Source organism: Pseudomonas sp. LAMO17WK12:I1 (assembly GCF_900177315.1).
GTDB classification, from domain to species: domain Bacteria; phylum Pseudomonadota; class Gammaproteobacteria; order Pseudomonadales; family Pseudomonadaceae; genus Aquipseudomonas; species Aquipseudomonas marginalis.
Genome location: NZ_FWZV01000014.1, coordinates 1 through 55,377, shown reverse-complemented (window position 1 = coordinate 55,377; position 55,377 = coordinate 1). Strand labels below are relative to the sequence as shown.

The following is a 55,377-nucleotide window of genomic DNA, read 5'->3' as shown; positions in this document are numbered from 1 at the left end:
AAGCTGGCCGAACGCGGGCGCATCATGCAACTGCGCCAGCAATTGACCGAACTGATGAAGATCCTGCAATCCTGGGCACAGGCCCAAGCCCCGCTGGATCACTTGCCCCAACTGCCGGCCTTCCCCTGGCTGCTGCGCTTTTACCAATGCGACCGGCATGGCACCCAGTTGACCCCCAACTTCGAATGGCGCCAGGACGCCTGGCAGGCCGACAGCCGTTACCTGGGCCACAACTGGTCATGGCGCCCGTACTTCTATCACCTGCTGGCCGAAGGTTGGGAAGAGCGTCGCCTGACGCTGTCCTCGACCTACCGCGACGCCACCACCAACCAGTACTGCCTCACCGCCGGACAATTCTTCGATAACGGTCAGCGCTTGCTGTTAATCGATATCGACGCGGCCGGCCTGTAGATTTTCGCTTGCCCCGCCAAGGCGGAACCGGGAAGCTGGGCGGGTCATTCACCGTACGGAGAGTACCCGCCTTGGATTGGCCCACCCTGCTTACCCGCGAACGCCTTGGAAAACCCCTGCACAGCCCGGAAGAACTCGGCCGCAGCCCGTTTCACAAAGACCATGACCGCATTATCTTCTCCGGCGCGTTTCGCCGCCTGGGCCGCAAGACCCAAGTGCACCCGGTGTCCAGCAACGACCATATCCATACACGCCTGACCCACTCCCTGGAAGTCAGTTGCGTAGGCCGCTCCCTCGGCATGCGCGTGGGCGAAACCCTGCGCAGCGCCCTGCCCGACTGGTGCGACCCGAGCGACCTGGGCATGGTGGTGCAATCGGCCTGCCTGGCCCATGACATCGGCAACCCGCCGTTCGGGCATTCCGGCGAAGACGCCATCCGCCACTGGTTCCAGCAGGCAGCGGGGCGCGGCTGGCTGGACGACATGAGCAGCGCCGAGCGCAATGACTTCCTCAACTTCGAAGGCAATGCCCAAGGCTTCCGGGTACTGACCCAACTGGAATACCACCAGTTCGACGGCGGCACGCGCCTGACCTACGCGACCTTGGGCACGTACCTCAAGTACCCCTGGACCGCCCGCCACGCCGACTCCCTGGGTTACAAGAAACACAAGTTCGGCTGCTACCAGAGCGAACTGCCGATCCTCGAACAGATCGCCGGCAAGCTCGGCCTGCCGCAACTCGAGGAACAACGCTGGGCTCGCCATCCACTGGTCTATCTGATGGAGGCGGCAGACGACATCTGCTACGCCTTGATCGACCTGGAGGACGGCCTGGAAATGGACCTGCTGGAGTACACCGAAGTCGAGTCACTGCTGCTCGACCTGGTGGGCGACGACCTGCCGCAGACCTACCGGCAACTGGGCGCCCAGGACTCGCGCCGACGCAAGCTGGCGATCCTGCGCGGCAAGGCCATCGAGCACTTGACCAACGCCGCGGCGCGCGCCTTCGTCGAACAACAGGAGGCCTTGCTTGCCGGCACCCTGCCCGGCGACCTGGTGGAGCACATGCACGGCCCCGCCAAACGCTGCGTGCTGGATGCCAAGGACATGGCGCGCAAGAAAATCTTCCAGGACAAGCGCAAGACCCTCCACGAGATCGGCGCCTACACCACCCTGGAAATCCTGTTGAACGCCTTCTGCGGCGCGGCCCTGGAGCAGCACGGCGGACGCACGCCGTCGTTCAAGAACCGGCGCATTCTCGACCTGCTGGGCAACAACGCGCCGGACCCTGCGTGGCCGCTGCACAGGTCGTTCCTGCGCATGATCGACTTCATCGCCGGCATGACCGACAGCTATGCCACCGAGATGGCACGGGAGATGACCGGGCGCTCCAGCCCTCAATAACCTGGCTGATCACGCCGCCTGTTCACTGAACAGAATCTGCCTACGATGGGAACAGAGCGGCCTGATCGAATTCGCACAAGCGCCCGAAGAATAATCGCGCACGCTCCGGGCAGGTCTGGCGAACAGTTCCTACGTGCCCCCTATCGACGCTTGACTCACCGTGTGCCTTCTATGCCCCACTACCCCTTTCGGATCCTGTTGGTGGAGGACCATCCCTTTCAGCTCCTCGCCACCCAATGCCTGCTGAGAAGCTTCGGCTTCGAGCACCTGGCCCCGGCCGAAAACGCAGAGCAGGCGATCCGTTTGATGACCCAGGCCGAGGCGCCCTTCGACATCATCCTCTGTGACCAGTGCCTGCCCGACCTGCCCGGGCTTGAATTGATTGAAATCGCCAGTCGCCAATGCTTTATCAAGGCCGCCATCCTGCTCAGCGGACTTCCCGAGGCAGAACTTTCAGCGTTGCAAACCCAAGCCCTCAAACGTGGCCTGCCCTTGCTCGGCTACTTGCCAAAGCCGTTGAATAAAGATGAGCTTGAACATTTGACCCATACATTACTCACGTTATAAATGTAGGACTTTAAACAGATCGACCGGTCGGAAAAATCGCGCATAACCACCGTAAAGTCCTTGCCATGTTCCTTCGGCCCATGCCCCTGCGGAACCTTGGCCTCTTGCGTTACAGCTCCTTAGAGACAGGTAGGCTTTTACCTTTTTTAATGTAGGAACTTTCCTGTTTTATACCTGCCACCCCCCAAGTTCATGCTTACCCATCGGCTTCTGAGCTAATGTGCCCGCTTTATTTGTACTTGCATGGAATATGATCATGAATACAGTTTTTATTATTGACGACCATCCGGTGATAAGACTTGCCATACGAATGTTGTTGGAACATGAAGAAAACTTCAAAGTAGTCGGCGAAACGGATAACGGATGCGACGCCATACAAATGGTCCGCGAATGCATGCCGGACCTGATCATCCTCGACATCAGCATTCCAAAACTCGACGGACTGGAAGTGCTTTGCCGATTCAACGCCATGAACGCGTCGATGAAAACCCTGGTGCTGACGGCTCAATCCCCCACCCTGTTTGCCACGCGTTGCATGCGTTCGGGAGCCGATGGCTACGTGTGCAAGGAAGGTGACCTGAGCGAACTGATGAGCGCCATCCGCGCTGTACTGTCCGGTTATAACTACTTCCCCAGCCAAGCCTTGAACCCCAACGATGAGGCCTGCAAGGAACTTGAACTGTTCAAGGCGGTTAACGACCGGGAGTTGATGGTACTGCAACTTTTTGCACAAGGCCGCACCAACAAGGAAATAGCCAAAGGTATGTTCCTGAGCAATAAAACAGTAAGTACTTATAAAAAGAGACTGATGCAGAAACTTCAAGCCAAGTCCTTGGTAGAACTTATCGAGATGGCAAAACGGAACGCGCTAGTGTGAGAAACCGGATGCCCAGGCGTATAAAGGACTATTTGATTATATTGAGTGCCGGTTTGTGCTTCAGCACCGCCGTGCCTGCCACCCCTCCAGCAAGCCCGGAGCATTTCAACCTTTTGAGTCGTGCGAGCTCCGTGCAGCTGGAACCCTACCTGAACAAGGCCCAGCGCCAATGGCTCCAGAACAAACGCGAACTGGTACTGGGCGCGGCGTTTCCTGACTACCCGCCTTTTGACCTCACCTCCAGCGGGCGTGACTATGAGGGACTCACCGCCGACTACGCCGGCTTGCTGGCAATGGCGCTGGACGTACCGGTAAAAGTGTTGCGCTACCCCTCCCGAGAGGCCGCCATTCATGCCCTCGAAGCGGGTGAAATCGATTTACTGGGTTCCTCCAACAGCTTTGAAGCGGCAAATCCCAACCTGACCCTGTCGGAGCCGTACGCCGTGGACCGGCCAGTGCTGGTGACCCGCGAAGGCGAAACCCGCAGCCTGGCTGATGGGCTGGCCGGCATGCGCCTGGCACTGGTCTATCACTATCTGCCACTGCACGAAGTGGAAAGGCTCTACCCCAAGGCAATCATCCGTGCCTATCCTTCTTATCAAAACGCCTTGAATGCAGTGGCCTTCGACCAGGCAGACGTCTTTCTCGGCGATACCATTTCCACCCACTACATGATCAACAAGGGTTACCTGAAAAACATTCGCATGGCGAACTTCGGCAAACATGAAGCCTATGGATTCAGCTTTGCCATGCCCCAGGAACAGCAGACGCTGTTGAGCATCGTCGACGCCGTCCTGAGGGCCGTGCCCGCTGCCGAACGGGAAACCATTGCCAAACGCTGGAGTGCTGGCAGCGACATCCTCCTGACCGACCAAAAGCTGCAACTGACCCTTCGCGAAGAACGTTGGCTGAGGGAAAACCCGGTCGTCAAAGTGATCGTGAACCCTACCTTTGCGCCGCTGACCTTCTTCGACGCCGATGGCAATTTTCGCGGCATTACCGCCGACCTGCTGGAACTGATTCGCCTGCGCACCGGGCTGCGCTTCGAGATCCAGCGCGGGCGTGATGTGAACACCATGATCGAGCATGTAGAGAGCGGCAAAGCGGACATCGTCGGCGCAATCATCCCCAGCGTCGAGCGAGAAGCCCAACTGAACTTCAGTCGTCCCTACCTGGAAAACTCCTACGTGATGCTGACACGCAAGGACGGCCAGGCCCCCACAGGCCTTGAGGAAATGGAGGGCAAGCGCCTGGCGATCACGCAGGGCAGTCCGCTGAAAAAATTCCTGCGTGAGCACTTCCCAAAGATTCAGCTGGTAGATACCGGCGACACGTTCAAGTCAGCCGAACTGCTGGTACAAGGCCATGTAGAGGGCGCGGTGAATACCCTGGTGGTCGCCAATTACTTCCTGTCCTCGCAGATACTCCAGGACAAGATCCAAATCAGCTTCAGCATCGGCACGATACCGGCCACCTTCGGGCTGGCGACGTCCCGCAGCGCCACCGAGCTCAGCTCGATTCTCGACAAGGCGTTGCTCAGCATCGCCCCGGACGAACTCGGCGTGATCAACAGTCGTTGGCGCGGTTATACCGCGGCCTCGGACAGTTACTGGCGCGACTATCACCAACTGATTGCGCGCATCGTCATCGGGACCGGCCTGCTGCTGCTGATTTCCCTGAGCTGGAACGCGTACATGCGCCGCCAGATCAAGCACCGGAAAATGGCCGAGCGCGCCCTCAATGATCAGTTCGAGTTCATGCGCGCCCTGGTCAATGAAACCCCGCACCCGATCTACGTACGTGACAACAAGGGCCTGCTGCAGACCTGCAACGACAGTTACCTGCAGGCGTTCGACGTCAAGCGCGAGGACGTGATAGGTAAAAGCGCGGTCCAGATCAGCACAGCCCTTGCAGTCGAGGCGGCGCAATACCATGCCGACTATCAGCGCGTGGTGGCCGAGGGCAACCCGCTGATCCTGGACCGCACCCTGCATATTCGTGGAAAAAAACTGACGATCTACCACTGGATCCTGCCGTACCGCGACTCCGTCGGTGAAGTCCAGGGCATCATCGGTGGCTGGATCGATATCAGTGAACGACGCCAGTTGTTCGACGAACTCCGCACCGCCAAGGAGCGAGCCGACGAAGCCAATCGGGCCAAGAGCACGTTCCTCGCCACCATGAGCCACGAAATCCGCACGCCGATGAACGCGGTGATCGGCATGCTCGAGCTGACCCTCAAGCGGGCGGACCAGGGCCACCTCGACCGCCCGGCCATCGAAGTCGCCTACAACTCGGCCAAGGATCTGCTGGAGCTTATTGGCGACATCCTGGACATCGCGCGGATTGAATCCGGGCGCCTCAGCCTGGCACCGGAACGCGTCAACCTGAGGGAGGTGATCGAGTCGGTGGTGCGTGTCTTCGACGGCCTGGCACGCCAGAAGACCCTTAGCCTGTTGCTGGAGTTCACGCCTGATCTGGAGCACACCGAAGTGCTGATCGACCCGCTGCGCTTCAAGCAGGTGCTGTCCAACCTGATCAGCAACGCCATCAAGTTCACCGAACGTGGCCAGGTAAAGATCAAGGTGGAAGTATCGGCCACCGAACTGCCGCAGCAGGTCGAGATGAAACTGGTGGTGGAGGACACCGGCATCGGTATCAGCCGGGACGACCAGATGCGCCTGTTCGAACCCTTTGCCCAGGCGGACAACTCAGGACAGCTGGCCAGGAGCGGTGCGGGCCTCGGGCTGGTGATCTGTCGCAGCCTGTGCGCGATGATGGGCGGGCAACTGAGCCTGAGCAGCGTGCCCATGGTGGGCACCCAGGTGCATGTGAGCCTGAAGATGAATCGCCTGCAGGCGCTGCAGGTGGCCGAAGAACTCAAGCCCGCCGAGACCTCGAACGTGCCGGTGCTCAATGTGCTGGTGGTGGACGATCATCCGGCGAATCGCCTGTTGATGTGCCAGCAGCTCGGCTACCTGGGCCATCAGTACACCGCCGCCCAGAACGGCGCCTCCGGCTTCCAGGCCTGGCGCCAGGAGCACTTTGACCTGGTGATCGCCGATTGCAACATGCCGATCATGAATGGCTACGAACTGAGTCGTTCGATCCGCGAATACGAGGAGCGCGAACAACTGACGCCTTGCGTGGTACTGGGTTTTACCGCCAATGCCCAGCCCGAAGAGAAACAACGCTGTGCGCAGGCGGGCATGAATGACTGCCTGTTCAAACCCATCAACCTTACGGCGCTGGAGCTGCAACTGGCGAAGATCAGTCCTCAACCCAGCGGCATGACCCTGGACATCGGCAACTTCGAGGCCCTTACCGGTGGCGATCCACACATGAGCCGCCTGTTGCTGGAGGAGTTGCTGAGCAGCAGTCGCCAGGATCGCCAGGAGTTGGTTGCACTGATCGCTGCGCAGGCCTTGCCCGAAGAGATCATCGAACAGGCTCACAAGATCAAGGGGGCCGCGCGCATCGTCCAAGCCTCTGCGCTGGCCTCGCAATGCGAAGCCGTCGAACAGGCCTGTGCCCGGGGCGATGATCGGCCCCTGATCGAAGCGGGTGTGAAATCCCTGGAGAAGCTGATGCTGGAGTTGGAGAGGATGCTGCAAGTGCGGCTTGACGAACTGGATGGCCGATAAGGGGCGGGGCTGCGCCCCCTATTTCGATCAGCAGTCGGTCAAACGCAGGAAAATCGCCGCCAGCTGTTCGATACCGGCCTGATCCTGGGGGGTAAAGCGGGCCAACGACGGGCTATCGAGGTCAAGGACACCAATCAATGCGCCGTCCTTGACCAGTGGCACCACCAGTTCGCTGTTGGACGCGCTGTCACAGGCGATATGCCCGGGGAACGCGTGCACATCGTCTACGCGCTGGGTTTGCCGCGAGGCCGCGGCCGCGCCGCACACCCCACGGCCGAACGGAATACGCACACAGGCGACCTGCCCCTGGAACGGGCCAAGCACCAGCTCTTCATTGCGGTTGAGGTAAAAGCCCGCCCAGTTCAGGTCATCCAGCTGGCTGAACAGGAAAGCCGAAAACTGGGCGCTGTTGGCGATGAAATCACGCTCATCGGCCAGCAGCGACTCCAGCTGGGCACTCAGCAGGGCATAGCCACCGAGGCCGGCGCCGGCTTGTTGTAAATCGATCATGGTTGACGCTCCAGCAATTTAAGACCCACCCAGTAACGGGCGAATTGATACGCGCAACGACCGTTGCGGTTGCCGCGCCCGGTGGCCCAGCGCACGGCAAGAATGTCGAGGTCCTCATCGCGCTGCCACTGCAAACCCGCCTTGTTCGCCAGCTCACCGATCCAGTGCTCGACCACGTCCAGGAAATGTTCCTGGGTGAACGGGTAGAACGACAGCCACAAGCCAAAGCGGTCGGACAAGGCAATCTTGTCTTCCACCGCCTCGCTTGGGTGCAACTCACCGTCCACGCGCTTCCAGTTATCGTTGTCGCTCTGGTTTTCCGGCACCAGGTGGCGGCGGTTGGACGTGGCATACAGCAGCACGTTTTCAGGGGCCTGTTCCAGGGAGCCATCCAGCACGCTCTTGAGTACCCGATAGTCGCCTTCGCCGGCTTCGAACGACAAGTCGTCGCAGAACAGGATGAAACGTTGCGGCAACTTGAGCAATTGTTCAACCACCCGCGGCAGGTCGGCCAAGTGGTCACGCTCGATTTCGATCAGGCGCAGACCGGCCTTGGCGTGTTGAGCGAGCAAAGCGCGCACCATGGACGATTTACCGGTGCCCCGCGAACCCCACAGCAACGCATGGTTGGCAGGCAGGCCATCCAGGAACTGCTGGGTGTTGCGCGCCAGGGTTTCACGTTGCTTGTCCACGCCGATCAGGTCGGACAAGCGCATGTCCAGGCTCACGTCCAGCGGCAACAGGAAGCCACTGCGGCCCTCGCGCTGCCAACGGGCGGCCAGGCACTGGTTCCAGTCGATGGTTTGGCGCGGCGCGGGCAACAAGGGTTCCAGGCGGGCGAGCACGGCATCGGCTCGCTCCAGAAAGGCACTCAATCGAGAATCCACGATTATTCCTCTGGCAAGTTCTTGCAAAAGATGGCGTATTGGCAACCCTGCGACAGACCGCTTGGGGCTGCGTAAAAACGATTCATGCCGGGCAGGCCTGGGCGTGTGGATGTTCAGCTATGCTTGCCGGGCGAAGGGAAACGTGAAGTGGTTCAACACTCAATGGATATCAAGTTCGCCCACCGCTTGTCTTATAAACAAGCCAGATTGACGGTGCTGGTCGGTTTCGTCTTGGGAACCTTGCTCAGCCTGATCCAAATCGGCATTGATTATGCCAGCGAAGACGCATCCATCAACCGCGAAATACGTTCGCTGATCGAAATCAGCCATAACCCCGCGTCACGTATCGCCTACAACATCGATGCCGAACTGGCCCAGGAACTGACCCTGGGCCTGCTGCACTCCCCCGCCATCATTCGCGCGCAGTTGATCGACAACAATGGCGTGGTGCTGGCCGATGTCGACCGGCCACGCAAGGAAAGCACCTACCGCCCTATCAGTGACTTCATGTTTGGCGCCAACCGCCAGTTCGAAGATCAACTGTTCCTGAGCCACATGCCCAACGAGTCACTTGGCGTACTGCGCCTGGACGTCGACACCTACGCTTTTGGCAGCCGGTTCCTGCGCCGCGCCGAGATCACCCTGCTCAACGGGTTCGCACGCAGCCTGTTGCTGACCGGGATTCTGCTGGGCCTGTTCTACGTCATGCTGACCCAACCGCTGGTGCGCATTATTCGTGAGCTGAGCACCCGCAAGCAGGCACGCCTGGACTGCCCGCCGGGGCATGAGCACGATGAAATCGGGGTGCTGGTGGACGTCGCCAACCAGCAATTCGAAAACATGGAAACCGAAATCCAGCAGCGCCGCCACGCCGAGGATCGGCTGACCGAATACCTGGGGCAACTGGAACATATCGTGTCCGCGCGCACCCTTGAACTCAAGGCCAGCAACCAGCGGCTGACCCAGTCCAACGATGAGCTGGAAGCCGCCAAGATGCATGCATTGGGCATGGCCCAGGCCCGGGCGGCCTTCCTGGCGAACATGAGCCACGAAATCCGCACCCCGCTCAACGGCCTGCTGGGCATGATCGCACTGTCGCTGGACAGCCCGTTGAACGCCGAACAACGCCAGCAACTGTCTATCGCCCATGACTCCGGCAAAGTGCTGGTGGAACTGCTCAACGATATTCTCGACCTGTCCAAGTTCGACGCCGGCCAGTTGGAGCTGGAGCGCATCCCCTTCGACCTCGGCGCGCTGGTGGAAGACACCGCCAACCTGTTATCGCAGAACGCCGCACCGAGCGTGGAGCTGAGCTGCCTGATCGACCCGCAGTTCCCGGCCCAGGTGCTCGGTGACCCGACCCGTGTGCGGCAGATTGTCAGCAACTTGCTCTCCAACGCCTTGAAGTTCACCCGCTTTGGTCGGGTTGATGTGCGCCTGCGTACCCACGACGGCGGCGTACGCATTGAAGTCTGCGATACCGGCATCGGCATTGCGCAGGAGGCCCAAGTGAAAATCTTCCAACCGTTCACCCAGGCCGGCGCCGGCATCACTCGCCAGTATGGCGGGACGGGCCTGGGCCTGGCACTGACGCACAACCTGTGCGAAGCGATGAAGGGGCGCTTGAGTATCAGCTCGGAAGTGGGCTTTGGCAGCCAGTTCTGCGCAGACCTGCCACTGCCGGCCCATTTGCCCGCGGTGCAGCCAGCGCCTCTCAAAGGCGAGGTCATCGCCATCACCGACGCCGGCAGCGGCCTGACAGAGTTGCTCACGGCCCTGCTGCCCTGCTGGGGACTGTCCCTGCGTTGTTTCACCATGGATGACGATTTGAGCGGGCAAACCCCCGACCTGCTGATTACCGACTGCCCGGAATGCCTGTTCCGCATACGGCCGGGCATCACCGCGCCCATCCTGCTGGTGACCGCCTATGGCAACTTCATGCCCAGCGAAGAAGTGGCGGCACTGGCGCCGTTGCACCAACAGGCACGCCCCTTGAGCCGCAACGCGCTGTACCAGATCCTGCAACGCAACTTGCGCACCGACGCGCACCTGGTGCTTGACCCCGTCCAACTGGATGCCGCACCGCTCGCACATCGGGCGCGCATCCTGCTGGTGGAGGACAACCCGGTCAACCAACTGGTGGCCAAGGGCATGCTCAGCAAACTGGGCTGCGAAGTGATCGTGGCTGCCCACGGTGGCGAAGCGCTCACGTTTCTTGAAGAACAACGCTTCGATATGGTGCTGATGGACTGCAACATGCCGGTGATGGATGGCTATGAGGCCAGCCGGCAGATTCGGCGCAGCGGACGCTGGCCGGACCTGCCGATTGTCGCGTTGACCGCCAATGCCCTGTCCGAAGAGCGCGAGCGCTGCCGTGCGGCGGGGATGAATGATTACCTGGCCAAGCCGTTCCGCCGCGAAGAACTCAATGCCCTGCTGGACTTGTGGGTGCCTGGGACGACAAGTCTTTAAGCTGCGCAAGCAACTGGTCGAGACCATCGCGCAAGGCATCGGCCTGATTCAGGTCGATGCCGCGATCACACAACAGGCGGGTCTTCAGGCCATGGGCCTGGTCCCGCAGTTGCACACCGGCCTCGGTCAGGCTCAAGTGCACTTCACGCTCATCCCTGGCACTGCGCCGACGCGTCACTAACTCAAGCTGTTCAAGGCGCTTGAGCAGCGGCGTCAGCGTGCCCGAGTCGAGCATCAGGCGCTCCCCCAGGGCCTTGACCGTCGGCTGCAGCGCAGGCGTGGCGTGCCACTCCCACAACACCAGCATCACCACATATTGCGGGTAGGTCAGACCCAACTGGTCGAGCATCGGCTTATAGGCACGGGTGACAGCGCGTGACGCAGCGTAGAGCTTGAAACACAGCTGGTTGTCCAGGGCCAGGGACACGCTGGGCAGGTCGGTCATTTGAGCAAGGCTTCGATCTCTTGGGTCAAGTCCTGCGGCTTGGTGGCAGGACCGAAGCGCTTGACCACCTGGCCGTCGCGGCCGATGAGGAACTTGGTGAAGTTCCACTTGATGCCCTTGGACCCCAGCAGGCCCGGCGCCTGTTTTTTCAGTTGCACGAACAGTGGATGGGCATCGCTGCCATTGACGTCGATCTTCTTGAACAACGGGAAGCTGACACCGAAGTTCAGTTCGCAGAATTCGGAAATCGCCCCTTCGTCACCGGGCTCCTGCTTGCCGAACTGGTTGCAAGGAAAGCCCAATACCACCAGGCCCTGGTCCTTGTACTGCTGCCAGAGTTGCTCCAGGCCCTTGTACTGCGGGGTGAAGCCGCATTTGCTGGCGGTATTGACCACGAGGACGGCCTTGCCGGCGAAATCGGCCAAGGTCTTTTGCTCACCCTTGATGGTGGTGCAAGGGATGCTCAGCAGGTTGTTGCTCATGGCAGTGCCTCGATAAGGGAGAAAGAGGATGAAACATAGTAGGCAATTCAATTGCGTGCAATTTAATTGACCGCACTGATGACACCTCATCAACATTTTCCAGGAGCGAACGTGCTCGCCCCTGGAGAGGCCAGTCGCCGTTCAATCTAACGAGGAACAAGCTCCAGGCACACCGAGTTGATGCAATACCGCAGCCCCGTCGGCGGCGGACCGTCCGGGAACACATGGCCCAGATGCGCATCGCATTGGGCGCAGGTGACTTCGGTGCGAATCATGCCGTGGCTGACGTCACGGATCTCGATCATTGCGCTGTCGGCGATCGGCGCGTAGAAACTCGGCCAGCCGCAGCCGGAATCAAACTTGGTGGTCGAATCGAACAGTGGCGCATTGCAGCAGATGCAGTGATACACGCCATCGGTCCGGGTCTCATTGTACTTGCCGCTGAAAGGACGCTCGGTGCCCTTGAGACGGCACACGTTGTACTGCTCCGGATCGAGCATTGCCTTCCATTCTTCAACGGTTTTCTGCAACTTTTCCATCGGTACACCTCGGCAACTGAAAAAGCCTGATCTGTATCTTTTCCATGGATCAGGCGGCACGTATGATTGCGCCTCTTCAAAACGCCAGTCTGGCACCCGCGCTACCGGCATTCAAACGTATTTATGGGTGCGGGCCTTGCAGCATTCACAGTACGGTAGTGCCCACACCGTCTGGATCGTTCATTTTCAGGATCACATCGCCATGCAGGTCAGCAAATCGAACAAGCTCGCCAACGTCTGCTACGACATTCGCGGCCCGGTGCTCAAGCACGCCAAGCGCCTGGAAGAGGAAGGCCATCGCATCCTCAAGCTGAACATCGGCAACCCGGCGCCCTTTGGTTTCGAAGCGCCGGATGAAATCCTCCAGGATGTGATCCGCAACCTGCCCACCGCCCAGGGCTACAGCGACTCCAAGGGCCTGTTCAGCGCGCGCAAGGCCGTGATGCAGTACTACCAGCAGAAGCAGGTCGAAGGCGTCGGCATCGAAGACATCTACCTGGGTAATGGCGTGTCCGAGCTGATCGTGATGTCCATGCAGGCCCTGCTCAACAACGGCGACGAAGTGCTGGTGCCAGCACCCGACTACCCACTGTGGACCGCCGCCGTGACCCTGGCCGGCGGCCACCCGGTGCATTACCTGTGCGACGAGGGCGCCGACTGGTTCCCGGACCTGGCCGACATCAAGGCCAAGATCACGCCGAACACCAAGGCCCTGGTGATCATCAACCCGAACAACCCCACCGGTGCGGTGTACTCCAGGGAAGTGCTGCTGGGCATGCTCGAGCTGGCACGCCAGCACAACCTGGTGGTGTTCTCCGACGAGATCTACGACAAGATCCTCTACGACGATGCGGTGCATATCTGCACCGGTTCCCTGGCGCCGGACCTGCTGTGCCTGACCTTCAACGGCCTCTCCAAGTCCTACCGCGTGGCGGGCTTCCGCTCCGGCTGGATCGCGATTTCCGGGCCCAAGCACAATGCCCAGAGCTACATCGAAGGCATCGACATGCTGGCCAACATGCGCCTGTGCGCCAACGTGCCGAGCCAGCACGCAATCCAGACCGCCCTCGGCGGCTACCAGAGCATCAATGACCTGGTCCTGCCCCAGGGCCGCCTGCTGGAACAGCGCAACCGTACCTGGGAGCTGCTCAATGCAATCCCGGGCGTGAGCTGCGTCAAGCCCATGGGCGCGCTGTACGCCTTCCCGAGGATCGACCCGAAGGTCTGCCCGATCCTCAACGACGAGAAATTCGTGCTCGACCTGCTGCTCTCGGAAAAGCTGCTGGTGGTCCAGGGCACGGCGTTCAACTGGCCGTGGCCGGATCACTTCCGAGTGGTGACCCTGCCCCGCGTGGATGACCTGGACATGGCCATTGGCCGTATCGGCAATTTCCTCAAGTCCTATCGCCAGTAACCGACGTGGCGCTGTACGACCGGCATTCGGTCGTACAGCGATTATCTGGCAACACTTCTCTGGCTATGCACATTCCCCGTACTGCATTTGCGTTTCTACATCCACAAGCCCCTGTAGTTACGGGCCCGTAAGGCAAAAAATAGCTTTTCACGGGTAGTATTCATCATCGGAAAATCCCTTCAAGGCTCTACATTCAGGCTGTAGGACACAGTTTGAAATAGTCGCTCGGTTGAATCACCCCAAGCCGCACCTTATATACCCCGCAGTACGCGACATATTAAGCATGAGGAGAACTCTACAACCATGATGCGCATCCTGCTGTTCTTGGCTACCAACCTGGCGGTCGTGCTGATTGCCAGCATCACCCTGAGCCTTTTCGGCTTCAACGGGTTCATGGCGGCCAACGGGGTTGATCTGAACCTCAATCAGCTGCTGATTTTCTGTGCGGTCTTTGGTTTTGCCGGTTCGCTGTTCTCGCTGTTCATCTCCAAGTGGATGGCGAAGATGAGCACCAGCACCCAGATCATCACTCAACCACGCACCCGCCATGAACAATGGCTGATGCAGACCGTGGAGCAGTTGTCTCAGGAAGCAGGTATAAAAATGCCAGAGGTCGGGATTTTCCCTGCCTACGAGGCCAACGCCTTTGCGACGGGCTGGAACAAGAACGACGCCCTCGTGGCGGTCAGCCAAGGGCTGCTCGAGCGCTTTTCACCCGATGAGGTGAAGGCGGTCCTCGCGCACGAGATCGGCCACGTAGCCAACGGCGACATGATTACCCTTGCGCTGGTGCAGGGCGTGGTGAACACCTTCGTGATGTTCTTTGCGCGGATCATCGGCAACTTTGTCGACAAGGTGATCTTCAAGAACGAAGGCGGCCGCGGGATCGCCTACTTCGTAGCGACCATCTTTGCCGAAGTGGTGCTGGGTTTCCTGGCCAGCGCGATTGTGATGTGGTTCTCGCGCAAACGAGAGTTCCGTGCAGACGAAGCCGGCGCGCGCCTGGCTGGCACCAGTGCAATGATCAGTGCGCTGCAGCGCCTGCGCTCCGAACAGGGCCTGCCGGTGCATATGCCCGACAGCCTGACCGCCTTTGGCATCAACGGTGGTGTCAAGCAGGGCCTGGCTCGCATGTTCATGAGCCACCCGCCGCTGGAAGAGCGTATCGACGCGCTGCGTCGTCGGGGCTGATACCCGGTAATGCAAAAGGGGCGATTGGATCGCCCCTTTTTTGTGCGCGGGTTTTACCCCTTGGTGAGCCGATAAACGCGCTCTTCAAGACACGTGACACCGTCCTGCACGAACTTCCAGCTCTCACCCAGGATATCCTGGGCTTCGAGCACCTCCAGGCGCCACTGCAAACCCAGCAGCACCTTCACCTCATCATCCGGCACCGCAAAGGGCGGGCCGGCTTTTTGCGTCTGGTCGTAGTCCAGGGTGATCAGCAGTCCCTGGCAGCCTGGCCGCAACAGGCTGTTCAACTGCTCGGCGTACTGCGCGCGCATCAGCGGCGGCAGGGCGATCAGTGCGGCACGGTCGTAGAGCGCCGTGCAGTCAGCCAGTGCCCCGGCATCCAAGGCAAAGAAATCGCCGCACCATATTTCGATCAAATCAGCCTGGTACACCTTGAACACGCCGTGCCGAGTGATGCGCGGCGTCAGGTTCTGCTCGCTGAAAAAGGCTTCTACCGCCTGCTCCGACAGCTCAACGCCGAATACGTGATAGCCGTTGCTGGCCAGCCACATCAGGTCCAGGCTTTTACCACACAGCGGCACCAGCACCTTGGCGCCCTGGGCAAGGCCAAGCACAGGCCAATACCGCAGCAGGTAAGGATTGACCTCGGGCAGGTGAAAGCCAATCTGATTGCGCGCCCAGCGCTCCTGCCAAAATTTGGGCTCCATGGAATCACCTCCGAAAATTCGATCAAAAAGCGCTAAAACTTATATTAGATTTAGATCAATGATCTGATTGAAGATGGGCCCATGTTAAACCTCAGGACCTTCCTTATGTTGCCCAGCCTGTTTATCTCCCACGGATCGCCCATGCTTGCCCTGCAACCCGGCGCCAGCGGCCCCGCCCTGCAGCGCCTGGCCGCTGAACTGCCGCGGCCGAAGGCAATTGTGGTGGTGTCGGCACATTGGGAAAGCCAGGAACTGCTGGTCAGCGGCAGTGCCGCGCCCGAGACCTGGCACGACTTCGGCGGTTTCCCCCGGGAGCTGTTCGCCGTGCAGTACCCGGCACCGGGCGACCCGCAATTGGCCGGCGAAATTGTCGAACTGCTTCATGCCGACGGCTTGCAGGCGCGAATCGATGAGCGCCGCCCGTTTGACCATGGCACCTGGGTGCCGCTCTCGCTGATGTACCAGGCAGCGGATATTCCAGTGGTGCAAGTCTCCTTGCCCAGCCACATGGGCCCTGCCCTGCAAACCCGCATCGGGCATGCCTTGGCCGGCTTGCGCGAACGGGGCGTGCTGTTGATCGGCTCCGGCAGCATCACCCATAACCTGGGGGAGCTGAACTGGCAGGCCGGACCTGAGAGTATCGAGCCTTGGGCACGCGACTTCCGTGACTGGATGGTGGAGACACTCGCCGCCAACGACGAGGCGGCCTTGCATGATTACCGTCGCCAGGCGCCCCACGCCGTGCGCAGCCATCCCAGCGATGAACATTTGTTGCCGCTGTACTTTGCGCGCGGCGCCGGGGGTGACTTCAGCGTTGCACACCAGGGGTTCACCATGGGCGCGCTGGGTATGGACATCTACCGCTTCGGTTAACAGCGGACAAAAAAAATCCCCGAACCAGTCGGGGATTTTTTATGTGCGATCAATCAGCCCAAGGGCGGATCAATCTTCGCGGTAGCGACGCAACTTCAATTGCTTGCCGGCAACGCGGGTGTCTTTCAGCTTGGTCAGCAGTTTTTCCAGACCGTCTTCCGGCAGCTCCACCAGGGAGAAGCTGTCACGGACCTGGATGCGACCGATGGCTTCACGTGCCAGGCCACCCTCGTTGAGGATAGCGCCCAGCAGGTTCTTGGCAGCGATACCATCACGTGCGCCCAGCGCGGTACGGCAACGGGCACGGCCTTCTGCCAATGGAACCGGAGCGCGACGCTCACGATCACCACGGTCCGGACGGTCGCCGGTACGCTCTGGACGATCACCGCGTGGCGCGTTGTTCGGCACCAGTGGGCGCTCTTTCTCGATGGCCGCCAGGGTCAGGGCCTGACCGTTGGTAGCCTTGCGCAGCAGGGCTGCAGCCAGGGCACGCGGGGTGCAACCGATATCGGCGGTCAGGCGGTCCAGCAGGTCGCCGTGGGTCGATTCAGCGTCAGCCACCAGCGGCGACAGGCTGTTGGTCAGTTTCTTGATGCGGGCATCGAGAACGGCCTGGGCATCCGGCAGGCGGACTTCGGCGACTTTCTGACCGGTTACACGCTCGATCACTTGCAGCATGCGGCGCTCACGTGGCGTCACCAGCAGCAGTGCACGACCTTCGCGACCGGCACGGCCGGTACGGCCGATACGGTGAACGTAGGATTCCGGATCGTAAGGCATGTCAACGTTGAACACGTGGGTGATACGCGGAACGTCGAGACCACGAGCCGCTACGTCGGTCGCCACAACGATGTCCAGACGGCCATCCTTGAGGGAGTCGATCACGCGCTCACGTTGGTTCTGGGCGATGTCACCGTTCAGCGCAGCGGCTTTGTAGCCTTTGGCTTCCAGGGCACTGGCCAGGTCCAGGGTCGCTTGCTTGGTACGCACGAACATGATCAGGGCGTCGAAGTCTTCGACTTCCAGCAGGCTCAATACAGCCGAGGTCTTCTGGTCAGCGTGAACCAACAGGTGAGCCTGTTCGATCGCGGTAACGGTCTGAGTCTTGGTCTGGATCTTCACGTGTTGCGGATCGCGCAGGTGGCGTTCGGCAATGGCACGGATCGACTGTGGCAGAGTGGCCGAGAACAGGACGGTCTGACGGGTCGGAGGCAGTGCCTTGAAGATGACTTCCAGGTCATCCATGAAGCCCAGCTTCAACATTTCGTCGGCTTCGTCCAGAACCAGGTGGTTCACGGTCGACAGGACTTTCTCGTCGCGACGCAGGTGGTCGCACAGACGGCCCGGGGTGGCCACGACGATCTGAGCGCCATTACGGATGGCCTTCAGTTGCGGGCCCATCGGCGCGCCGCCGTAGACGGCAACAACGGTAACGCCTGGCATTTGCTTGGCGTAGGTTTCAAAAGCGGTTGCTACTTGCAGCGCCAACTCACGCGTTGGCGCCAGGATCAGGGCTTGCGGCTCGCGCTTGGCAGGATCGATGCAGTGCAGGATAGGCAGGGCGAACGCGGCGGTTTTACCGGTACCGGTTTGCGCCTGGCCAATCATGTCCTGGCCGGCCATGATGATCGGGATCGATTGCTGCTGAATCGCCGAAGGTTCTTCGTAGCCGGTCGCGATGACGGCAGCGAGAATGTTCGGGTTAAGATTAAAAGCGGCGAAGCCGCCGGTTTCCTGGGTCATGGGTCTGCCTCTAAGTGCATCCGCAAAGACCCATGCTCCAAAGCTGCGCATGCCGTGTTGAGACTCAAGAGTCGCCCTGGCTGCTTTGTCGGCGGGGATTTGCGAAAACGAATGAATGAAAAAGATTCGTCAAGGGAGAGTCCGCTGTGCGGACGTGCAGCCGAAGCTGACTTCGGGGAATTGCGCTACCTAAACGCGGCCCGGTTAAAGGCCGGCGCGCACTATACCGGAAATACCTGAAAAAGGGAGCTTTTTTTATCGCCAGGCGCCGATAAACCGCGCTGCATCACAGTCTTTGCAGATAAGCGCGGCAGGGTCTATTTTTCAAAGGCCCGGCCCTGCTGGTCATAACGCTTAAACGGTTCACCTTGCATCGAGACCCTTTGGTCTGAAACCCTTCATTGCGCCCGAGGGCACACCCGATGAATCAAACCAGCAGCAGCCGCGTCAGCCGTGAACTCCAGGGCCATGTCCTGCTGTTGGGACTGGATCGGGTCGCCAAGCGCAACGCCTTTGACCTGGACCTGCTCAATGAACTGAGCCTGGCTTATGGCGAATTTGATCGAAATGACGAAGCACGGGTGGCCGTAGTATTTGCCCACGGAGACCACTTCACCGCCGGCCTGGACCTGGCCAATGTCAGCGCCGTGATGGCTGGAGGCTGGCAACCGCCCCTGGGCGGTTGCGATCCCTGGGGCGTTTTCGCCGGCCCCAGGGTCAGCAAACCGGTGATCGTCGCGGCCCAGGGCTACTGCCTGACCATCGGTATCGAGTTGATGCTCGCGGCGGATATCAACCTGTGCGCGAGCAATACCCGCTTTGCGCAGATGGAAGTGCAACGTGGGATTTTTCCGTTTGGAGGCGCGACATTGCGCTTTCATCAGATCGCCGGCTGGGGCAACGCCATGCGCTGGCTGCTCACCGGCGATGAGTTCGACGCCCATGAAGCCCTGCGCCTGGGCCTGGTGCAGGAAGTCATGGCCAGTGAAGACCTGCTGCCCCGCGCCATCGAACTCGCCAGCCGCATCGCGCGCCAGGCGCCGCTTGGCGTCCAGGCCACCTTGATGTCGGCCCGCCTGGCACACATGGAAGGCGAAACCGTTGCCGCCGCCGCGCTGCCGCCGATGGTGGATAAATTGCTGAACAGCGAGGATGCCAAGGAAGGCGTGCGGGCGATGGTCGAGAAGCGGCCGGGGGTGTTCAAGGGCATCTAGCTTATGTAGCCGGACGAATCGCCTTGATCAACGCCTGCAACGAGTAACCCAGACGCGGCGCCAACAACTCAGCCCGAGCAGAAAGCGCCTCCATATCCAGCGCCTGGTCCAGCTCCGAAGGCACCAACAGGATCACATTGCCCTCCTTCACCGGCAGTTCCCAATAATGCCGGTGGTACAAACCACGCAGCAGCGCCGCGCCCAAGGGTTTGCCATCGTCGGTGGCCCACTGGTTGATCACCAGCCAACCGCCGGGGTTGAGTTTCTTCTGGCAGTTTTCCAGGAAGGTCCAGGCCAGGTGTCCGACGCCGGGACCGACATCCGTGTAGAGGTCGACGAAAATCAGGTCCGCCGATTCAGCGCTCTCCAACAGTTCCAAGGCGTCGCCGATGCGGATATACAGGCGCGGATCATCATCCAGCCCCAGGTATTCGATGGCCAGGCGCGGCACATCGGGGCGCAGCTCGATGGCTTCGACATCCTCCAGCGGCAGGAACTTGAGGCACGCCTGGGTCAAGGTGCCAGCTCCCAGGCCGAGGAACAGTGCGCTCTCCGGCTGCTCATGGCACAACGCGCCGATCAGCATCGCGCGGGTGTAGTCGTACTCCAGCCAGCTCGGGTCAGCGGTGAACACGCAGCTTTGCTCGATGGCGTCGCCAAACTCGAGAAACCGGTAATCGGCCACCTCGAGAACACGAATCATGCCGAAATCATCATGGACTTCGGCCAGCAGGCGCTCGACACGCTCCTCGCTCATCACTACTCCTAAAGGGGTTACCCCACGGCAAAGGCGCGATTGTCGGCCAACCGGCGGCAACAGGTCACGCACTAATTGCTGATAACATTGGCGCCCGACCGTCAACCACCCAATCGAGTTCATGATGAGCCAACCCTGGAGCCCCGACAGCTGGCGCGCCCTGCCAATCCAGCAACAACCCCAGTACCCGGACGCTGCGCACTTGTTGCAAGTGGAGCAGAGCCTGGCCAGCTATCCGCCGCTGGTGTTTGCCGGGGAAGCCCGCGAGTTGCGCCGTCAGTTTGCCGAGGTGACCCAGGGTCGCGCGTTCCTGCTGCAAGGTGGCGACTGCGCCGAGAGCTTTGCCGAGTTCTCCGCCGCAAAAATCCGCGACACCTTCAAGGTGCTGCTACAGATGGCAATCGTGATGACCTTCGCCGCCGGCTGCCCGGTGGTGAAAGTCGGGCGCATGGCCGGCCAGTTCGCCAAGCCGCGCTCGGCCAACGATGAAACCCTCGACGGCATCACCCTGCCCGCCTACCGTGGCGACATCGTCAACGGCATCGGTTTCGACGAAAAAAGCCGTGTGCCGGACCCGGACCGCCTGCTGCAGTCCTACCACCAGTCCACCGCCACCCTCAACCTGCTGCGCGCCTTTGCCCAGGGCGGTTTTGCCGACCTGCACCAGGTGCACAAGTGGAACCTGGACTTTATCGCCAACTCCGCCCTGGCGGAAAAATACAGCCAGTTGGCCGACCGCATCGACGAAACCCTGGCCTTCATGCGCGCCTGCGGCATGGACAGCTCGCCACAGTTGCGCGAAACCAGCTTTTTCACCGCCCATGAAGCGCTGCTGCTCAACTACGAACAAGCCTTCGTGCGCCGCGACAGCCTGACCAACGACTACTACGACTGCTCGGCCCACATGCTGTGGATCGGCGACCGCACCCGTCAGTTGGATGGCGCCCATGTCGAATTCCTGCGCGGGGTGAACAACCCGATCGGCGTGAAGGTCGGCCCGAGCATGAACCCGGACGACCTGATCCGCCTGATCGACATCCTCAACCCCGACAACGACCCCGGCCGCCTCAACCTGATCGCGCGCATGGGCGCAGGCAAAGTCGGCGACCACCTGCCCAAGCTGATTCGCGCGGTGCAGCGCGAAGGCAAGCAGGTGCTGTGGAGCTCCGACCCGATGCACGGCAACACCATCAAGGCCAGCAGCGGCTACAAGACCCGCGACTTTGCGCAGATCCTCGGCGAGGTCAAGGAGTTCTTCCAGGTGCACCAGGCCGAGGGCACGTATGCCGGCGGGATTCATATCGAGATGACCGGGCAGAACGTCACCGAGTGCATCGGCGGCGCGCGGCCGATCACCGAAGATGGCTTGTCGGACCGTTACCACACCCACTGCGACCCAAGGATGAACGCCGATCAGTCGCTGGAGTTGGCATTCCTGATTGCCGAGACGTTGAAGCAGGTCAAACGCTAGCAGACGTTTGGAAAATAGGGCTTGTAGTGACAAGCCCGCTCGCCACGAAAGTACCTTCCTCCTACACGCGCAGCATGGCTAACCGCAACCGGTCGGCACTCGGCCGCTGGCAATTGAGCTGCACCTGTTCCAGCCCCAGCCAGTCGGCCATTTGCCGCAGGTTCAGGGCCAGCGCCTGCATCCCCTCATCATCCAGCCCCGGCTCCTCTTCGTGCACCCCATGCACGGCCAGGCGCCCGTTGGCGCGTTCGGCCCGCAGGTCGATACGTGCAGCGATCCGCTCGTTGTGCAAAAACGGCAGCACGAAGTAGCCGTACACCCGTTTGTGTTGCGGGGTGTAGATCTCCAGGCGGTAGCGGAAATCGAACAGGCGCTCGGTGCGGCTGCGCTCCCAGACCAGCGAGTCGAAGGGCGACAGCAGTGCGCTGGCCGACACCTTGCGTGGCACTTTTGGCCCGGGCAGGCAGTATGCTGCCTGCTTCCAGCCTTGCACCTGGCACACCTGCAATTGCCCGTCCTCGACCAATTCCGCCAGGCGACTGCGACTGTCGGCGGGGTCAAGGCGGAAGTAGTCGCGCAGGTCTTTTTCGGTGCCTACACCCAAGGCGGTGGCGCTGTGCAGCAACAGGCCACGCTGGGCCTCGGCCTCGGTCAACGGCGTCTGCTGGAGGATGTCAGCCGGGATGACGCGCTCGGGCAAGTCATACAGCCGCTCGAAACCACGCCTGCCGGCAACGGTCACCAGGCCGGCGGCGAACAGCCACTCAAGCGCGTGCTTTTCATCGCTCCAGTCCCACCAGGGTCCGGCTCGCTCTTCGCGGGTCGACAAACTGCCCGCGCCCAGCGCGCCCTGCTGTTCGACAGTCTGCAAAACGCGCTGGATCGTGGCCTGTTGCTCACGACCGAAGCGCGCCATCTGCGAATAGATGCCCCGTCCCTGCTGCGCCCGCTCCATACGCCAACGCATCAAGGGATACAACGCCATCGGCAGCAACGAGGCCTCGTGCCCCCAATACTCAAACAGCGAACGCCGCCGGCCCTGGCTCCAGGCCGCCTGTTCAAGCATCAACGGCGAGTAACCGCCCAAGCGGGAAAACAGCGGCAAGTAATGAGAGCGCACCAGCGCATTGACCGAATCAATCTGCAACACGCCCAAGCGCTCGATCACGCGGTTGATGTGCGCAGCTTTTATCAGTACGGGCGCCTGGCGCCCGGAAAATCCCTGGGCCGCCAGCGCCATGCGCCGAGCTTGCTTGAGGGAAAAAGACAGGTCGGCGGCCATGAGGTTCTCCATGTGGGCTCGCCAACCACCCTACTGCATCCGGGGTCATTTTCGCAGCGGGTCTTGCCAGAAATGCAGATGGCGATCCTGCTCAACGTCGCCGCGATTGAGCCCGATGTCCTTGAGCGCATCATCGCTCAAGCTGGCCAGGACCTGGCGTTCCCCATGCCGCGCCTGCCAACGGGCAATCCTGTGAAACAGCCCGGAAAACGGACGTTTTGCCATCAACACAAAGCCTCTTTGACCTTTCATCTTCTCGCCCTCCAATGGGGATGACGCGAGTGTGAGCCTGGCCTTATGATCAATCCAACGAATGTTTCTTATGCAATACATCTCGGAGATTGATCAATTGTCCGACTACCCGAGCATCGACACTGAAGTGCTGCGCACCTTCGTCGCCATCGCCGACCAGGGCGGTTTCACCCGCGCCGGTGAACGGGTCAACCGCACCCAATCGGCGGTGAGCATGCAGATGAAGCGCCTGGAAGAAGACGTGCTGCAGCGCAAACTGTTCGAGCGCGATGGCCGGCAAGTGCGGCTTACCCCCGAGGGCCAAGTGCTGCTGGGCTACGCGCGGCGCATCCTGAAATTGCACAGCGAAGTGTTCAACACCCTGCGCGAGCCGCATATGGTGGGGCTGGTACGCATCGGTACACCGGATGACTACGTGATGCGCTTCCTGCCGGGGATTCTCCAGCGGTTTTCCAAGGCATACCCGCTGATCCAGATTGAGATGCACTGCGAGGCGTCCACGGTGCTGATGCAGCGCCGGGACCTGGCCCTGACCGTGATCAGCCGAGAGCCCGGGAATGATGTCGGGGAACTGTTGCGTTCCGAACGCATGGTATGGGCCGCAGCACCGTGCTTTTGCGTAGACGAGCACGACGCCCTGCCCCTGGCGATTTCCGGTGCTGACTGCCTTTACACCCAGTGGGCCCTGGGGGCACTGGATTCGGTCGAGCGCAGTTATCGCCTCGCCTATCACAGCACCAATGGGGCGGCGATCCAGGCAGTCGTCAGCGCGGGCTTGGCGGCCATGGTCAGCATGGAAAGCCTGGTGACTGCAGACCTGCGCATACTCGGCAGCGAGGAAGGGCTACCGCCCTTGCCGTCAATGAACCTGCGTTTGCTGCGTAACCCCCTGATGGCCTCACCGATCACCGATTGCCTGGCGGAGTACATCCTCGAAGGCTTCAGACTTTAAAGGTCAGCATTACCGCACACAGCACCAGGAAGCCGCAGAACAGGCCGCGCAACAGCCTTTCCGGCAGGGCGTGGGCGACTTTCACGCCCCAACTGATACTGAGCAGGCCACCGACAGCCAGGGGGATGCCGATCAGCCAGTCCACTTCGTGGTGCCAGGCATAGGTGACCAGGGTCACCCCGGTACTGGGCAGGGCCAAGGCCAGGGACAAGCCCTGGGCGACCACCTGGGTGGTGCCGAACACACTGGTCAGTACCGGCGTGGCCACCACCGCGCCGCCCACCCCAAACAAACCGCCCATGGAACCGGACGCCGCGCCCAACACGCCAAGCCAGGGCCAGGAATAACGCATGTGTGCCGTCGGCGGTGCATTGCGCGTGAACATGCGCAGCAGGTTGTAAGCCGAAAGCGTCAGCAGGAACACGATAAAGCCGATGCGCATGGCGCCTGCATCCAGCCCCACAGCCCAGATCGAGCCGAGCCAGGCAAAGCTGAAGCCCATGATGCCCAACGGCAGGGCGTGGCGCAGTTCGATGCGATTGCGCTGGTGGTAACGCCACAGGGCCAGCATCACGTTCGGCACCACCATCACCAGCGCCGTGCCTTGGGCAAGTTGTTGGTCCAGGCCGAACCATACGCCGAGGACCGGGATCGCAATCAGCCCACCGCCAATACCAAACAGGCCACCGACCGTGCCGAGGGCCACGCCCAATACCAGATACACCGCTAAATCCAACACCGCTCGCTACTCCACATTCCCAGGCCCTGCATGCTACGCAGTCGACCCTGGCGCGGAAACGCACAGCAACGCACAATGGCTGTGCCAATCTCGCATAAGCGCGCATCGATGAATCCCAACACGCTGACCGATCAACTGAGCCTGTTTCTCGATGTACTGGAAACCGGCAGCTTTTCTGCCGCAGCCCGTCGCCATCCGCTGACCCCTTCGGCGGTGGCGCGGCGCATCGACAGCCTGGAAAGCTCCGTGGGCAGCCGCCTGTTCCAGCGCAGCACTCACGCGGTGGTGCCAACCCCGGCGGGCCTGGCCTTCGCCGAGCGGGCACGACGGATTGTCAGCGAGCTGCAACTGGCGCGGGCGGAAGCGGTCTCCTTGAGCCATGCGCCCGAGGGCTTGATCCGCGTGGACGCACCGGCAGCGTTTGGGCGACGGCATCTGGCGCCCGTGATCGCCGACTTCCTGAATGTGTACCCGGGCTTGGATGTGCACCTGCATCTGATCGACAGCTTTGTCGATATGCAGGGCGCGCACTTGGGCAAGGTCGACCTGGTGCTGCGCGCCGGGCATATCGTCGATACCCGGCTGATCGCCACGCCCCTGGCCAGTATCGTGCGCATCGCCTGCGCCAGTCCGGCCTACCTGAAAAGCCGTGGCACCCCGGCCCACCCTCGCGAATTGAGCGAGCATGACGGCCTGGACTGGGACGGCCTGGCGCCGATGTTCGCGTGGCGCTTCGAGTTGGACGGGCGACGTGCAACGTATCGCCCGCGGCGCATCCGCATGAGCGCCAACAACGCTGAAGCGCTGTTATCGGGCGCTCTCGCCGGGCTGGGGATCGCCCACCTCCCCACCTGGCTGGCCAGTGAGTACCTGGTGCGCGGCGAGTTACTGCCGCTGTTTTGCCAAGACGGCCTACCCACCCCGGAGACCACCGGGATCTATGCACTGCGCCTGGAACAGCAGCCCAATGCGCGCAGCCGGTTGCTGCTGGAATACCTCAAGTCCCGATTCAGCCCCGTGCCGCCTTGGGATCTGGCACTGCAGAACGGACTGGTCTGACCACCCGCACAGAATTATCTGGCGCATTAAAGATTTGCTCGCTAGATTCCAGGCAGACACGCTTTTTTGAGGCACCACCATGAGCAAAAATCCCGCCCCGTGCGAATCCCTGTTGCTGGACAACCAACTGTGTTTCGCCCTGCACTCCACGTCGCTGCTGATGACCAAGGTCTACAAACCGCTCCTGCAAGCCCTCGGCCTGACCTACCCGCAGTATCTGGCCATGATGGTGCTGTGGGAAGAAGATGGTTTGACCGTCGGAGAAATCAGCAGCCGCCTGCTGACCGACCCGGGCTCCCTGACGCCCCTGCTCAAGCGCCTGGAAGCCGAAGGCCTGCTCAGCCGCACCCGCAGCCGTGAAGATGAGCGCGTGGTGGTGGTGGAACTGACCGGCGCCGGGCGTGCCTTGCAGGAAAAGGCCATGGGCATTCCACAGTGCATTCTCGGCGCCAGCGGTTTGGAGCTGGACCAATTGCGCAAGCTGCAGGCTGACTTGCTTGCGTTGCGGGGCAACCTGCAGAACGCGATCTGAACACGGCAAAACACTCAACCTGTGGGAGGGGGCTTGCTCCCGATGACGGTTTATCAGTCGACGAATCTTTTGACTGAAACACCGCTATCGGGAGCAAGCCTCCTCCCACACTGGTTTGCAGCGACTGAAAAAATATTTATACATTTATCTTGCGCGCTAAACATTAGCGCTATACATTTGCCTCACCAACTAATTAGCGCGCAAAACTTTAGCGCTAAAAACCAAGAGGACGACACCATGCAAACGCTCTATACCGCAGTAGCCACCGCCACCGGCGGCCGTGATGGTCGCGCTGTTTCCAGCGACAATATCCTCGACGTCAAACTCTCCACTCCCAAGGAGTTGGGCGGCGCCGGCGGCCAGGCCACCAATCCGGAACAACTGTTTGCCGCCGGTTACTCGGCCTGCTTTATCGGCGCCCTGAAATTCGTCGCCAGCCAGACCAAACGCAAAATCCCGGATGATGCCTCGATCACTGCCCACGTCGGCATCGGCCAGATCCCTGGCGGTTTCGGCCTGGATATCGACCTGCACGTCAGCCTGCCAGGCCTGGCCGAGGACGATGCGCAAAGCCTGGTCGACGCCGCGCACCAAGTCTGCCCGTACTCCAACGCCACCCGTGGCAACGTCGATGTGCGCCTGCACGTAACCGTCTAACCACTGCCGCTGTCACTGGAGAAGAACATGAACACATTTGCCAACGTGCTGACCGGCAGCCTGCTCGCCCTGTCCGTCACTCACGCGTTTGCCGCCAATGGCGACGTTGAACACAGTACCCAGGCCTTCCTGGATGCGTTGAACGCCGGCACCGGCAAACCGATGGAACAACTGACACCCACGCAAGCCCGTGCCGTGCTGACGGGCGCCCAGGCCGGTGTGAAGTTGACCCTGCCCAAGGCGGACGTGAGCCAGAAGACCATTCAGGTCGATGGCCAGCCGCTGGACCTGACCATCGTGCGGCCAGCCGGGGTCAAGGGCACATTGCCGGTGTTCATGTTCTTCCACGGTGGCGGCTGGGTGTTGGGGGATTACCCGACCCACGAGCGCCTGGTGCGCGATCTGGTGGCGGGTTCGGGGGCCGTGGCGGTCTTCGTCAACTACACGCCTTCACCGGAAGCCCGCTATCCGGTGGCGATCAACCAGGCCTACGGCGCAACCAAGTGGGTCGCCGAGCATGGCAAGGACATCAACGTCGACGGCAAACGCCTGGCGGTCGCGGGCAATAGTGTCGGCGGCAATATGGCAGCCGTCGTCAGCCTGATGGCCAAGGACAAGGGCACACCTGCGATCAAGTTCCAGCTGCTGTTATGGCCGGTGACCGATGCCAACTTCGAGACGGCGTCCTACAACCAGTACGCCGAAGGGCACTTCCTCACCAGGAACATGATGAAGTGGTTCTGGGACAACTACACCACCGACGCCAATCAGCGCGCCGAGATCTACGCCTCGCCGCTGCGGGCGACCGCGGATCAGCTCAAGGGCTTGCCGCCCGCGCTGATTCAGACCGCCGGTGCCGACGTGTTGCGTGACGAAGGCGAAGCCTATGCGCGCAAGCTGGACCAGGCCGGGGTTCCAGTGACCGCCGTGCGCTATAACGGCATGATCCACGACTACGGCTTGCTCAATGTGGTCAGCCAGGTACCAGCGGTGCGTTCGGCCTTGCTGCAGGCATCCGACGAGCTCAAGCAACACCTGAAGTAAAAAAGCAGCGCCCACGAAAAAGCCCGACGCTAGGTCGGGCTTTTTTCGTATCGGCGGGGCCGGAATTACTTCTTGGCGCGACCTTTGTACGAACCACCTTCGCGGGTGTCGATCTCGATCAGGTCGTCGATTTCGATGAAATCGGCTACTTGCAGTTCGGTACCGTTGCTCAGCTTGGCAGGCTTCATTACTTTGCCCGAAGTGTCACCGCGAGCGGAACCTTCGGTGTAGGCAACCTTACGCACGATAGTGGTCGGCAGCTCTACGGAAACCAGGCGCTCTTCGAAGAAAATAGCTTCGCAGACGTCTTCCATGCCTTCTTCGATGAACGGCAGAACGGCTTCGATATCTTCAGCGTTCAGCTCGTACATGGTGTAGTCGGTGGTGTCCATGAACGTGTAGGTGTCGCCGCTGATGAAGGACAGGGTCGCTTCCTTGCGGTCGAGGATCACGTCGTCCAGTTTGTCATCGGCGCTGTAGACGATCTCGGTCTTGTAACCGGTCAGCAGGTTCTTCAGCTTGGTCTTCATGATTGCGCTGTTACGACCAGACTTGGTGAACTCAGCTTTCTGAACCAGCCAAGGGTCGTTTTCGAGACGGATCACTGTACCGGGTTTCAGTTCTTTACCAGTTTTCATTGCGTATATCCGAAATTTGGATGGGATTACAAAAATCAAGGTCGCGTATCATATCCAACTTTCATAAAACTGTACCAGCGCCGTCGCAAGATCGGCCTGCAAGCCTTGTTCCAGACACCACGTCTGCGCGTGCTGGCTTAACTCAGGCCAGTGCGCCAGCAGCATTTTCCACGCTTGTGCCATATCGCCATCAGTGTTCCAGGCTTGCCAGAGCTCGACCAGGGCAGCCTTTGCGGCCGGTGACAGGGCGGCGGTGTACAGGTCCAGGAAGGCGTCGAGCTTGTCCAGGTGGATGTCTTCGTCCTGGCGATAGATGTGCCACAGCAGCGGCCGCCCGGCCCATTGGGCGCGCACGAACGAGTCTTCGCCTCGCACGGCGTTGAAGTCACAACACCACAGCAGGCGGTCATATTGCTCCTGGCGCACAAACGGCAGCACCTGCACGGTCAGGGCGTTGCGTTGATGGACGTCCCCCACCGCCAGGCCTTCGACACCGAGCCAATGCTGTACATCACCGAGGATGCGCCCTTCCGGCACCAAGAGATGAGTGGTGTGCCCGTCGGTCGAAAGTGCATCCAGCCAACTGGCCAGCCCGGCGTTTTCGTAGGCGAACAACGAGATCAGCCGCGCACCCGGTGCCGGAAACACACCCAAGTCTTGCAGGAATTGCCGCTGTGCAGCGGCATCCTGCTGAAACGCCTGACGCTGTTCCAGCAACCCGGCCTCGCGTAACAACCCGCCCGTACCGGGTCGGAACCCTGGGAAAAAGAAGTACTTCTGCACGCCCTTGAACTTCACCGACGGCAACCGATGGCACCCCACTACCCAGTCTTCGGCACTGAGGTAATCCAGGTTCATCCACAACGGCGTGCGTTCACGCGCGGCCATGGCTTCCATGTAGTCAGGCGGCAACTGGCAGGCGAAGGCGGCGATCACCACATCGGCTGCCGGTGCGCTCGACCACACGGCCGGCCAATGGCGCACATCGACACCCTCTTGCCATTGCTGGTCCAGGCGCACATCAATCTCGGGGCACATACGCTCGAAGGCGCGCAGGTCGTCGACCCACAAGCGCACCTCGCAGCCCTGCTCCGCCACCAATTGCCGGGCCAGGCGCCAGGTCACGCCGATGTCGCCATAGTTATCGACGACGCTGCAAAAAATATCCCAGCGGGCTTTCATTCCGCGCTCCAACGCTCAAAGGCTCGATTGTCCGCATAAATGCGCCAATGCAGAAGGCTTGATCGCGATTATTCTGCACAGTGGCTGTGCGACAATCGCCGCCATGCCGTTAATGCCTGCCAGGAGGCCATCATGTCCGATCGCTCGTTGTCGCTGCCCAAGCTCACGCTCGCCATTGCCCTGGGGGTGTGGCTGGGATTTATCGCCATTGCGCTGACCAGTTGGCTGGCGTCGCGCTACCTGTTCCCGCAAAGCCTGGCGCCTGTAGCCCAGGCCGTTGAGCAACTGGGTAAACCCGCACCGGTTGCGCCGGAGCCGCCGAACCGTATGTTCGAGCAATATCAACAGAACCTGCAGAAGCATGAACAACAGCAGGCCCTGGACCAGGCCCGCAATAACGCACGCAACCTGTCCAACCCAAAATGCCAGTTCTGGCTGCAGCAGGACCAGAACGCACCGAATGAAAAGAGCCGGGCCAATGTCCTGCAATTCTGCGATTGATGACCATGAATAAACACGCCGTTCACCAGCTGATCCTGGAAAAACTCACCGTCGACCTCGACATCGCCCAGCGCGCCGCGCAGACCGCCTACGAAACCGCGACCCACGAAGAAAATATCGCCGAAAACAAATACGACACCCTCGGGCTGGAGGCGTCTTACCTGGCAGCCGGGCAAGCCAGGCGCGTCGAGGAAATCAAGCAGGCGCTGGCGCTATGCCAGAACCTGCCACTGCGTGCGTACGATGATCAACGTGGCATAGAAGTCGGCACATTGCTGGGCCTGGAAGACGAGAACGGCCGCCAGCAGTGGCTGTTCCTGGCACCGGATGCGGCGGGTTTGAAGGTGGACGTGGTCGGGCAACCGGTGACCGTCATCACCCCGCGTTCACCCTTGGGCAAAAGCCTGCTGGGCAAGTTCGAAGGTGATGAGGTGGAGATTCTGGTGGCAGGCGCCCGGCAACACTTTACGGTTACCGAGGCCAAGTAACCCCCCTTAATGGACGGGCAATTCCACGCCGTCGAACAGCTCTTCCAGTTCCTGCTTGTTGTGGCACTGGATTGCCTTGGCCATGACTTCGCGGGTCAGGTGCGGGGCGAACTTCTCGATGAAGTCGCACATGAAGCCCCGCAGGAAGGTGCCACGGCGGAAGCCGATCTTGGTCACACTGGACTCGAACAGCTCGCTGGCATCCAGCACCACCAGGTCTTTATCGAGGTTGGTATCGACGGCCATCTTGGCGACGATGCCCACGCCCAGGCCCAGGCGCACATAGGTCTTGATGACGTCGGCGTCGGCGGCGGTGAACACCACTTTCGGCGTCAGGCCACGATGGCTGAAGGCTTCGTCGAGCTTGGAGCGGCCGGTGAAACCGAAGACGTAGGTGACGATCGGGTATTCGGCCAGGGCTTCCAGGGTCAGCTTCGGCAACTTGGCCAATGGGTGGCCCTGGGGCACGACGACGCAACGGTTCCAGCGGTAGCACGGCATCATCACCAGGTCACCGAACAGCTCCAGGGCTTCGGTGGCGATGGCGAAATCGACGGTGCCGTCGGCGGCCATCTCGGCGATCTGCATCGGCGAGCCTTGATGCATGTGCAGCGCCACGTCCGGGTATTGCTTGATGAAATCGCGGATCACCGGCGGCAATGCGTAACGCGCCTGGGTGTGGGTCGTGGCAATCGACAAGGTGCCTTTCTTCTCGTTGGAGAATTCCTGGGCGATCTGCTTGATGCTCTCGACTTTGCGCAGGATCTCGCCGGCGGTGGTGATGATGCGTTCACCGGCCGGGGTGACACGGGTGAGGTGCTTGCCGCTGCGCGCGAACACTTCGACGCCCAGCTCGTCTTCGAGCAGGCGGATCTGCTTGCTGATACCGGGTTGGGAGGTGTAAAGGCTTTGAGCGGTAGCGGAAACGTTGAGGTCGTGGTGCGCCACTTCCCAGATGTAGCGCAGTTGTTGAAGCTTCATATGTGTCCCTCAAAGCAGATAGACGCCACGGGTATCAGCGACGGTATATAACTATATTAAAGGTTTGACGGATAAATCTAGAACTTTTTATCGTTTTTTACCCATCACACGTCATCACTGCGTCGACGCTGTAACGCAGGCACCAGGTAAACCGGCACGCTAGACAACTGCAGCACCCGTGCGGCGGTGCGCCCAAGCGGTGTGGCGGCCGCCGTGGCATGGCTGTGGCTGCCGACGATCAACAGGTCGACGGACAATTTGCGCAACTGCTCGAGTATCACTTCGCAGGGGTCGCCCTGAATCACCCGTACCGAGCGAATCAGTTCCAGGTCCTGGCCCTCGTCCCCCAATTCTTCGCGAAAACTGTCCAGCACCCGCTGCTCGATGGTCGCCATGACAGTGCTCAGCCCCTGGCTCTGCCATTCACTCAAGGCCTTCTCATCAAGGTAGCTCTGCAACACCGATTCGGCGAACAACCCGATGGGCTCGACCACATGAATCACATCCAGGTCAGCCTTGAACGTTCGTGCCAGCGCCAGTGCATGTTGCATCACATACGGCGCATACAGACCGAGGTCTGTGGCGTACAGCATCGAACGAATCATAAAACCTCCCGGACGGCCAGGATGGAGGAGATTGAATGAGCTTAGCAGCGCGCCTAGGTCTCGGCCTGAATCCTCACCTCGTTACTGATGCCATGGGGCACATGCCCGGTGGCCACCACCTCCCTGGCTTTCTCGCAGTGACCGGCCTGGTCATCGAAAAACACATCCGCGGCAAACGCCTCCAGGAAGGCGGACTTTTCCAGGCCGCCGAGAAACAGTGACTCATCCAGGCGGATGTCCCACTCACGCAAGGTCCGGATCACCCGCTCGTGGGAAGGCGCCGAACGGGCGGTGACCAAGGCTGTGCGGATCGGGCAGGCCTCGTCTGGAAACTCACGCTGCAACAAGTTGAGTGCCGCCAGGAAACCCTTGAACGGGCCACCGTGCAAAGGCTGGCGTGCCGACTCGCGCTCGCTGGCCTGGAACGCCTCCAGCCCACCGGCCTGGTACACGCGCTCCGACTCATCGGAGAACAGCACCGCGTCACCGTCGAAGGCGATCCGCAGCTCTTCGCTGGACGCCCGGCGCGGACCGCCCGACAGAATCGTCGCGGCGGCAAAGCCGGCATCGAGGGCGCTGCGTACATCTTCAGCATGGGTGGACAGAAACAGGTGACAGCCAAACGCTGCCAAATAAGGATAAGGACTACGCCCACCGACAAAGGCTGCGCGGGAAATATCCAGGCCGTAATGCTGGATGGAATTGAACACGCGCAAGCCGGTGTCGGCACTGTTGCGCGACACCAGCACCACCTCGACCCGAGCACGGCCCAGGCTGGCATTGAGGCTCAGCAGCTTCTTGACCAGCGGAAAGGCGTCACCGGGCTCGAGGATCTCTTCCTCGTGTTCGATCTGGTATTTACGGTAGGCCTCCACCCCTTGGGCAAGGTAGACCTTGTGGCTGTCGCTCAGGTCGAACAGGGCCCGCGAGGAAATCGCCAGCACCAGTTTGTCGCCCAATCCCTTTGCCATGGTACGTCCCCCGAATCAGCGGTTATGCCGATCAATAAAGCTCAAGGCCTGGTACAGCGCCTGCATTCGTGGCAATTCGCAACCTGCGGCCTTGGCGGCAGCGAGCGGTCGCCCATAGATCGCCGCCAGTTCCAGCGGGCGTTTATGTATATGGTCGTGGTACATGCTGGGCAGGTAATCGTCCATGGTTTCCGTCATGGCGAACATCTGCTCGGCGTAACTGTCGGGGATTTCATGACCGCAGGCATGGGCGCCCTGCACCACTTCGGCCATCAGCGCCTGGATCAGCTCGCGGCTGGATTCGTCCGCCATCATTGCCGTGGTACCCGTTCCCAACAGTACGGAGAGGCCATTGTAAGGCACGTTCCACACCAGCTTGTGCCAGCGGGCCTGATGCACATTGGCCATGGTCTGGGACTCGATGCCGGCCTTATGAAACAACGCGGCACCGGCTTCGACAATAGCCTTCTGACGGGCCTCATCGTTGGCGGCCGTGCCGCTGTGGTAGCCCAGGTTGACCCGGCCCAACGCCTGATGTTCGACGACGCCAGGCGCGGAGCGGTGTACGCCGATGTAGCACAGCCCGCCCAGTAGATGCAGGGATGGCGGCAGGTGTTCACGCAGACTGTCTTCGACATCCAGGCCGTTTTGCAGCAACACCACCTTGGCGTCCGGCGCCGCGACCTGGGCGAGGGTCGGGGCCAGCTCGACATTGCCGGTGGACTTGGTGCCCACCAGCAACCAATCGCACGGCGGCATGTCGGCGGCATGGGCGTAGGCCTGCACCGGGCGCAGTTGCAGGTTGCCATGCACACGGCTATTGACGCGCAGGCCGTGCTCGCTGACCGCCGCGTATTCGCTGCGCAGCAGGAAGTGCACGTCGAAGCCCGCGCGTGCCAGCATCACGCCATAGAAGCCACCGATGGCGCCGGTGCCGATAATGCCGATACGTGGCGACTGTACTGTCATGGCAGTTCCTCCGGAGTGCGGCTAAGTGCTTGGTCAATGGTTTCGGTCAGGTCAGAAAGCGTAAGACGTGTCTGTATTTGCCCGAGGAACTGACCCTCGCACACCACGAACAACGCCGGCAAATGAAAGATCTGGTAGCGTTCGACCGCACCGCCATTGTGCCCGGCATCCACCCAGCACACGCGGTCCACCGGCAAACGCCAGCCCGGCAACTGCTGGCGTGCCCAACGGCAGCTGGAACACCCCACGCTGGTGAACACCACCAGCGAAATACCTGGCAATCCCAGCAATTGCTGGTCAATATCCAGGTCGGTCAATTCCAGTTCCTTCACTATACTGCTGCCACCGCCGTCAACTGGACGGTGCTCGGAGTCCGTGTACATGGGTCGTTTTTTACCTCACCCTGATGATGTCGCTGTCGAGTTAATCCAACGCCCCTCTCCCGCCATCCCCCGCCAACGCCTGCACACTATCGGACTGGGCGGCGTTGCCTGCAATTGGCCCCGCCCATGGCGCCAGGGCACGGCCGTTGACCTGCACATTCCCTCCCTGGGCGCCACGGCCCGCTATCCGGGGTATGTGGCGTGGTGTCGCAAGGTGGAAAACGGCTACCGCGTGGGCATTTCGTTTACCGATGAACATGCGTTGTTCGGTGCGCGAATGGGTGAACAAGCATGCCGGATAGAGCGCTACTGCCGCCAGCACGAAGATGCCGAGCCCACCCCGCAGCAACTCGAAGCCCTGGCCCGTGAGTGGGTGGCGCGCCATGCCGGCGAGTTCGCCCACGAGACGTTTGTGCGACCAGCGCTGGATTAAAGCGGGCTTTGCCCATTGTCGCGGGCCCGTGTTACGCGCTAAGGTTCCTCCCCCCTGCATTCAAATCATGCTGTGCCCGCCGCACGGGGATGGCTGGCGGCCGGCACCCGTGACCCTGGCGAGTAACACGATGGCTGATTTACCGATCAATGACCTAAACGTCGAATCCAACGAGACCCTGATCACACCCGATCAGCTCAAGCGCGAAATCCCTCTGAGCGACGCTGCCCTGCAGACCGTCACCAAGGGCCGCGAAGTCATCCGTGACATTCTCGATGGCACCGACCACCGCCTCTTCGTCGTGATCGGGCCTTGCTCGATCCACGACCTCAAGGCTGCCCACGAATACGCCGAGCGCCTCAAAGTGCTGGCGGCGGAAGTGTCCGACACCTTGTACCTGGTGATGCGCGTGTATTTCGAGAAGCCGCGTACCACCGTGGGCTGGAAAGGCTTGATCAACGACCCGTACCTGGACGACTCGTTCAAGATCCAGGACGGTTTGCACATCGGTCGCAAATTGCTGCTGGACCTGGCCGAAATGGGCCTGCCCACCGCCACCGAAGCCCTCGACCCGATCTCCCCGCAGTACCTGCAGGACCTGATCAGCTGGTCGGCCATCGGCGCGCGCACCACCGAGTCGCAGACCCACCGCGAAATGGCATCCGGCCTGTCTTCGGCCGTAGGCTTCAAGAACGGCACCGACGGCGGCCTGACCGTGGCGATCAACGCGCTGCAATCGGTCTCCAGCCCTCACCGTTTCCTGGGTATCAACCAGGAAGGCGGCGTCTCCATCGTCACCACCAAGGGCAATGCCTACGGTCACGTGGTGTTGCGCGGCGGCAATGGCAAGCCCAACTATGACTCGGTCAGCGTGGCGCTCTGCGAGCAGGCGCTGAACAAGGCCAGGATCAAGCCGAACATCATGGTCGACTGCAGCCACGCCAACTCCAACAAGGACCCGGCGCTGCAGCCGCTGGTGATGGAAAACGTCGCCAACCAGATCCTCGAAGGCAACCAGTCGATTATCGGCCTGATGGTCGAGAGCCACCTGAACTGGGGCTGCCAGGCGATTCCAAAGGACCTGGCCGACTTGCAGTACGGCGTATCGATCACCGATGCCTGCATCGACTGGTCCGCCACCGAGAACACCCTGCGCAGCATGCACGCCAAGCTCAAGGACGTATTGCCGAAACGCAAACGCAGCTGAACCTGTATCTGAAGGGTGCGCACACAAAAACGCCGGGCTGAGCCCGGCGTTTTTCATGCTGCATTTTATGTTGTGCGTTATAGCTTCGCGGCATGGCGCTGGTGGCGCTCCATGTAGCGTTCGACATAGGAACACGACGGGATCACCGTGTAGCCTTGCTCTTCGGCAAACTTCAACGCTTCCTCGGTCAACGCGGCAGCAATGCCACGGCCGCGCAGTGCGTTGGGCACGAAGGTCCGATAGATGTCCAGGGTCTGCTTCCCGAGGTCCATATAGGTCAGATAGGCACGATGACCGTCCACATTGGTCTCGAACTGATGACCAGCCTGGTCATGGTGGATGGACAACGCCTCGCTCATCACTACTCCTCGCGGGTCTTGGATTCTGACCCCTACCTTACCGATGTTTTTCCGGCGAAGGAACATCTACGCCACCCCGTGCCGGTTTCGACAACGAGAAAACCTTGAGCGCTCACAACCAGCACGTAGGGAATAGTAGGCAGCAATCCTGTAATTGCTCAAGGCGTGCCCGTCATCCCTGCCGCTGGTGGATATAGAAAGGGCCTCGATCAACCGGTGACCGAAAGCCTGAACATTGCCGGCAGTTGAACCTTGAGACGAACAGGCGCTCTTAAAGTCACCTCTACATGCGTAAAAGATGCTCGGGCAAGCATCCTCAAGCCTAACCAAAGTGTCGGCGTGGATATATAAATTTTCATCTGGTTGCCAGGCCCGGCACATGCGGGCTGGCCCTTTCAGCCTGGATCCAATTTTCATCCGAATGAAAAAAACTGGACAGTTTTTATACAAACCTCAAAAAGGTTAGCCAAAATAGATTCGGTACAAGAATTTTTTTTGCTTCTTGCGCTACGTCAGTTTACTTACTACAAGTAATGGGTAGTATGTACGCCGGCTATTAGCTCACTCTGAGAAAGTAGCCATTTAATAGAAAGTCCTTGAAGGGGAACACGATGAACAACGTTCTGAAATTCTCTGCTCTGGCTCTGGCCGCAGTTCTGGCTACCGGTTGCAGCAGCGTCTCCAAAGAAACCGAAGCTCGTCTGACTGCAACTGAAGACGCAGCAGCTCGCTCCCAGGCCCGTGCAGACGAAGCCTACCGTAAAGCTGATGAAGCTCTGGCTGCTGCTCAAAAAGCACAACAGACTGCTGACGAAGCTAACGAGCGCGCTCTGCGTATGCTTGAAAAAGCTAGCCGCAAGTAATAATCCCTCGGGATTGTTATCAAGCCGATCCATTCTTGGATCGGCTTTTTATTGCCTGCGATTCGGACCAGAACCCCGCGCAATAAAAAGCCCGCCGCAGCGCAAGGCCGTGGCGGGCTCAGCAGCGGACCGGACGCTTATTGCTGCAGGTCGATCGGCGCGCTGGAAGCTATCGGTGCAGCACCTGGCACACCGATCTCGGTGGGCAGGCCATCTTCGGCCGCGACCACATCACGCACCTGATCCCAGTTCACCCGCAAGTTATTGGCCAGGTCTTCACGCTTGAGCAAGGCGTTGATCACTGCCGTGTGCTTGTCGACCACCGACGGCGTGCCATCGTCGTTCAAGGGCGTATGCGCCTCGAGGTAGACCTTGCCGCCGCTGCTGCCGAACTTGTAGGCATCGTTGATGATGCGCACCGACGTCCCCACCGGGACCATGCCGGCCATTTCCAGCACGTTGTTGTTGAACATGCGGAAGCAGCCGTGGCTGGTACGGGTGCCGATGCCGAACTTCATGTTGGAACCGTGGATGAGGTAACCCGGCGTTCCCAGGGTGAACTTGAACGGCCCCAGGGGGTTGTCCGGGCCGGCCGGCACCACATTGGGCAACGGGTCGCCGTTGGCGGCGTGCTCGGCCTTGATCGAGGCCGGCGGCGTCCAGGTCGGGTTCGGCGTCTTGGCGATGATGCTGGTGTGCGCAATGGGCGAGCCCCAGCCTTCACGGCCAATCCCAAGCGGGAAGGTGTAGACCACGTCCTGCCCCTTGGGGAAGTAGTAGAGCCGGTATTCCGCCAGGTTGATAACGATGCCCTCACGGGGGCCCGGCGGCAGGATGAAGCGCGTCGGCAGGACGATCTCGGTCCCCGCCCCCGGCAACCAGGCATCGACGCCCGGATTGGCCGCGACCATTTCCGAATAGCCCAGGTCGTAGGTGGTACCCAGGTCGGCAAAGGTGTCTTCGTACTTGGCCTTGATCACCTGGACCTGCCCGACGATGTCTTCGCCGGGTGGAGGCAGGGGCAACTGCAAGGCGGCGGCAGGACCGGCCGCACACAAGGCAGCAAGAGACAGGCAGCAGGTGACGACGGAAAGGCGCGACAACATCCGGAAAATCCTTCGCAGAACGACGGGTAGGTAAAAATCGATTGTATACGTGAAGCGGACTTCTAGCTGCCCCCTACAACTCGAAACGCAACTCGGGCCAGATTGGCGGCGTGCCACGCTTCTGCGACTCCAGGATCGCCCGGCACAAAGGGCACAGGCGCTGGTCCTGGAAAATCGAACGGTCGACCAGGGACCAACGCGGCTGCGCCGGCAATAACGTACCGCACAGGGTGCGGTCGATGGAGCCGCCCAGTTCCAATTGACGCGTCACCAGATGCACCCGCACTTCCTGGCAGGCGAACAGATCCAGCTGCTCGTCCGGCTCGATCAGTTGGTAGTTAAACAGGGACCAGGCAGGACGCGACATCGGGGGCTCCAGATCGGGGGGGCGCCACCTTAGCCGAAAGCCTGCCGGTAGAAAAGCGTCATAGCAGCGGTTTTAGCGTCGGCCAGACATTTTCCAGCAATTTGCCCTGGGCGCCGACAGCCGGGTGCAGTCCATCAGCCTGCATCAACGCCGGGTTGCCACCGATACCCTCCAGGAAAAATGGCACCAACGGCACCTTTTTGGCCGTTGCGACGTCATTGAATACCTTGGCGAATGCATCGACATAGCGCTTCCCGTAATTGGGCGGAATCTGCATGCCCAGCAACAGTACCTTCGCACCGCTGGCCTGGGACTGCTCGATCATCGACGCAAGATTTTGTTGCAATTGCGCCGGCGGCTGCCCGCGCAAGCCGTCGTTACCACCCAATTCGATTACCACCACGTCCGGCTTATGCGCTGCGAGCGCCGCCGGCAGGCGCGCGAGGCCTCCGGCACTGGTGTCGCCGCTGATGGAGGCATTGACCACTTTATCGTCGAAACCTTCCTTCTTGAGCCGTTGCTGCAGCAATGCGACCCACCCTTTGCTGGTATCCAGGCCGAAACCGGCACTGATACTATCGCCAACGATCAGGACTGTACCCGCCGCTGCGTTCTGGGCCATGCACATCAAGGCCAGGCCAGCACTCAAAAACCACATTCGCATCGGATTCTCCATGGGCGCAAGCATTCTCACCGCGCGGAACCTCAGCAAAGTGGTTCCCAGCGCGGAAGGTGAACTGACTATCCTGCACGAACTGAGCCTGGAACTGAACAAGGGCGATAGCCTGGCTATCGTCGGCAGCTCCGGCTCCGGTAAATCCACCCTCCTCGGCCTGCTCGCCGGCCTCGACCTGCCCAGCAGCGGTGAAGTCACCCTCGCCGGCCAGGCGCTCAGCACCCTCGACGAAGACCAGCGCGCACGCATCCGTGCCGAACACGTAGGCTTTGTGTTCCAGTCGTTTCAACTGCTCGACAGCCTCAATGCGCTGGAGAACGTCATGCTGCCGCTGGAGCTGGATGGCCGCAAGGACGCCCGCGAACGCGCCAGACACCTGCTGGAGCGCGTGGGCCTCGGCCAGCGCCTGACCCATTCCCCACGCCAGCTTTCCGGGGGCGAACAGCAACGGGTGGCGATTGCCCGCGCCTTTGCCGCCGAACCGGACGTGCTGTTTGCCGATGAGCCCACCGGCAACCTCGACAGCCACACCGGCGAGCGCATCAGCGACCTGCTGTTCGAGCTCAATAAAGAAAGCGGCACGACCCTGGTGCTGGTGACCCATGACGAGCGCCTGGCTCATCGTTGCCGACGCCTGATCCGCCTTGAAGCCGGCCTGATGGTCGCCCCCCTGGAGCCTTGATGGCACGTTTGCCGCTGTTGCGCCTGTTCAGCCTTGCCCTGCGCCAATTACTGCGCGATGCCCGCGCCGGCGAATTGCGTGTGTTGTTCTTCGCCCTGTTGGTGGCCGTGGCCGCCAGTACCGCCATCGGTTATTTCGGCGCCCGCCTCAACGGCGCCATGCTGTTGCGCGCCACGGAGTTCCTCGGCGCCGACCTGGTACTCGAAGGCAGCTCACCGGCCCGCCCCGAACAAATCAGATCCGGGACCGAACTGGGCCTGGATCACGCCCGTGTGGTTGAGTTTTCCAGCGTCATTGCCACCGATAATGGTATCCAGCTCTCCAGCATCAAGGCGGTCAACGAGCAGTATCCGCTACGCGGTCAACTCAAGAGCGCAGCAGCCCCCTTTGGGGACGAAACCCCGGGCGGCGGGCCGAAACCCGGTGAAGCCTGGGTCGAGTCGCGGCTGCTGACGGCACTGGACCTGAACGTCGGCGACACTATCGATGTGGGTATGAAGACCTTGCGCCTGGCACGCGTACTGACCTACGAGCCGGATCGCGCCGGCAACTTCTATAGCCTGACGCCCAGGGTGATGATCAACCTGGCGGACCTGGACGCCACCGGCGTAGTCCAGCCAGGCAGTCGCGTCAGCTACCGCGAGTTGTGGCGTGGCCCGCAGGCCAGCACCGCGCTGCAAACCTATCGTGACCTGATCAAGCCGGGGCTCGCTGCCAACCAGCGTCTTCAGGATTCACGGGACGGCAACCAGCAGATCGGCGGCGCCCTGGGCAAAGCCGAGCGCTACCTGAACATGGCCAGCCTGGTGGCCGTGCTGTTGGCCGGCGTCGCCGTGGCCCTGTCGGCCAACCGCTTTGCCACCCGCCGTTTCGACGCCAGTGCGTTGCTACGTTGCCTTGGGTTATCGCGACTCGAGGCCATGTTGCTGTTCAGCCTGCAATTGAGCGTACTGGGGTTGCTGGCGAGCCTGGCCGGCGCCCTGCTCGGTTGGCTGGCACAGTTTGGCCTGTTCTATTTCCTGCACGACCTGTTGCCGGCGGATGTTCCGCCTGGTGGACTGTTGCCGGCCATTGCCGGGATCGGCACCGGGCTGGTTGCTCTCGCGGGATTCGCGCTGCCACCGTTGGCCGCCCTCGGTCGCGTGCCGCCGCTGCGAGTGCTGAGGCGCGACCTGCTGCCTATCCCGTCCAGCACCTGGATGGTCTACGGCGCCGCGTTGTTCGCCCTGGGCCTGATCATGTGGCGCCTGAGCCTCGACCTGGTGCTGACCTTCGCCCTGCTGGGCGGCGGCGTGGTTGCCGCGCTGGTTCTGGGGGGCTTGCTTCTGCTGCTGTTGCAAAGCCTGCGACGCCTGTTGGCCCGGGCCTCCCTGCCGTGGCGCCTGGGCCTGGGCCAATTGCTGCGCCACCCGCTGGCGGCGGCGGGCCAGTCCCTGGCATTCGGCCTGATCCTGTTGTCCATGGGCTTGATCGCCCTGCTGCGTGGCGAATTGCTGGACACCTGGCAAAACCAGCTGCCCAAGGACGCCCCCAACTATTTCGCCTTGAATATCCTGCCGGCCGATAAGGACGCCTTTGGTGCCCGCCTGCTGGAAGTGCAGGCGCAATCCGCGCCGCTGTACCCGGTCGTGCCAGGTCGGTTGATCAGTATCAATGGCGAGCCGGTACAGGAAATAGTCAGCAAGGACTCCAGCGGTGACCGCGCCGTACAACGGGACTTGAGCCTGACCTGGGCCGCCGACCTGCCGCCGGGCAATACCCTGACCGAAGGCTCATGGTGGTCGCAACAACCCCCCGATGGAATGCCCGGAGTCTCGGTAGAAGCCAAGGTCGCGCAGAGCCTCAAGCTCAAGTTGAACGATCACCTGGTGTTCACCATCGCCGGGGAAAACCGTGAGGCGCGGGTTGCCAGCCTGCGAACCATCAACTGGGATAACTTCCAGCCGAACTTCTTCATGATTTTCCAACCGGGAACCTTGACGGACCTGCCGGCCACCTACCTGACCAGCTTCTACCTCGCGCCAGGGCATGATCAGCAGATCGTTGATCTGTCCCGCGCCTTCCCGGCGGTGACCATCCTGCAGGTCGAGGCGCTGCTGGAGCAGCTGCGCAGCATCCTCGCCCAAGTGACACTGGCGGTGGAGTACGTGTTGTTGTTTGTGCTGGCCGCTGGGATGGCGGTGCTGTTCTCCGGCCTGCAAGCCACCTTGGATGAGCGCATTCGCCAAGGTGCACTGCTCCGGGCACTGGGCGCGGAGCGCAAGCTGCTGGTCAAGGCGCGGCGCATCGAGTTCGGCTTGCTGGGCGCAGTCAGCGGCTTGCTGGCGGCGCTGGGTACCGAGTTGGTGACGTGGGTGCTGTACCGCTATGCCTTCGACCTGGCCTGGCAACCGCACCCCTGGCTGTTGCTGCTGCCTCTGATCGGCGCCGTATTGATCGGCGGTGCCGGGGTGTTCGGCACGCGCCGTGCGCTGAATGCCAGCCCGCTGACGGTTTTGCGCGAGGGCTGAGCGGTCAATGACCCGCCTGCCTTACGGGGGGCGGGTCAACGTCGCTTACTTCACGTACTCGATAGCGGTGATCCACCAGCACACCTCGCCTCCCGGGGTCTGCACAATGGCCTCATCGTCGACTTCCTTGCGCAGCAGCGCACGGGCCATCGGTGAATCGATGGAGATATAGTCCATCCGATCATAAATCTCGTCATAGCCGACGATACGGAAACGCTTGGTCTCGCCCTGTTCGTTTTCAATCTCGACCCAGGCGCCGAAAAACACCTTCCCTTCCTGCTCGGGCATGTATTCCACCACACGCATGTCTTCCAGGCGCTTGCGCAAGTAACGCACCCGCCGGTCGATTTCGCGCAGCAGCTTCTTGTTGTACTGGTAGTCGGCATTCTCGCTGCGATCCCCCAGGGAAGCAGCCCATGTCACCTTGCGCGTGGTATCCGGGCGCTTTTCGCGCCACAGGTAATCCAACTCTTTCTTCAGCGCTTCATGACCTTCTTTGGTTATCAGCTTGGTACTCAAACGCATGCATCCCCAGGCTATGTCCATAGGTACCGATAAGGCAGGAAATCACATCCAGGCGTCGGTTCGCTGGCGCTGATGATAAATGAACCCAGGAAAGTAGCCAGGCCTGTCTAGCTATCCAACGTCTGATCCAATTCAAGCAGCACGCCCCGCAAGCTCTGGCGTAAGCTCGAGACTTGCGAGGTCATCACCTTCAGGGCTTCGGTCCGTTGACTGACGGCCAGGGACTGGTCATGCAGTTGAGCGGTGCGCTGCTCCAGATCCCGGACCCTTTCATCCAACTGGGTTTGCTCCTGCTGCAAGCGGGCCTGCCATTGATCAAGCGCGGTTTCCCTCTCCGACGCAGCGAGTTTCTGTTGGGCCAGCTCCTGAGCAACACGAGCCAGGTTGGTCAGCGTACTGCCTACTTCAAACAAGTGGTCGTCGTCCGCGGGCGCCGAAAGCTTCGGCTGCGCCGGGGCGCTTGGCTCATTCAGGACAACAGGTACATCCTGGACAATGGCCACAGGCGCGTCGACCAACATCTGCCGGGGCTCTTCTACGACAGGTTCAGGTACGGGAAGCGGAGTAGGCTCGGGTGGATTCGCCCCCCTGACAGATGAACTCATTTTCGACGAGAAACGAATGGAAGGCACAATTAATGAAGCACTTTCGATTGCCGGCAGCACCGGCGCAGACATTCCCAGGGAGATCACTTTCATCACCAGGGCCTTCTTGATGATCACCGAATGATGCTCTTCGGGCCTCGCAGGCGGCAGCTTGCAGCCTTTTAAATCGATAAAATGATAAGGCACCTGAGTTTCGGTAACACCGGCTTTAGTGCCTGCCGCCGCCGAGGTAAGAATTTGCTTGAAAACATGCATTGCCACATGCAGGTCCTCCTTGGACTCCACTCCCCCCAGAAAATACCGATCAAGTTTTTTGCGCAAGGCTGCGACATACACCCTGGAACTCGCCGGCTCAACCTCTTCATCCAAGCTATAAACAAGAAAGTTGGAGGCAATCTGGCCTACAGCAAACCCACAGAGCAATGCACCGTTAACCGGAGCATCTTGACCGTCGCGTTCAAGAACAAGGGTACGTAGAAGCATCATGGTGATCGGGCCTCATTACAAAATTCGAAAAGTCTCTATAACCTTCAGACCATCACTCAATAATTAAAGGTTAAAAACACAAAACAATTGTTTCAGCGACTTGCCTAGCGCGCCCGTAGGATTTTTCCTATTAATGCTGAGCGGCGTTCCCAAAAACAGATATTGCTCGTACCCTTTTCAAACTCTCCCTCCACGACCACACCACGCTAAATGATCGAAATCATCAACCTGACAAAACATTTAAACAATAAGAAAATAATCAGCGATTTTTCATTCAGCGCAAACAAACAGGAATGCCTGGGACTATTCGGAGAAAATCCTACAGTTAAAACGGCCCTTCTCGACGTAATATCGGGCTCGACCACGCCTTCCAGCGGGCATATAAACATCCAAGGCTTCAATACTAAAGCCCATCCATTAAGAGCAAAAAAACTCATCGGCTACCAACTTCACAGATGCGTCAGTCATCCTACGATGTCGGTTAAAGAATTCCTTGACTACATCGCGGCCCTTCGCGGACTGCGCGGCACCGAAAAACGCGCACAGGTGGACTATGCCGCTACGCAACTGGAGTTGTTGCCGGTGCTCAACGCTCCCCTCGAGGCTCTCTCCATCGGTTTGAAGCGCAAAGTCACCATTGCCCAGGCCATCCTGCACGCCCCTGCCTTGCTATTACTGGATGAACCGACCGAGGGGCTGGCACCTGATCAGAAATACAAATTCAGGAGCCTCATCCAGTCATTGACGCAAGAAATGACCGTGATCGTCGCTTCCCGACACTGCGATGAATTATCCGAACTCTGTACACGCGCCCTGGTGATCGCAGGTGATCGCCTGGTGGCCGATACCCCCATGCCAGATCTGCAACGCGACTCTCGCCATTTCCAGGCGGTCACCCTCGCCGCAGATGCCCCCTTGGACCTGCTGGCTCTCGCCGTACTGCCGGGGGTGGCAGGCATCGAAGAACATCGGCACGCACCCGGCACGGTGACCGTCCTGGCCATGCCGGGGCACACCATCTACCCCCATATCAATACGCTCATTGCCAATCGTCGCTGGAAAATCAACTCACTGAGCCTGGAGCCTGGTCGCCTCAGCGACGTAGTTCATTATCTGAGCCGAGAGACTCCCCTTTGAAACTGCTGCCCGTCATATTCAAGCGTCAACTCGTCCACTATGCCGGTACACCCGGCACCTATCTGAGCATTGCCATTTTTTCAGTACTGTCCGTGGCATTGGGGTTGCACATGAGCGCCTGGCCAGAACAGGACAGCAGTCACTTGCAGGTTTTCTTCCAGCTACACCCCTGGCTCTATTTATTGCTGATTCCAGTACTGGCGGCACAACTCTGGTCGGACGAGTCCAATGCCGGTTTTCTCGACCTGATGAAAACATTACCCATCACCACGTTTGAATGGGTTATCGGCAAATTTCTAGCAGCCTGGGTCGTGGCGGCCACAGCCCTGATATTGACCTTCCCTCTCGTGATCATTGCCAACTACCTGGGAGTGGCGGACAACAGCGTTATTGCCTCGCAATTTATATCGAGCTGGCTACTGGCGGGCAGTTATCTAGCCGTCGGTTGTTTTATTTTCACACTGGTACGGCAACGCACTGCCCTTTTCATACTGACTGTAGGCTTTATGCTTATCGTCAGCGCACTCTCTTATTTGCTCGATGCACTTGAACATCAAGCCCCCATCTGGGCGGTGGACAGCCTGGTCTCCCTCAGCCCTTTTTCGAGGTACAGCGCTATCGACAATGGAAAGTTCACGCTTCGTGACATGCTTTACTTCATCAGCATGATCTTGGCCTTTCTCGCAGCGACGACCGTCACTCTCAACTATAGACACAGCTGAGAAGGAAAGCCCTCCATGCGACCTACTCTGCGCACCGGCATGACACTCACTGTTATCCTGTTACTATTCCTGGCGTTTAACTTAGTTTGGGTAGGAAAAATTCCAAATATCCGATGGGACTTCTCACAAGGAAAAACGCATACCCTATCGCCTCAAGTACGACAGTTACTCGCGTCATTGGAAAACCCTGTGGATTTGTATTATTTCAATGCCCATGACAGCCCTGGACGAAGCTACACCTTGAAACGCTATGGCAAGCGCATCGAAGACCGGTTGATGGAGTACGAAAAAGCAGCAAAAGGCATGATCAACCTGCACCTTATTGATCCCATGCCTTTTTCAGAGGACGCCTACAAAGCCAGGTTGTTTGGCCTCGACGACAATGCGGGATTCATGGGCCTGATCGGCACCCGAGCCGGCTATGGAGCGCAACGCATCGAATCATTCAGCCTGGATCGTGAGCCATTGCTCGAATATGAAATCAGTCATTTGATCTACAAGTTGCAGCATCCGGAGCGCCCCGCTATCGGACTGCTGTCAGGGCTCGCGATGGGAGAATCCGCGGGCCGATTGTTGAAGGAACTGCAGCGACATTTCAACCTGGTCAATCTGGGAGCAAGCACCGAGCGCGTGCCGGAACAGGTCAAGACGCTCATGGTCGTGCATCCACAGGCGCTGCCTGAACAATCGTTATATGCGGTTGAACAATTTGTATTGAAGGGCGGTAAATTGATGGCATTTATCGACCCGTTTAGCGAGCAAAGCTCGAACACCCCATCCGCCAATACCCGACTGACTGATTTGCTTGCCGCTTGGGGAATACAGATGCCGGCGAACAAGTTTCTGCTCGATCACCGCTACGCCGCGTCGCACACACCTGTGAAAGGGAAGTTCACAGTGCAGCATCCGGGCAGGTTGAACCTGCCCCGGCAGGCAATGAACACAGGCGATCCGAGCACCTGGAAATTGAATAACGTGACGGTATCAAGCAGCGGCGTGCTGTTTCGCCGCCAGAAAGGCCGCACGACGCTGACCCCTCTCCTGCAAAGCTCCCTGCAATCCGAGTTGCAGGAAACCGACCGGCTTGCCTCGGCAACCGAGCTCGATTCAACGGCCGATGAGGCCTCCAGCCAAACACAACGCCATGTGATTGCAGCCCGTATAGAGGGGCCTGCCTATTCAGCATTCCTCGATGACGTGGAAGGACAGCCGGCAGCAGTGCAAAAAGCGGCGCAGATCCATGTGGTGGTAGTCGCCGACACTGATTTGCTCACGGATCAAGTCAATAGCCCAGCGCCCGACAGCAACACACTGTTTATCTTGAATACGCTGGATAACTTGTCCGCCAGTGATGTACTGACCAATATTCGCCCGCACGCGTCGACGCAAAGATCGCCAAACAGGCTGGAACGGATGCGCGACAGCGCCGTACACGCCTACACGCAGAAGGCGACTGAATTGGAACAACGCCTGCTACGGACAGAACATGAATGGCAAATGCTGCGCACAACGGAGGTGCAGCTCGGCTCCCAGACCGTGGACACCACCACCCAATTGGTTGCACTCAACAAGGAGCGACTGCGCTTGCCAATGGAATTACATGCCTTGAAAGCCGAGGCATACGCGCAGGTACATCGCCTGGAGTTCGCCATAAAAATGCTCGTGGCACTGGCGATACCCCTGATGCTATGCCTGGTTGCCTGGGTGGTTTTCCTGTGCAATCGACGGCGTCGACTACAGGCGAGCGTCGCGCTCTACTGAGTTCAACGCCTGGCAATCAGCCCCTGCCGGGCAATGCGGGTCAATTGTCGGATGACTTCCTGCGCGTCGCTGGCGCTGGGGGCCTGGATAACCGCAAGATCGAAGCTGTTATTCGCAAACCGGGCAAGAGAATCGCCATCTTCCACAAACTGAATCAAGAATGCCGATGGCCGTCCGCTGCGACGTGGCCACCCGTCCAGATAACGCAAGAGCGTAGGCTGATGCTTGCCGCCCAGAAGGATTTTTGGATTGCGTTGGGTGAGGTCCGCGGTGATCGGGGCCAGGCGTATCAGGGGGCGTAGTGCATTCATCGTGTCGTGTCTCTGCCTCAAAAGTCTGCGGGCAGGTGAGAGGCAACACCGAACCAGCGCTTTAGCGGTATTTCGAAGTTGCCTCCCCAGGGGAGAACAAGCTTCTGTCGGGTTCTATCAAGACCCAGTGGCGCCCCGCAATTAGCTGTTTAAATCGGCGCATGGGCAGCATCCTAGAGAAGCCGGTGGGGCGGTGTCAAGAATCCCGAGCAACGAAAAGGCCCACACAGTGGTGGGCCTTTTCAGAGTTTTGTGCCGGTGTCAGTTGGCGATGGCGCGGTCGGCAGACAGTTTGCCAGCACCTTCCAGCAGCACCGCCAGGGAGCCGCCCAGCAGGGCCAGTGCGAACTCATAACCGTTGTTGGCCATGAACAAGCCGTTATGGATATGCACCGAGAAGATCGCCACCAGCGACAGAATGGTCAGGCCCAATGCCGCCGGGCGTACCAGCAAACCGATGATCAGTGCCAGGCCGGCAAAGAACTCGGTTCCGCCCGACAGCAGCGCCATCAGGGTACCCGGCGCCAGGCCAATGCTTTCCATCCACTGGGCGGTGCCCGCCAGGCCATAGCCGCCAAACCAACCGAAGAGTTTTTGCGAACCATGGGCGGCAAAGATGATGCCGACGACGATGCGCAGGATGGTCAGGCCGTAGCCGGCACGAGTGGACAGTACGCTTTTGATCATTGGGCTCATGGGGTGGATCCTTTTCGAAGTAGGGGTTGGTTGGCCGCTATATTAATCAGTTTAAGCAATGATAAAAGCGGAAAAACTGCCTGATTAACATCGAAAAAATAGATTATTTCCGTGAGGCGATTTTCGGCGCCTGCGGTTCCAGGGACTCTCGCTCCCGATCGAACGCCAAGTAGTACTTGTTGACGCTATTAACATAGCTGACGCCCCCCATCCCCACCTGCTCCATGGCGATGCGCTCCACCTGGAAGAACCATTGATTGGGGTTCAGTCCCCGACGCCTGGCCTCGGTGCGCATGCCCTGCACCCGCTCCGGCCCCATGTTGTACGCGGCCAATACGAAGGCCATGCGCTCGCGCTCGTTGAGCTTGGGGCTGGCGAAGAATTTGCGACGGATCAACGCCAGGTAACGCGCGCCGGCCTGCACATTGCTGTCGAGACTTTCGATGTTGTTGACGCCCACCCGCTGCGCTGCCGAAGGGGTGATCTGCATCAGGCCGGTAGGGCCGCCGCTGTTGCGCGCACCCGGGTCGAAAGCCGACTCCTTGAACGCCAGCGCCGCGAGGTTCAGCCAGTCCATGCCTTGCTCACGGGCGTGCTTTTGCAATACCGGGCGCAGTTTTTCCAGGCGCTGGCGGTCGACGCGGGCCAGCGGGTTGCGCACCTGGTAGAGGCGCCGATAGATGCGCTGGAATGCCACATCCTGGTCGGACGGCGTGCGATAGGTCTTGAGAAATCGATCAATACTGGCCCGCAGCATCGAGGCATCCTGGCGCACAAACCAGTACTCGTCGCCCGGTTCGCTGATTGCCACCTGCTTGTCGAAGCGCAACTTGGGCAGGATCTTCGACCAGCGCTCAGCAATCGGCTTCTCGACAATAGTCAGGTGAAAAATGCCCGCCTGGACCATCTCCAGCACATCCTCCACCGCCAGGGTCGGGTCCACCCATTCCACCTTGACCGGCGGCTGTTTGTGCAAGGCCAGTTTCTGGTTGACCTGGCTGATGGCATCCGCCGCCGCGCTGCCGGTGGTCAGCGCCAGGGTACGCCCGGACAGTTGCTCCAGCTTGGTAAACCGCCGCTCACCCTTCACCCCCACCAGCCATAACGGCACACCGCTGGCGATCGGATCGCTGGTGCTGATCTTGTGTGCGGCCTTCACATCCAGCAATTCACCGGGGGCCACCAGGTCGCCTTCGCCACGGGCGAGTGCGCCGAGCAGTTGGTCCTTGGCCTTGGGAATGATCTTGAGGTTGATTTCCTGGCCATCACGGGCGTGGCCATTGAGGTATTGCTCGAACGCACGCAAGCGATGGTATTCGACACCGATGGCCTGGCCCTGGACCTCGCCGGAACTGTTACGGCTCTGGTTCACCAGTACACGCAGGGTGCGACTCGAGCGAATCTCCGCCAGGTCGCGCACCTTGCCGGGCCTGGTCACTTCCAGCGGCCCGTCCAGACGCGCGAGCGCCGCCGCGGGCAGCAGCAGCGTCAGGCACAACATAAGCAACGCCGAGGGTCGGATCATCCGCTCTCCGGAAAGAATACTGGCCAACACCCTCGCGAAAAACGAGGCGTTGGGGGTCAGAAACAGAGCGCTTTAAGCGCTGGCAAGACGCGCAACGGTGGCACAGTGCAAGGCGTGCAGCCAATCACGATGTCACTTGCGACGTTCAAAGACAGCTATAACTCGTTGTAGTTCTTCGTTTTTCTTATAAATCTACAGCTCTGATATGCTTTCCGGCCGCAGGCGGAGATAGCACCATGCAACTCATTGATATCGGCGTCAACCTGACCAACCCCAGTTTCGACGAGAAGCACCAGGCCGTTCTCGACCGCGCCTATGCCGCCGGGGTGCAACAATTGGTGCTCACCGGCACCAGCGTCGACGGCAGCGAACAGGCCTTGGAACTGTGCGTCAACCTCGATGACAGCGGCCAGCGCCTGTTCAGCACGGCCGGCATCCACCCCCACTCCGCCAGCGATTGGAACGGCGATAGCGCCAGGCGCCTGCGTGGTTTGCTCAACGAAAGCCGCGTACGTGCGGTGGGCGAATGCGGGCTGGATTTCAATCGGGATTTCTCTCCGCGCCCGCAGCAGGAAAAAGTCCTCGAAGAGCACTTGGCTCTGGCGGTTGAGCTGAAACTGCCGGTGTTTCTCCACGAGCGCGACGCCAACCAGCGCCTGCTGGAGATCCTCAAGGACTACCGCGACCACCTGAGGGCCGCCGTGGTGCATTGCTTCACCGGCGAACAACCGGCGCTGTTCAGCTACCTCGATCTCGATTTGCACATCGGCATTACTGGCTGGATCTGTGATGAGCGCCGTGGGACGCACCTGCATCCGTTGGTCAGGGAAATTCCCCGTGGTCGTCTGATGCTGGAGAGCGATGCGCCCTACCTGCTGCCGCGCACCCTGCGTCCAAAGCCGAAAAACGGCCGTAACGAACCCGCCTACCTGCCGGAAGTGCTGCGCGAAGTCGCCCTGCACCGCAACGAAACGGCCGAGGACCTGGCTCAGCACAGCACCGCCTGTGCCCGCGCGTTTTTTGGGCTGCCTGCCGTGGATTGATGCGGTGCATTGACCCATGTCAAAACCGCTTTGCGGAGTAGCGGCACAATAATGGCACCTTGCCAATGCTGTTTCCGCTATCAGAGAAAACCTTCCATGGGTGCCTGGCTTAGCAATATCTCGCTGAAATACAAATTCTGGGCCGTCAACGCGGTCGCCTTTATCACGACCCTGCTCCTGGTGCTGTACGCCGTGCATCTCGAACAGCAATCGCGCAGCCATGCGTCCCAGGCCTCGGCACAGGCCCAGGCGCAATTGCTCGGAGCCTGGCCGGCCGACAAGGCCCTGCCCAAGAGCGAGCACTGGCTGACGTTTGCCCGCGGCCAAGTCCCACAGCTGGCCGATCAGGATCTGTCAGCCCTGAGCAGCAACACGGGTTGGGTCGAACTCAACCCCATGCCGCTGTTCGGCGAAAACACGCTGATGGGCGCCGAAGTGATCGCCCGCCCTGATGGGCAATACATCGCCGTGCTCGCCCACGCCCCCAGCCTGAGCCAGGTATTCAGTGAACGCTTCGCCAACTATGCCGTGGCGGTGCTGATCCTGATGCTGGCGATGCTCTGCGCCTCGCAATTGCTGATCCGCTTCCTGCTCAGCCAACTCAACACCCTCAAGGACGTGATGCTGCACGTGGAGAAAACCGGCGACCTGTCGGCCCGCGTGCCGTTGGCCTGCAAGGATGAAGTCGGCCAGATGGCCAGCGCCTTCAATGCCATGCAAGCCGGTTATCAGCGCGTGGTCAGCACCGTGGCGCGCACCGCCAGGCTTCTGGACGAGGGTGCCGCTCGATTGGCCAGCAGCATGAACGAGGTACAACACGGCATGCTTGGCCAGCAAAGCGAGACCGACCAGGCCGCCACCGCCATCAACGAAATGACCGCCACCGTCTACCATATCGCTCAACATGCCGGTGCCACCCGCGACTTGTCCCAGGCCGCCGACACCCTCGCTGGCAGCGGTCAGGACGTGGTCACCCGCGTACAGCATTCAATCGCCGGCCTGTCTTCCGGCGTGCAACAGACCGCCGAAATGATCCAGAAACTGGCCGAGGACAGCCAGAAAATCAACAGCGTGGTCAGTGTGATCCACAGCATCGCCGAACAGACCAACCTGCTCGCCCTCAACGCCGCCATCGAAGCTGCTCGCGCCGGGGAAATGGGCCGTGGGTTTGCCGTGGTCGCCGACGAAGTGCGCAACCTGGCCAAGCGCGTGCAAAGCTCCACCGACGAAATCACCCGCATGGTCTCGGCGCTGCAGGCAGGCACCCGCGACGCGGTGGACTTCATGCAGGAAAGCTCGTTCAAGGCCGACGACTGCGTACAACAAGCCCTGGAAGCCGGCACAGCGCTCGCCGAAATCACCAGCGCCGTGGCGCAAATGCGTGAAAGCAACACCCAGATCGCCGTCGCCGCCGAACAGCAAAGCCACGTGGCCGAAGAGATGAACCGCGCAGTGGTGAGCATTCGTGATGTGACCGAGAACACCGTGCAACAGACCGTGGATTCGGCGACCACCAGCAATGAGCTGGCGACGTTGGCTGGTGAGTTGAGCAAGGCGATTGGGCAACTGAAGCTGTAGGGCTTCTCCACCTGTAATCTGACTCCTACGATCGACTCTGCGTTTACCCGAAGTCTTGGCGAACCCTCCTAGCCGTCCTGGCGAATAGCGCCGACTTCTTTACCTGACGAACCTCTCCAAAGTCTCTCGCCTGATCATTCAGTGCGAGGGACCGCCGATGCACCTACCCGTTAATGCCCTGGTTGTCGGGGCTGCCTCTTGATTCCCGTGATTGCCAGCTTTGTCCTGGCCCCCATGGATGCCAAGGCGCCGGACGTTGAGCGCGTCTTCCGTGACTTGCGTGATTGCCTGAACACCTTTGATGAGTGGGCCGAGGGGTTCTTGAGCGCTTCGGCACTGGAAGTGGATCAGGTGTTCAAAGTTGGGGAAGAGGTGGCGCTGGTGGCGCCGGCTTCCTCCAAAACCCCCAGTAACACCGTCGCCAGGTGCGATGCCCAGGGATCGCTGACCCTGGTGCATATGTTCGAAAGCACTCGGTTTGTACCGATCGGCAATACGCCGGTGATGCTGCAAGCCATTGCCCAGGATGGCAGCCCGCTCGGCGCACCACTGCATCGGACCATCGGCCCCGGCGGCATCCTCGAAATCACCGAGTGTGATCGCAACCAGCCGTACCAAATCACCTTCTATCCCAACGTTTCCAAGGATCACGTCAAGGCGCTGTATGCGTCTTATCAATCGGTGATCGCAGGGTTGGAAAGTCGCCTGCATGAGGAATGGACCAAGACTTTCCAGCCCCTGTGGGATGACTTCGCCAACGCTACGCCGCCCGAACGTAGCGCGATGCAAGGTTTGGCGTTTTCAAGCGGGATGGCCAAGGCGCTCTACAACCTGTGGGACAACGTCAAGCAGCTGTATGACTTGTTGGCGGACCTCAAGGCCAACAGCCAGAAGTTGTTGGCCTACATCTCCCAGACTGAACTCGATGAACTGCTGAGGCTGGGCAACGACGCCATCGCAAAGGGGCTGTTGGTGCTCAGCGATGAGCCGCTGCTGTTTATCTACATGTCGGCCATGGTCAGTTGGCTACGCCTGCTGCCGCCGCCCGAGCTGTATGAAGTGCTGGGCGAGATCAGCGGTGAGGTGTTGATCAATCTGTTCCTGATCTGGGCGACCCGTGGCATGGGCGTGCAGATTCGCCTGGGCGCTCAGGTGCTGGGACATATCAAATCCGGACGAGCGCGCAAGTGGCTGGAGAGGCTGGCTGATCAGTTGGTGGGGCCGACGTTGGACGCGCATGTCGAGGCGGTGAAGCCTTTGCTGCTCGGTGGCCCCGCGACAGCGATCAAGACCGTACCGGTGGCACCGTTGAAGGCGGGGGAGCATGTGGTTTCGAACCCCGTGCCGGCGGTTCGTAACAAGACACAGAAGACCGTGTTGGTCAGGCAGGAGCCTGTCGATGATGTGCCTGTTTCGGGGAAAAACCCGAACGGGGATGCGGCGGCTTCTTCGGATAAGACCGTCACCAACGGCTGCCCGGTGTCGATGGTTACCGGGGAGGAATTGCTCACCCTCACCGACGGCACGTTGGATGGGATCTTGCCGTTCGAGTGGACACGGTTGTACCGCACCAGTGCGGTGGAAGTGGATGGCGGGCTGGGGTTTGGCTGGAGTCATTCGCTGGCGCATCGGCTTGCGGTGTCGGGCGATTCCGTCGTTTGGACGGACCATGAGAACCGCTCGATTGAGTTTCCACTACCGACTGTTGCTCGACCCGCCATCACCAATAGCCTCGCGGAAGCAGCGATCTATTTAGGTACGTCGCCGGATGAGTTGGTGTTGGCCCAGGCGTCGCGGTTTTATCACTTTCGCGACGGTGTGCTGGTCTCGATCAGTGATGCGTACGACAACCGGCTGCGGATTTCTCGGGATTTTCTAGGGCGGATTGAGCGGCTGGATAACGGCGCGGGGTGTGCGCTGTTTTTGCGTTACTCGTCCGG

Annotated in this window: 56 protein-coding genes (1 of these 56 only partly in view); 29 read left to right on the top strand and 27 right to left on the bottom strand. The window is 60.3% G+C overall.

All coding sequences use genetic code 11. From position 1 onward, the window contains the following. From B9N88_RS24700 to B9N88_RS24680, 5 genes are all read left to right on the top strand, one after another. Positions 1-411 carry the 3' portion of an EAL domain-containing protein gene (locus B9N88_RS24700; protein WP_027607012.1) on the top strand. It extends 753 nt beyond the left edge of the window, so the window shows 411 of its 1,164 coding nt (coding positions 754-1,164); its start codon lies off the left edge, out of view; its stop codon occupies positions 409-411. Between the two features lie 71 nt (positions 412-482). After that, positions 483-1,814, top strand: a complete 1,332-nt coding sequence (locus B9N88_RS24695; RefSeq protein ID WP_027607011.1) for a deoxyguanosinetriphosphate triphosphohydrolase — start codon at positions 483-485, stop codon at positions 1,812-1,814. 171 nt (positions 1,815-1,985) lie between these two features. Then, the gene (locus tag B9N88_RS24690) at positions 1,986-2,381 is read left to right on the top strand and encodes a response regulator (RefSeq protein WP_027607010.1); all 396 of its coding nucleotides are present in this window, start codon (positions 1,986-1,988) and stop codon (positions 2,379-2,381) included. Between the two features lie 256 nt (positions 2,382-2,637). Then, positions 2,638-3,258, top strand: coding sequence for a response regulator transcription factor (locus tag B9N88_RS24685; RefSeq protein WP_027607009.1), 621 nt, complete (start codon positions 2,638-2,640; stop codon positions 3,256-3,258). Between the two features lie 8 nt (positions 3,259-3,266). Continuing rightward, positions 3,267-6,902: a transporter substrate-binding domain-containing protein gene (locus tag B9N88_RS24680; protein ID WP_081744461.1), complete on the top strand. Its 3,636-nt coding sequence runs from the start codon at positions 3,267-3,269 to the stop codon at positions 6,900-6,902. A gap of 27 nt (positions 6,903-6,929) precedes the next feature. Here the strand turns inward: B9N88_RS24680 and B9N88_RS24675 are convergent, their stop codons facing one another. Together B9N88_RS24675 and B9N88_RS24670 are read right to left on the bottom strand one after the other, a co-directional pair. Continuing rightward, positions 6,930-7,412: a GAF domain-containing protein gene (locus tag B9N88_RS24675; RefSeq protein ID WP_027607007.1), complete on the bottom strand. Its 483-nt coding sequence runs from the start codon at positions 7,410-7,412 to the stop codon at positions 6,930-6,932. Continuing rightward, complete coding sequence (locus B9N88_RS24670) at positions 7,409-8,299, bottom strand: ATP-binding protein (protein WP_027607006.1); 891 nt, start codon at positions 8,297-8,299, stop codon at positions 7,409-7,411. Before B9N88_RS24670 ends, B9N88_RS24675 begins: the two co-directional genes overlap by 4 nt. A 162-nt stretch (positions 8,300-8,461) precedes the next feature. Between B9N88_RS24670 and B9N88_RS24665 the strand changes: the two genes are divergently transcribed. Beyond that, entirely contained in the window at positions 8,462-10,771 is a 2,310-nt protein-coding gene (locus B9N88_RS24665; RefSeq protein WP_027607005.1) for a hybrid sensor histidine kinase/response regulator, read from the top strand. Here the strand turns inward: B9N88_RS24665 and B9N88_RS24660 are convergent. The 3 genes from B9N88_RS24660 to msrB form a co-directional block, all read right to left on the bottom strand. Continuing rightward, positions 10,725-11,216: a MarR family winged helix-turn-helix transcriptional regulator gene (locus B9N88_RS24660; RefSeq protein ID WP_027607004.1), complete on the bottom strand. Its 492-nt coding sequence runs from the start codon at positions 11,214-11,216 to the stop codon at positions 10,725-10,727. The two genes, B9N88_RS24665 and B9N88_RS24660, sit on opposite strands and share 47 nt — an antisense overlap. Continuing rightward, positions 11,213-11,698 carry a glutathione peroxidase gene (locus tag B9N88_RS24655; protein ID WP_027607003.1) on the bottom strand — a complete coding sequence of 162 codons (486 nt, stop codon included), beginning with the start codon at positions 11,696-11,698 and terminating at the stop codon, positions 11,213-11,215. Before B9N88_RS24655 ends, B9N88_RS24660 begins: the two co-directional genes overlap by 4 nt. Before the next feature lie 146 nt (positions 11,699-11,844). After that, complete coding sequence (msrB, locus tag B9N88_RS24650; RefSeq protein WP_027607002.1) at positions 11,845-12,237, bottom strand: peptide-methionine (R)-S-oxide reductase MsrB; 393 nt, start codon at positions 12,235-12,237, stop codon at positions 11,845-11,847. Between the two features lie 202 nt (positions 12,238-12,439). Here msrB and B9N88_RS24645 point away from each other — a divergent pair, with 202 nt between their 5' ends. Further along, entirely contained in the window at positions 12,440-13,651 is a 1,212-nt protein-coding gene (locus B9N88_RS24645; protein WP_027607001.1) for a pyridoxal phosphate-dependent aminotransferase, read from the top strand. Positions 13,652-13,954: 303 nt separating this feature from the next. Beyond that, positions 13,955-14,842, top strand: a complete 888-nt coding sequence (gene htpX / locus B9N88_RS24640) for a protease HtpX (RefSeq protein ID WP_027607000.1) — start codon at positions 13,955-13,957, stop codon at positions 14,840-14,842. 53 nt (positions 14,843-14,895) lie between these two features. Here the strand turns inward: htpX and B9N88_RS24635 are convergent, their stop codons facing one another. After that, positions 14,896-15,552 carry a thiopurine S-methyltransferase gene (locus B9N88_RS24635; RefSeq protein ID WP_027606999.1) on the bottom strand — a complete coding sequence of 219 codons (657 nt, stop codon included), beginning with the start codon at positions 15,550-15,552 and terminating at the stop codon, positions 14,896-14,898. Positions 15,553-15,657: 105 nt separating this feature from the next. Here B9N88_RS24635 and B9N88_RS24630 point away from each other — a divergent pair, with 105 nt between their 5' ends. Next, positions 15,658-16,425 (top strand): DODA-type extradiol aromatic ring-opening family dioxygenase, encoded by a 768-nt coding sequence (locus B9N88_RS24630; protein ID WP_027606998.1) that lies wholly within the window; start codon positions 15,658-15,660, stop codon positions 16,423-16,425. Between the two features lie 69 nt (positions 16,426-16,494). On the opposite strand, the gene B9N88_RS24625 is transcribed toward B9N88_RS24630, so the two are convergent. Next, positions 16,495-18,168, bottom strand: coding sequence for a DEAD/DEAH box helicase (locus B9N88_RS24625; protein WP_027606997.1), 1,674 nt, complete (start codon positions 18,166-18,168; stop codon positions 16,495-16,497). Positions 18,169-18,590: 422 nt separating this feature from the next. On the opposite strand from B9N88_RS24625, the gene B9N88_RS24615 reads away from it, so the two are divergent. Beyond that, complete coding sequence (locus B9N88_RS24615) at positions 18,591-19,382, top strand: crotonase/enoyl-CoA hydratase family protein (RefSeq protein ID WP_027606996.1); 792 nt, start codon at positions 18,591-18,593, stop codon at positions 19,380-19,382. 1 nt (position 19,383) lies between these two features. Here the strand turns inward: B9N88_RS24615 and B9N88_RS24610 are convergent, their stop codons facing one another. After that, a complete protein-coding gene (locus B9N88_RS24610; protein ID WP_027606995.1) occupies positions 19,384-20,139 on the bottom strand; it encodes a spermidine synthase in 756 nt (251 codons plus the stop codon). A 124-nt stretch (positions 20,140-20,263) separates the two neighbouring features. On the opposite strand from B9N88_RS24610, the gene B9N88_RS24605 reads away from it, so the two are divergent. Continuing rightward, positions 20,264-21,610 (top strand): class II 3-deoxy-7-phosphoheptulonate synthase, encoded by a 1,347-nt coding sequence (locus B9N88_RS24605; RefSeq protein WP_027606994.1) that lies wholly within the window; start codon positions 20,264-20,266, stop codon positions 21,608-21,610. Positions 21,611-21,671: 61 nt separating this feature from the next. Here the strand turns inward: B9N88_RS24605 and B9N88_RS24600 are convergent, their stop codons facing one another. Next, positions 21,672-22,892 (bottom strand): winged helix-turn-helix domain-containing protein, encoded by a 1,221-nt coding sequence (locus B9N88_RS24600; RefSeq protein ID WP_027606993.1) that lies wholly within the window; start codon positions 22,890-22,892, stop codon positions 21,672-21,674. Between the two features lie 45 nt (positions 22,893-22,937). Beyond that, complete coding sequence (locus B9N88_RS24595) at positions 22,938-23,144, bottom strand: DUF1127 domain-containing protein (RefSeq protein ID WP_027606992.1); 207 nt, start codon at positions 23,142-23,144, stop codon at positions 22,938-22,940. A gap of 70 nt (positions 23,145-23,214) precedes the next feature. Here B9N88_RS24595 and B9N88_RS24590 point away from each other — a divergent pair, with 70 nt between their 5' ends. Beyond that, positions 23,215-24,096, top strand: a complete 882-nt coding sequence (locus B9N88_RS24590; RefSeq protein WP_043293698.1) for a LysR family transcriptional regulator — start codon at positions 23,215-23,217, stop codon at positions 24,094-24,096. Here B9N88_RS24590 and B9N88_RS24585 read toward each other — a convergent pair. Next, positions 24,086-24,835 (bottom strand): sulfite exporter TauE/SafE family protein, encoded by a 750-nt coding sequence (locus B9N88_RS24585; protein WP_027606990.1) that lies wholly within the window; start codon positions 24,833-24,835, stop codon positions 24,086-24,088. The two genes, B9N88_RS24590 and B9N88_RS24585, sit on opposite strands and share 11 nt — an antisense overlap. Before the next feature lie 108 nt (positions 24,836-24,943). Here B9N88_RS24585 and B9N88_RS24580 point away from each other — a divergent pair, with 108 nt between their 5' ends. From B9N88_RS24580 to B9N88_RS24565, 4 genes are all read left to right on the top strand, one after another. Beyond that, positions 24,944-25,894 carry a LysR family transcriptional regulator gene (locus B9N88_RS24580; RefSeq protein ID WP_027606989.1) on the top strand — a complete coding sequence of 317 codons (951 nt, stop codon included), beginning with the start codon at positions 24,944-24,946 and terminating at the stop codon, positions 25,892-25,894. 79 nt (positions 25,895-25,973) lie between these two features. Next, a complete protein-coding gene (locus B9N88_RS24575) occupies positions 25,974-26,426 on the top strand; it encodes a MarR family winged helix-turn-helix transcriptional regulator (RefSeq protein ID WP_027606988.1) in 453 nt (150 codons plus the stop codon). 237 nt (positions 26,427-26,663) lie between these two features. Continuing rightward, entirely contained in the window at positions 26,664-27,083 is a 420-nt protein-coding gene (locus B9N88_RS24570) for an organic hydroperoxide resistance protein (protein WP_027606987.1), read from the top strand. A gap of 27 nt (positions 27,084-27,110) precedes the next feature. Beyond that, positions 27,111-28,127: an alpha/beta hydrolase gene (locus B9N88_RS24565; protein WP_027606986.1), complete on the top strand. Its 1,017-nt coding sequence runs from the start codon at positions 27,111-27,113 to the stop codon at positions 28,125-28,127. 65 nt (positions 28,128-28,192) lie between these two features. On the opposite strand, the gene B9N88_RS24560 is transcribed toward B9N88_RS24565, so the two are convergent. Further along, positions 28,193-28,765 (bottom strand): elongation factor P, encoded by a 573-nt coding sequence (locus B9N88_RS24560; RefSeq protein ID WP_003172723.1) that lies wholly within the window; start codon positions 28,763-28,765, stop codon positions 28,193-28,195. A 48-nt stretch (positions 28,766-28,813) separates the two neighbouring features. Then, a complete protein-coding gene (gene earP / locus B9N88_RS24555; RefSeq protein ID WP_027606985.1) occupies positions 28,814-29,947 on the bottom strand; it encodes an elongation factor P maturation arginine rhamnosyltransferase EarP in 1,134 nt (377 codons plus the stop codon). A 132-nt stretch (positions 29,948-30,079) separates the two neighbouring features. Here earP and B9N88_RS24550 point away from each other — a divergent pair, with 132 nt between their 5' ends. Both B9N88_RS24550 and B9N88_RS24545 read left to right on the top strand, forming a co-directional pair. Beyond that, positions 30,080-30,448 (top strand): hypothetical protein, encoded by a 369-nt coding sequence (locus B9N88_RS24550; protein WP_027606984.1) that lies wholly within the window; start codon positions 30,080-30,082, stop codon positions 30,446-30,448. Positions 30,449-30,453: 5 nt separating this feature from the next. Further along, positions 30,454-30,936, top strand: a complete 483-nt coding sequence (locus tag B9N88_RS24545; protein WP_027606983.1) for a GreA/GreB family elongation factor — start codon at positions 30,454-30,456, stop codon at positions 30,934-30,936. Between the two features lie 6 nt (positions 30,937-30,942). Here B9N88_RS24545 and cysB read toward each other — a convergent pair whose 3' ends face one another. From cysB to B9N88_RS24520, 5 genes are all read right to left on the bottom strand, one after another. After that, positions 30,943-31,917 (bottom strand): HTH-type transcriptional regulator CysB, encoded by a 975-nt coding sequence (gene cysB, locus B9N88_RS24540; RefSeq protein WP_003189876.1) that lies wholly within the window; start codon positions 31,915-31,917, stop codon positions 30,943-30,945. Between the two features lie 104 nt (positions 31,918-32,021). Continuing rightward, positions 32,022-32,522, bottom strand: coding sequence for a universal stress protein (locus tag B9N88_RS24535; protein ID WP_027606982.1), 501 nt, complete (start codon positions 32,520-32,522; stop codon positions 32,022-32,024). Positions 32,523-32,575: 53 nt separating this feature from the next. Continuing rightward, entirely contained in the window at positions 32,576-33,493 is a 918-nt protein-coding gene (locus B9N88_RS24530) for a 5'-nucleotidase (protein ID WP_027606981.1), read from the bottom strand. A 15-nt stretch (positions 33,494-33,508) separates the two neighbouring features. Further along, the gene (locus B9N88_RS24525; RefSeq protein ID WP_027606980.1) at positions 33,509-34,462 is read right to left on the bottom strand and encodes a putative 2-dehydropantoate 2-reductase; all 954 of its coding nucleotides are present in this window, start codon (positions 34,460-34,462) and stop codon (positions 33,509-33,511) included. Next, positions 34,459-34,845, bottom strand: a complete 387-nt coding sequence (locus B9N88_RS24520; protein WP_027606979.1) for a thioredoxin family protein — start codon at positions 34,843-34,845, stop codon at positions 34,459-34,461. The genes B9N88_RS24525 and B9N88_RS24520 overlap by 4 nt, the downstream gene beginning before the upstream one ends. Here B9N88_RS24520 and B9N88_RS24515 point away from each other — a divergent pair. After that, entirely contained in the window at positions 34,844-35,278 is a 435-nt protein-coding gene (locus B9N88_RS24515; RefSeq protein ID WP_027606978.1) for a PilZ domain-containing protein, read from the top strand. The two genes, B9N88_RS24520 and B9N88_RS24515, sit on opposite strands and share 2 nt — an antisense overlap. A 130-nt stretch (positions 35,279-35,408) precedes the next feature. Further along, positions 35,409-36,485, top strand: a complete 1,077-nt coding sequence (locus B9N88_RS24510) for a 3-deoxy-7-phosphoheptulonate synthase (protein ID WP_027606977.1) — start codon at positions 35,409-35,411, stop codon at positions 36,483-36,485. Positions 36,486-36,562: 77 nt separating this feature from the next. On the opposite strand, the gene B9N88_RS24505 is transcribed toward B9N88_RS24510, so the two are convergent. Beyond that, positions 36,563-36,844 carry a GNAT family N-acetyltransferase gene (locus tag B9N88_RS24505; protein WP_027606976.1) on the bottom strand — a complete coding sequence of 94 codons (282 nt, stop codon included), beginning with the start codon at positions 36,842-36,844 and terminating at the stop codon, positions 36,563-36,565. Between the two features lie 611 nt (positions 36,845-37,455). Between B9N88_RS24505 and oprI the strand changes: the two genes are divergently transcribed. Beyond that, positions 37,456-37,707: an outer membrane lipoprotei OprI gene (oprI, locus tag B9N88_RS24500; protein ID WP_003172710.1), complete on the top strand. Its 252-nt coding sequence runs from the start codon at positions 37,456-37,458 to the stop codon at positions 37,705-37,707. A 137-nt stretch (positions 37,708-37,844) separates the two neighbouring features. On the opposite strand, the gene B9N88_RS24495 is transcribed toward oprI, so the two are convergent. The 3 genes from B9N88_RS24495 to B9N88_RS24485 form a co-directional block, all read right to left on the bottom strand. After that, complete coding sequence (locus tag B9N88_RS24495; protein WP_027606975.1) at positions 37,845-38,813, bottom strand: L,D-transpeptidase family protein; 969 nt, start codon at positions 38,811-38,813, stop codon at positions 37,845-37,847. 73 nt (positions 38,814-38,886) lie between these two features. After that, positions 38,887-39,180: a hypothetical protein gene (locus tag B9N88_RS24490; protein WP_003172705.1), complete on the bottom strand. Its 294-nt coding sequence runs from the start codon at positions 39,178-39,180 to the stop codon at positions 38,887-38,889. 58 nt (positions 39,181-39,238) lie between these two features. Next, positions 39,239-39,844, bottom strand: coding sequence for an arylesterase (locus tag B9N88_RS24485; protein WP_027606974.1), 606 nt, complete (start codon positions 39,842-39,844; stop codon positions 39,239-39,241). Positions 39,845-39,854: 10 nt separating this feature from the next. Between B9N88_RS24485 and B9N88_RS24480 the strand changes: the two genes are divergently transcribed. Together B9N88_RS24480 and B9N88_RS24475 are read left to right on the top strand one after the other, a co-directional pair. Next, positions 39,855-40,538, top strand: a complete 684-nt coding sequence (locus B9N88_RS24480; protein WP_005786391.1) for an ABC transporter ATP-binding protein — start codon at positions 39,855-39,857, stop codon at positions 40,536-40,538. Then, complete coding sequence (locus tag B9N88_RS24475) at positions 40,538-43,048, top strand: ABC transporter permease (RefSeq protein ID WP_027606973.1); 2,511 nt, start codon at positions 40,538-40,540, stop codon at positions 43,046-43,048. Before B9N88_RS24480 ends, B9N88_RS24475 begins: the two co-directional genes overlap by 1 nt. 45 nt (positions 43,049-43,093) lie before the next feature. Here B9N88_RS24475 and greB read toward each other — a convergent pair whose 3' ends face one another. Together greB and B9N88_RS24465 are read right to left on the bottom strand one after the other, a co-directional pair. After that, positions 43,094-43,567: a transcription elongation factor GreB gene (gene greB / locus B9N88_RS24470; RefSeq protein WP_027606972.1), complete on the bottom strand. Its 474-nt coding sequence runs from the start codon at positions 43,565-43,567 to the stop codon at positions 43,094-43,096. Between the two features lie 113 nt (positions 43,568-43,680). Continuing rightward, a complete protein-coding gene (locus tag B9N88_RS24465) occupies positions 43,681-44,664 on the bottom strand; it encodes a hypothetical protein (RefSeq protein WP_027606971.1) in 984 nt (327 codons plus the stop codon). Between the two features lie 210 nt (positions 44,665-44,874). Between B9N88_RS24465 and B9N88_RS24460 the strand changes: the two genes are divergently transcribed. From B9N88_RS24460 to B9N88_RS24450, 3 genes are read left to right on the top strand one after another with little or no spacing between them, the layout of a single operon-like run. Further along, entirely contained in the window at positions 44,875-45,801 is a 927-nt protein-coding gene (locus B9N88_RS24460; protein WP_027606970.1) for an ABC transporter ATP-binding protein, read from the top strand. Next, the gene (locus tag B9N88_RS24455; RefSeq protein ID WP_027606969.1) at positions 45,798-46,523 is read left to right on the top strand and encodes an ABC-2 transporter permease; all 726 of its coding nucleotides are present in this window, start codon (positions 45,798-45,800) and stop codon (positions 46,521-46,523) included. The genes B9N88_RS24460 and B9N88_RS24455 overlap by 4 nt, the downstream gene beginning before the upstream one ends. Positions 46,524-46,538: 15 nt before the next feature. Further along, positions 46,539-48,284 carry a Gldg family protein gene (locus B9N88_RS24450; protein ID WP_027606968.1) on the top strand — a complete coding sequence of 582 codons (1,746 nt, stop codon included), beginning with the start codon at positions 46,539-46,541 and terminating at the stop codon, positions 48,282-48,284. Positions 48,285-48,286: 2 nt separating this feature from the next. On the opposite strand, the gene B9N88_RS24445 is transcribed toward B9N88_RS24450, so the two are convergent. From B9N88_RS24445 to B9N88_RS24435, 3 genes are all read right to left on the bottom strand, one after another. Next, entirely contained in the window at positions 48,287-48,595 is a 309-nt protein-coding gene (locus B9N88_RS24445) for a hypothetical protein (protein ID WP_065924423.1), read from the bottom strand. 261 nt (positions 48,596-48,856) lie between these two features. After that, the gene (locus B9N88_RS24440) at positions 48,857-49,291 is read right to left on the bottom strand and encodes a DoxX family protein (RefSeq protein ID WP_027606966.1); all 435 of its coding nucleotides are present in this window, start codon (positions 49,289-49,291) and stop codon (positions 48,857-48,859) included. Between the two features lie 103 nt (positions 49,292-49,394). Then, positions 49,395-50,816 carry an MltF family protein gene (locus tag B9N88_RS24435; RefSeq protein WP_027606965.1) on the bottom strand — a complete coding sequence of 474 codons (1,422 nt, stop codon included), beginning with the start codon at positions 50,814-50,816 and terminating at the stop codon, positions 49,395-49,397. Between the two features lie 236 nt (positions 50,817-51,052). Here B9N88_RS24435 and B9N88_RS24430 point away from each other — a divergent pair, with 236 nt between their 5' ends. The 3 genes from B9N88_RS24430 to B9N88_RS24420 form a co-directional block, all read left to right on the top strand. Next, the gene (locus tag B9N88_RS24430) at positions 51,053-51,859 is read left to right on the top strand and encodes a TatD family hydrolase (protein ID WP_027606964.1); all 807 of its coding nucleotides are present in this window, start codon (positions 51,053-51,055) and stop codon (positions 51,857-51,859) included. Positions 51,860-51,955: 96 nt separating this feature from the next. Next, positions 51,956-53,437, top strand: a complete 1,482-nt coding sequence (locus tag B9N88_RS24425; protein WP_027606963.1) for a methyl-accepting chemotaxis protein — start codon at positions 51,956-51,958, stop codon at positions 53,435-53,437. A 198-nt stretch (positions 53,438-53,635) separates the two neighbouring features. After that, positions 53,636-55,377 (top strand): DUF6531 domain-containing protein (locus B9N88_RS24420; RefSeq protein WP_043293704.1); only part of this gene is annotated, 1,742 nt, incomplete at its 3' end.

What these genes read in the sequence shown, in the direction of transcription:
- B9N88_RS24690 (WP_027607010.1), top strand. Translation starts at nt 1,986, where the DNA reads ATGCCCCACTACCCCTTTCGGATCCTGTTGGTGGAGGACCATCCCTTT.
- B9N88_RS24685 (WP_027607009.1), top strand. Translation starts at nt 2,638, where the DNA reads ATGAATACAGTTTTTATTATTGACGACCATCCGGTGATAAGACTTGCC.
- B9N88_RS24680 (WP_081744461.1), top strand. Translation starts at nt 3,267, where the DNA reads ATGCCCAGGCGTATAAAGGACTATTTGATTATATTGAGTGCCGGTTTG.
- B9N88_RS24675 (WP_027607007.1), bottom strand. Translation starts at nt 7,412, where the DNA reads ATGATCGATTTACAACAAGCCGGCGCCGGCCTCGGTGGCTATGCCCTG.
- B9N88_RS24665 (WP_027607005.1), top strand. Translation starts at nt 8,462, where the DNA reads ATGGATATCAAGTTCGCCCACCGCTTGTCTTATAAACAAGCCAGATTG.
- B9N88_RS24660 (WP_027607004.1), bottom strand. Translation starts at nt 11,216, where the DNA reads ATGACCGACCTGCCCAGCGTGTCCCTGGCCCTGGACAACCAGCTGTGT.
- B9N88_RS24655 (WP_027607003.1), bottom strand. Translation starts at nt 11,698, where the DNA reads ATGAGCAACAACCTGCTGAGCATCCCTTGCACCACCATCAAGGGTGAG.
- msrB (WP_027607002.1), bottom strand. Translation starts at nt 12,237, where the DNA reads ATGGAAAAGTTGCAGAAAACCGTTGAAGAATGGAAGGCAATGCTCGAT.
- B9N88_RS24645 (WP_027607001.1), top strand. Translation starts at nt 12,440, where the DNA reads ATGCAGGTCAGCAAATCGAACAAGCTCGCCAACGTCTGCTACGACATT.
- htpX (WP_027607000.1), top strand. Translation starts at nt 13,955, where the DNA reads ATGATGCGCATCCTGCTGTTCTTGGCTACCAACCTGGCGGTCGTGCTG.
- B9N88_RS24635 (WP_027606999.1), bottom strand. Translation starts at nt 15,552, where the DNA reads ATGGAGCCCAAATTTTGGCAGGAGCGCTGGGCGCGCAATCAGATTGGC.
- B9N88_RS24630 (WP_027606998.1), top strand. Translation starts at nt 15,658, where the DNA reads ATGTTGCCCAGCCTGTTTATCTCCCACGGATCGCCCATGCTTGCCCTG.
- B9N88_RS24625 (WP_027606997.1), bottom strand. Translation starts at nt 18,168, where the DNA reads ATGACCCAGGAAACCGGCGGCTTCGCCGCTTTTAATCTTAACCCGAAC.
- B9N88_RS24615 (WP_027606996.1), top strand. Translation starts at nt 18,591, where the DNA reads ATGAATCAAACCAGCAGCAGCCGCGTCAGCCGTGAACTCCAGGGCCAT.
- B9N88_RS24610 (WP_027606995.1), bottom strand. Translation starts at nt 20,139, where the DNA reads ATGAGCGAGGAGCGTGTCGAGCGCCTGCTGGCCGAAGTCCATGATGAT.
- B9N88_RS24605 (WP_027606994.1), top strand. Translation starts at nt 20,264, where the DNA reads ATGAGCCAACCCTGGAGCCCCGACAGCTGGCGCGCCCTGCCAATCCAG.
- B9N88_RS24600 (WP_027606993.1), bottom strand. Translation starts at nt 22,892, where the DNA reads ATGGCCGCCGACCTGTCTTTTTCCCTCAAGCAAGCTCGGCGCATGGCG.
- B9N88_RS24595 (WP_027606992.1), bottom strand. Translation starts at nt 23,144, where the DNA reads ATGAAAGGTCAAAGAGGCTTTGTGTTGATGGCAAAACGTCCGTTTTCC.
- B9N88_RS24590 (WP_043293698.1), top strand. Translation starts at nt 23,215, where the DNA reads ATGCAATACATCTCGGAGATTGATCAATTGTCCGACTACCCGAGCATC.
- B9N88_RS24580 (WP_027606989.1), top strand. Translation starts at nt 24,944, where the DNA reads ATGAATCCCAACACGCTGACCGATCAACTGAGCCTGTTTCTCGATGTA.
- B9N88_RS24575 (WP_027606988.1), top strand. Translation starts at nt 25,974, where the DNA reads ATGAGCAAAAATCCCGCCCCGTGCGAATCCCTGTTGCTGGACAACCAA.
- B9N88_RS24570 (WP_027606987.1), top strand. Translation starts at nt 26,664, where the DNA reads ATGCAAACGCTCTATACCGCAGTAGCCACCGCCACCGGCGGCCGTGAT.
- B9N88_RS24565 (WP_027606986.1), top strand. Translation starts at nt 27,111, where the DNA reads ATGAACACATTTGCCAACGTGCTGACCGGCAGCCTGCTCGCCCTGTCC.
- B9N88_RS24560 (WP_003172723.1), bottom strand. Translation starts at nt 28,765, where the DNA reads ATGAAAACTGGTAAAGAACTGAAACCCGGTACAGTGATCCGTCTCGAA.
- earP (WP_027606985.1), bottom strand. Translation starts at nt 29,947, where the DNA reads ATGAAAGCCCGCTGGGATATTTTTTGCAGCGTCGTCGATAACTATGGC.
- B9N88_RS24550 (WP_027606984.1), top strand. Translation starts at nt 30,080, where the DNA reads ATGTCCGATCGCTCGTTGTCGCTGCCCAAGCTCACGCTCGCCATTGCC.
- B9N88_RS24545 (WP_027606983.1), top strand. Translation starts at nt 30,454, where the DNA reads ATGAATAAACACGCCGTTCACCAGCTGATCCTGGAAAAACTCACCGTC.
- cysB (WP_003189876.1), bottom strand. Translation starts at nt 31,917, where the DNA reads ATGAAGCTTCAACAACTGCGCTACATCTGGGAAGTGGCGCACCACGAC.
- B9N88_RS24535 (WP_027606982.1), bottom strand. Translation starts at nt 32,522, where the DNA reads ATGATTCGTTCGATGCTGTACGCCACAGACCTCGGTCTGTATGCGCCG.
- B9N88_RS24530 (WP_027606981.1), bottom strand. Translation starts at nt 33,493, where the DNA reads ATGGCAAAGGGATTGGGCGACAAACTGGTGCTGGCGATTTCCTCGCGG.
- B9N88_RS24525 (WP_027606980.1), bottom strand. Translation starts at nt 34,462, where the DNA reads ATGACAGTACAGTCGCCACGTATCGGCATTATCGGCACCGGCGCCATC.
- B9N88_RS24515 (WP_027606978.1), top strand. Translation starts at nt 34,844, where the DNA reads ATGGGTCGTTTTTTACCTCACCCTGATGATGTCGCTGTCGAGTTAATC.
- B9N88_RS24520 (WP_027606979.1), bottom strand. Translation starts at nt 34,845, where the DNA reads ATGTACACGGACTCCGAGCACCGTCCAGTTGACGGCGGTGGCAGCAGT.
- B9N88_RS24510 (WP_027606977.1), top strand. Translation starts at nt 35,409, where the DNA reads ATGGCTGATTTACCGATCAATGACCTAAACGTCGAATCCAACGAGACC.
- B9N88_RS24505 (WP_027606976.1), bottom strand. Translation starts at nt 36,844, where the DNA reads ATGAGCGAGGCGTTGTCCATCCACCATGACCAGGCTGGTCATCAGTTC.
- oprI (WP_003172710.1), top strand. Translation starts at nt 37,456, where the DNA reads ATGAACAACGTTCTGAAATTCTCTGCTCTGGCTCTGGCCGCAGTTCTG.
- B9N88_RS24495 (WP_027606975.1), bottom strand. Translation starts at nt 38,813, where the DNA reads ATGTTGTCGCGCCTTTCCGTCGTCACCTGCTGCCTGTCTCTTGCTGCC.
- B9N88_RS24490 (WP_003172705.1), bottom strand. Translation starts at nt 39,180, where the DNA reads ATGTCGCGTCCTGCCTGGTCCCTGTTTAACTACCAACTGATCGAGCCG.
- B9N88_RS24485 (WP_027606974.1), bottom strand. Translation starts at nt 39,844, where the DNA reads ATGCGAATGTGGTTTTTGAGTGCTGGCCTGGCCTTGATGTGCATGGCC.
- B9N88_RS24480 (WP_005786391.1), top strand. Translation starts at nt 39,855, where the DNA reads ATGGGCGCAAGCATTCTCACCGCGCGGAACCTCAGCAAAGTGGTTCCC.
- B9N88_RS24475 (WP_027606973.1), top strand. Translation starts at nt 40,538, where the DNA reads ATGGCACGTTTGCCGCTGTTGCGCCTGTTCAGCCTTGCCCTGCGCCAA.
- B9N88_RS24465 (WP_027606971.1), bottom strand. Translation starts at nt 44,664, where the DNA reads ATGATGCTTCTACGTACCCTTGTTCTTGAACGCGACGGTCAAGATGCT.
- B9N88_RS24460 (WP_027606970.1), top strand. Translation starts at nt 44,875, where the DNA reads ATGATCGAAATCATCAACCTGACAAAACATTTAAACAATAAGAAAATA.
- B9N88_RS24450 (WP_027606968.1), top strand. Translation starts at nt 46,539, where the DNA reads ATGCGACCTACTCTGCGCACCGGCATGACACTCACTGTTATCCTGTTA.
- B9N88_RS24445 (WP_065924423.1), bottom strand. Translation starts at nt 48,595, where the DNA reads ATGAATGCACTACGCCCCCTGATACGCCTGGCCCCGATCACCGCGGAC.
- B9N88_RS24440 (WP_027606966.1), bottom strand. Translation starts at nt 49,291, where the DNA reads ATGAGCCCAATGATCAAAAGCGTACTGTCCACTCGTGCCGGCTACGGC.
- B9N88_RS24435 (WP_027606965.1), bottom strand. Translation starts at nt 50,816, where the DNA reads ATGATCCGACCCTCGGCGTTGCTTATGTTGTGCCTGACGCTGCTGCTG.
- B9N88_RS24430 (WP_027606964.1), top strand. Translation starts at nt 51,053, where the DNA reads ATGCAACTCATTGATATCGGCGTCAACCTGACCAACCCCAGTTTCGAC.
- B9N88_RS24425 (WP_027606963.1), top strand. Translation starts at nt 51,956, where the DNA reads ATGGGTGCCTGGCTTAGCAATATCTCGCTGAAATACAAATTCTGGGCC.